Annotated in this window: 52 protein-coding genes (2 of these 52 only partly in view); 33 read left to right on the forward strand and 19 right to left on the reverse strand. The window is 69.5% G+C overall.

Annotated elements, in window-relative coordinates; translation table 11 throughout:
* Positions 1-560, forward strand: partial view of a hypothetical protein gene (locus KIK09_RS43565; protein ID WP_214325380.1) — the 3' portion only. Its footprint begins 19 nt before the window's first position; only the last 560 of its 579 coding nucleotides appear in the window; its start codon lies beyond the left edge, outside the window; its stop codon occupies positions 558-560.
* Positions 561-854: 294 nt separating this feature from the next.
* Here the strand turns inward: KIK09_RS43565 and KIK09_RS43570 are convergent, their stop codons facing one another.
* Positions 855-1883 carry a hypothetical protein gene (locus KIK09_RS43570; RefSeq protein ID WP_214325381.1) on the reverse strand — a complete coding sequence of 343 codons (1029 nt, stop codon included), beginning with the start codon at positions 1881-1883 and terminating at the stop codon, positions 855-857.
* A 476-nt stretch (positions 1884-2359) separates the two neighbouring features.
* The gene (locus KIK09_RS43575; protein WP_214325382.1) at positions 2360-2506 is read right to left on the reverse strand and encodes a hypothetical protein; all 147 of its coding nucleotides are present in this window, start codon (positions 2504-2506) and stop codon (positions 2360-2362) included.
* A 191-nt stretch (positions 2507-2697) separates the two neighbouring features.
* On the opposite strand from KIK09_RS43575, the gene KIK09_RS43580 reads away from it, so the two are divergent.
* On the forward strand, positions 2698-5859 hold the full coding sequence (locus KIK09_RS43580; RefSeq protein WP_214325383.1) for an ATP-binding protein: 3162 nt from the start codon (positions 2698-2700) through the stop codon (positions 5857-5859).
* 281 nt (positions 5860-6140) lie between these two features.
* Here the strand turns inward: KIK09_RS43580 and KIK09_RS43585 are convergent, their stop codons facing one another.
* A complete protein-coding gene (locus KIK09_RS43585; RefSeq protein WP_203956345.1) occupies positions 6141-6647 on the reverse strand; it encodes a monooxygenase family protein in 507 nt (168 codons plus the stop codon).
* 391 nt (positions 6648-7038) lie between these two features.
* On the opposite strand from KIK09_RS43585, the gene KIK09_RS43590 reads away from it, so the two are divergent.
* A complete protein-coding gene (locus KIK09_RS43590) occupies positions 7039-10197 on the forward strand; it encodes a BTAD domain-containing putative transcriptional regulator (protein ID WP_214325384.1) in 3159 nt (1052 codons plus the stop codon).
* An 84-nt stretch (positions 10198-10281) separates the two neighbouring features.
* On the opposite strand, the gene KIK09_RS43595 is transcribed toward KIK09_RS43590, so the two are convergent.
* The 3 genes from KIK09_RS43595 to KIK09_RS43605 all read right to left on the reverse strand — a co-directional run bounded on the left by KIK09_RS43595 (position 10282) and on the right by KIK09_RS43605 (position 12186).
* A complete protein-coding gene (locus KIK09_RS43595) occupies positions 10282-11166 on the reverse strand; it encodes a bile acid:sodium symporter family protein (RefSeq protein WP_372455765.1) in 885 nt (294 codons plus the stop codon).
* Positions 11167-11388: 222 nt separating this feature from the next.
* Positions 11389-11967 (reverse strand): class I SAM-dependent methyltransferase, encoded by a 579-nt coding sequence (locus KIK09_RS43600; protein WP_214325386.1) that lies wholly within the window; start codon positions 11965-11967, stop codon positions 11389-11391.
* A gap of 3 nt (positions 11968-11970) precedes the next feature.
* A complete protein-coding gene (locus KIK09_RS43605) occupies positions 11971-12186 on the reverse strand; it encodes a 2TM domain-containing protein (RefSeq protein WP_214325387.1) in 216 nt (71 codons plus the stop codon).
* A gap of 109 nt (positions 12187-12295) precedes the next feature.
* On the opposite strand from KIK09_RS43605, the gene KIK09_RS43610 reads away from it, so the two are divergent.
* The 9 genes from KIK09_RS43610 (at position 12296) to KIK09_RS43650 (ending at position 24896) form a co-directional block, all read left to right on the forward strand.
* Positions 12296-13093, forward strand: coding sequence for an alpha/beta fold hydrolase (locus tag KIK09_RS43610; protein ID WP_214325388.1), 798 nt, complete (start codon positions 12296-12298; stop codon positions 13091-13093).
* A 2-nt stretch (positions 13094-13095) separates the two neighbouring features.
* Complete coding sequence (locus KIK09_RS43615) at positions 13096-15921, forward strand: MFS transporter (RefSeq protein ID WP_214325389.1); 2826 nt, start codon at positions 13096-13098, stop codon at positions 15919-15921.
* 493 nt (positions 15922-16414) lie between these two features.
* Complete coding sequence (locus KIK09_RS59670; protein ID WP_214325390.1) at positions 16415-19696, forward strand: ATP-binding protein; 3282 nt, start codon at positions 16415-16417, stop codon at positions 19694-19696.
* Positions 19697-19741: 45 nt separating this feature from the next.
* Positions 19742-20386: a hemerythrin domain-containing protein gene (locus KIK09_RS43625; protein WP_214325391.1), complete on the forward strand. Its 645-nt coding sequence runs from the start codon at positions 19742-19744 to the stop codon at positions 20384-20386.
* Entirely contained in the window at positions 20386-21402 is a 1017-nt protein-coding gene (locus KIK09_RS43630; protein WP_214325392.1) for a pyridoxamine 5'-phosphate oxidase family protein, read from the forward strand. Before KIK09_RS43625 ends, KIK09_RS43630 begins: the two co-directional genes overlap by 1 nt.
* Positions 21403-21556: 154 nt before the next feature.
* Entirely contained in the window at positions 21557-22243 is a 687-nt protein-coding gene (locus KIK09_RS43635; protein WP_214325393.1) for a ribonuclease FAU-1 family protein, read from the forward strand.
* Between the two features lie 248 nt (positions 22244-22491).
* Positions 22492-23052 carry a DinB family protein gene (locus KIK09_RS43640; RefSeq protein WP_308164674.1) on the forward strand — a complete coding sequence of 187 codons (561 nt, stop codon included), beginning with the start codon at positions 22492-22494 and terminating at the stop codon, positions 23050-23052.
* 641 nt (positions 23053-23693) lie between these two features.
* Positions 23694-24206 (forward strand): hypothetical protein, encoded by a 513-nt coding sequence (locus KIK09_RS43645; RefSeq protein WP_214325394.1) that lies wholly within the window; start codon positions 23694-23696, stop codon positions 24204-24206.
* Positions 24207-24215: 9 nt separating this feature from the next.
* Complete coding sequence (locus tag KIK09_RS43650; RefSeq protein ID WP_214325395.1) at positions 24216-24896, forward strand: glycine-rich domain-containing protein; 681 nt, start codon at positions 24216-24218, stop codon at positions 24894-24896.
* Positions 24897-24907: 11 nt separating this feature from the next.
* On the opposite strand, the gene KIK09_RS43655 is transcribed toward KIK09_RS43650, so the two are convergent.
* Positions 24908-25957, reverse strand: a complete 1050-nt coding sequence (locus KIK09_RS43655) for a hypothetical protein (RefSeq protein ID WP_214325396.1) — start codon at positions 25955-25957, stop codon at positions 24908-24910.
* Positions 25958-25983: 26 nt separating this feature from the next.
* On the opposite strand from KIK09_RS43655, the gene KIK09_RS43660 reads away from it, so the two are divergent.
* Entirely contained in the window at positions 25984-26628 is a 645-nt protein-coding gene (locus tag KIK09_RS43660) for a class I SAM-dependent methyltransferase (protein ID WP_214325397.1), read from the forward strand.
* A 98-nt stretch (positions 26629-26726) separates the two neighbouring features.
* Here KIK09_RS43660 and KIK09_RS43665 read toward each other — a convergent pair whose 3' ends face one another.
* Positions 26727-27458 (reverse strand): hypothetical protein, encoded by a 732-nt coding sequence (locus KIK09_RS43665; RefSeq protein ID WP_214325398.1) that lies wholly within the window; start codon positions 27456-27458, stop codon positions 26727-26729.
* A 177-nt stretch (positions 27459-27635) separates the two neighbouring features.
* On the opposite strand from KIK09_RS43665, the gene ldt-CoaP reads away from it, so the two are divergent.
* Positions 27636-28409: a L,D-transpeptidase family protein gene (gene ldt-CoaP / locus KIK09_RS43670; RefSeq protein WP_308164675.1), complete on the forward strand. Its 774-nt coding sequence runs from the start codon at positions 27636-27638 to the stop codon at positions 28407-28409.
* Between the two features lie 279 nt (positions 28410-28688).
* Positions 28689-29939, forward strand: coding sequence for a hypothetical protein (locus KIK09_RS43675; protein WP_214325399.1), 1251 nt, complete (start codon positions 28689-28691; stop codon positions 29937-29939).
* Between the two features lie 16 nt (positions 29940-29955).
* On the opposite strand, the gene KIK09_RS43680 is transcribed toward KIK09_RS43675, so the two are convergent.
* A complete protein-coding gene (locus tag KIK09_RS43680) occupies positions 29956-31902 on the reverse strand; it encodes an ATP-binding protein (RefSeq protein WP_214325400.1) in 1947 nt (648 codons plus the stop codon).
* A gap of 148 nt (positions 31903-32050) precedes the next feature.
* Between KIK09_RS43680 and KIK09_RS43685 the strand changes: the two genes are divergently transcribed.
* The 4 genes from KIK09_RS43685 to KIK09_RS43700 all read left to right on the forward strand — a co-directional run bounded on the left by KIK09_RS43685 (position 32051) and on the right by KIK09_RS43700 (position 36204).
* Complete coding sequence (locus KIK09_RS43685; RefSeq protein ID WP_214325401.1) at positions 32051-33265, forward strand: MFS transporter; 1215 nt, start codon at positions 32051-32053, stop codon at positions 33263-33265.
* Positions 33240-33671: an SRPBCC family protein gene (locus tag KIK09_RS43690; protein WP_214325402.1), complete on the forward strand. Its 432-nt coding sequence runs from the start codon at positions 33240-33242 to the stop codon at positions 33669-33671. The genes KIK09_RS43685 and KIK09_RS43690 overlap by 26 nt, the downstream gene beginning before the upstream one ends.
* A 282-nt stretch (positions 33672-33953) precedes the next feature.
* Positions 33954-35213 (forward strand): S1 family peptidase, encoded by a 1260-nt coding sequence (locus KIK09_RS43695; RefSeq protein WP_214325403.1) that lies wholly within the window; start codon positions 33954-33956, stop codon positions 35211-35213.
* A 28-nt stretch (positions 35214-35241) separates the two neighbouring features.
* Entirely contained in the window at positions 35242-36204 is a 963-nt protein-coding gene (locus KIK09_RS43700; protein WP_214325404.1) for an LLM class flavin-dependent oxidoreductase, read from the forward strand.
* A gap of 5 nt (positions 36205-36209) precedes the next feature.
* Here KIK09_RS43700 and KIK09_RS43705 read toward each other — a convergent pair whose 3' ends face one another.
* Positions 36210-36512 (reverse strand): hypothetical protein, encoded by a 303-nt coding sequence (locus KIK09_RS43705; RefSeq protein ID WP_214325405.1) that lies wholly within the window; start codon positions 36510-36512, stop codon positions 36210-36212.
* 315 nt (positions 36513-36827) lie between these two features.
* Between KIK09_RS43705 and KIK09_RS43710 the strand changes: the two genes are divergently transcribed.
* The 8 genes from KIK09_RS43710 to KIK09_RS43745 all read left to right on the forward strand — a co-directional run bounded on the left by KIK09_RS43710 (position 36828) and on the right by KIK09_RS43745 (position 44033).
* The gene (locus tag KIK09_RS43710) at positions 36828-38648 is read left to right on the forward strand and encodes a glycosyltransferase family 2 protein (protein WP_214325406.1); all 1821 of its coding nucleotides are present in this window, start codon (positions 36828-36830) and stop codon (positions 38646-38648) included.
* 46 nt (positions 38649-38694) lie between these two features.
* A complete protein-coding gene (locus tag KIK09_RS43715) occupies positions 38695-39708 on the forward strand; it encodes an energy-coupling factor ABC transporter permease (protein WP_214325407.1) in 1014 nt (337 codons plus the stop codon).
* Positions 39709-39712: 4 nt separating this feature from the next.
* Positions 39713-40471 carry a cobalt ECF transporter T component CbiQ gene (cbiQ, locus tag KIK09_RS43720; protein WP_214325408.1) on the forward strand — a complete coding sequence of 253 codons (759 nt, stop codon included), beginning with the start codon at positions 39713-39715 and terminating at the stop codon, positions 40469-40471.
* The gene (locus tag KIK09_RS43725; RefSeq protein ID WP_214325409.1) at positions 40465-41199 is read left to right on the forward strand and encodes an energy-coupling factor ABC transporter ATP-binding protein; all 735 of its coding nucleotides are present in this window, start codon (positions 40465-40467) and stop codon (positions 41197-41199) included. The genes cbiQ and KIK09_RS43725 overlap by 7 nt, the downstream gene beginning before the upstream one ends.
* 256 nt (positions 41200-41455) lie before the next feature.
* Positions 41456-41794 (forward strand): STAS domain-containing protein, encoded by a 339-nt coding sequence (locus KIK09_RS43730; protein ID WP_214325410.1) that lies wholly within the window; start codon positions 41456-41458, stop codon positions 41792-41794.
* 47 nt (positions 41795-41841) lie between these two features.
* A complete protein-coding gene (locus KIK09_RS43735) occupies positions 41842-42615 on the forward strand; it encodes an SDR family NAD(P)-dependent oxidoreductase (RefSeq protein ID WP_214325411.1) in 774 nt (257 codons plus the stop codon).
* Positions 42616-42622: 7 nt separating this feature from the next.
* Positions 42623-43387, forward strand: coding sequence for a crotonase/enoyl-CoA hydratase family protein (locus tag KIK09_RS43740; protein ID WP_214325412.1), 765 nt, complete (start codon positions 42623-42625; stop codon positions 43385-43387).
* A 34-nt stretch (positions 43388-43421) separates the two neighbouring features.
* Positions 43422-44033 (forward strand): rhomboid family intramembrane serine protease, encoded by a 612-nt coding sequence (locus KIK09_RS43745; RefSeq protein ID WP_214325413.1) that lies wholly within the window; start codon positions 43422-43424, stop codon positions 44031-44033.
* Positions 44034-44203: 170 nt separating this feature from the next.
* On the opposite strand, the gene KIK09_RS43750 is transcribed toward KIK09_RS43745, so the two are convergent.
* From KIK09_RS43750 to KIK09_RS43765, 4 genes are all read right to left on the reverse strand, one after another.
* Entirely contained in the window at positions 44204-45070 is an 867-nt protein-coding gene (locus tag KIK09_RS43750) for an alpha/beta fold hydrolase (RefSeq protein WP_214325414.1), read from the reverse strand.
* Positions 45071-45097: 27 nt separating this feature from the next.
* The gene (locus KIK09_RS43755; protein ID WP_308164676.1) at positions 45098-45682 is read right to left on the reverse strand and encodes a TIGR00645 family protein; all 585 of its coding nucleotides are present in this window, start codon (positions 45680-45682) and stop codon (positions 45098-45100) included.
* 101 nt (positions 45683-45783) lie between these two features.
* Positions 45784-46893 (reverse strand): phosphoserine transaminase, encoded by a 1110-nt coding sequence (gene serC / locus KIK09_RS43760; RefSeq protein WP_214325415.1) that lies wholly within the window; start codon positions 46891-46893, stop codon positions 45784-45786.
* 78 nt (positions 46894-46971) lie between these two features.
* Complete coding sequence (locus tag KIK09_RS43765; RefSeq protein WP_214325416.1) at positions 46972-48078, reverse strand: citrate synthase 2; 1107 nt, start codon at positions 48076-48078, stop codon at positions 46972-46974.
* A 176-nt stretch (positions 48079-48254) separates the two neighbouring features.
* Between KIK09_RS43765 and pdxH the strand changes: the two genes are divergently transcribed.
* The 5 genes from pdxH to KIK09_RS43790 all read left to right on the forward strand — a co-directional run bounded on the left by pdxH (position 48255) and on the right by KIK09_RS43790 (position 54128).
* Positions 48255-48896 (forward strand): pyridoxamine 5'-phosphate oxidase, encoded by a 642-nt coding sequence (pdxH, locus tag KIK09_RS43770; RefSeq protein WP_214325417.1) that lies wholly within the window; start codon positions 48255-48257, stop codon positions 48894-48896.
* Between the two features lie 10 nt (positions 48897-48906).
* The gene (locus KIK09_RS43775) at positions 48907-50178 is read left to right on the forward strand and encodes an MFS transporter (RefSeq protein ID WP_308164677.1); all 1272 of its coding nucleotides are present in this window, start codon (positions 48907-48909) and stop codon (positions 50176-50178) included.
* A gap of 126 nt (positions 50179-50304) precedes the next feature.
* Positions 50305-51009: an iron-dependent transcriptional repressor DtxR gene (locus KIK09_RS43780; RefSeq protein WP_275956479.1), complete on the forward strand. Its 705-nt coding sequence runs from the start codon at positions 50305-50307 to the stop codon at positions 51007-51009.
* 99 nt (positions 51010-51108) lie between these two features.
* Positions 51109-53334 (forward strand): ATP-binding SpoIIE family protein phosphatase, encoded by a 2226-nt coding sequence (locus KIK09_RS43785; protein WP_214325418.1) that lies wholly within the window; start codon positions 51109-51111, stop codon positions 53332-53334.
* Between the two features lie 17 nt (positions 53335-53351).
* Entirely contained in the window at positions 53352-54128 is a 777-nt protein-coding gene (locus KIK09_RS43790) for an alpha/beta fold hydrolase (RefSeq protein WP_214325419.1), read from the forward strand.
* Here KIK09_RS43790 and KIK09_RS43795 read toward each other — a convergent pair.
* A complete protein-coding gene (locus tag KIK09_RS43795; RefSeq protein WP_214325420.1) occupies positions 54125-54481 on the reverse strand; it encodes a winged helix DNA-binding protein in 357 nt (118 codons plus the stop codon). The genes KIK09_RS43790 and KIK09_RS43795 overlap by 4 nt on opposite strands.
* A 20-nt stretch (positions 54482-54501) precedes the next feature.
* On the opposite strand from KIK09_RS43795, the gene KIK09_RS43800 reads away from it, so the two are divergent.
* On the forward strand, positions 54502-54924 hold the full coding sequence (locus KIK09_RS43800; protein ID WP_214325421.1) for a MarR family winged helix-turn-helix transcriptional regulator: 423 nt from the start codon (positions 54502-54504) through the stop codon (positions 54922-54924).
* Here the strand turns inward: KIK09_RS43800 and KIK09_RS43805 are convergent.
* The 4 genes from KIK09_RS43805 to KIK09_RS43815 all read right to left on the reverse strand — a co-directional run.
* A complete protein-coding gene (locus KIK09_RS43805) occupies positions 54921-55079 on the reverse strand; it encodes a hypothetical protein (RefSeq protein WP_214325422.1) in 159 nt (52 codons plus the stop codon). The two genes, KIK09_RS43800 and KIK09_RS43805, sit on opposite strands and share 4 nt — an antisense overlap.
* Before the next feature lie 89 nt (positions 55080-55168).
* Positions 55169-55303 carry a hypothetical protein gene (locus tag KIK09_RS59675; RefSeq protein ID WP_275956480.1) on the reverse strand — a complete coding sequence of 45 codons (135 nt, stop codon included), beginning with the start codon at positions 55301-55303 and terminating at the stop codon, positions 55169-55171.
* Positions 55304-55343: 40 nt separating this feature from the next.
* Entirely contained in the window at positions 55344-56381 is a 1038-nt protein-coding gene (locus KIK09_RS43810; protein ID WP_214325423.1) for a HesA/MoeB/ThiF family protein, read from the reverse strand.
* 80 nt (positions 56382-56461) lie between these two features.
* Positions 56462-57482 carry the 3' portion of an acyl-CoA dehydrogenase family protein gene (locus KIK09_RS43815; RefSeq protein ID WP_214325424.1) on the reverse strand. 125 nt of this gene lie beyond the right edge of the window, so the window shows 1021 of its 1146 coding nt (coding positions 126-1146); its start codon lies off the right edge, out of view; it ends in the stop codon at positions 56462-56464.

The following is a 57482-nucleotide window of genomic DNA, read 5'->3' on the forward strand; positions in this document are numbered from 1 at the left end:
TTCAGCACTATCAGCGCTTACTCGACACGGCTCAGTGGCTCGAGGTCGGCATGTCGTGGACAGTCATCCAGTCCCTTGGCGAGCCAATGAGCGTGGAAGATGTCGCTGAGCGGCTCGCTGGTCCCGATGCGGACATCCGCATGTTGGATGTGCGGGAGGGGCCGCTCGACGACCCAGCGGTTCACATCGCAGATTGCGGTCCGTCGATCATGTTGCTGGACCACATCGGAGAGGTCGTCTCGTGGGAACCGGGACTGATCGCTCGGCTGAGTCTGGGAGCTCGGCTCTGGAATGTCGGGTGGCACGTCAACGGGGGCAACCGCCTGGTCTATGCCGTTGGGGGTCGCGTTCTCACTGAAGTGCCTTCCCTGGACCGTGATTCGGTATATGGAGCCGACCCGCATGCGCTGGACCATGTTCTCCATCTTCTCCCGGACCCATACACCCCACTCTCCAAGGCGACCGCTATGGCGATCATCGAAATGGAGAGCGGGGCGTATCTGGACCTGGAATGGCTGGAGGCTGAGCAGACGGCGGTCATTCTTGGAAGTGACAATTGAGGCGGGCTGGCTGCTTACAGCTCTCGCAAAGGCGTCGCCCGCAGTGGCCGCCTGTTCCGTGATGACGTGGGCGTAGACGCGTAGCGTGATGGCGGGGTTGGCGTGGCCCAAGCGGGCGACCACGTTGGGGTAGACGTTCATCGTCACCGAGATCCGCGAGTGTCGGAGAATCTGCCACCATCACACCTTTGACCAGGAGAGCGGGCCCCTGGCCCAACGTCCGCTGCTGACTCGTAATGAGGTGCTCTGCGCGTAGATGCCGCTCCGGGCAGGGGAATCTACGTCGTAGTGTTCCTATCGCGTCGGGGTGAGGGTCGAGGCGATGAGCCAGACGCTGGCGGCCGCGATCGCACCTGCGACGACGATGTCCTTTGCCCGTCCGGGAACCACGCCTTTCAACTGTCCGCGGATCATGCTCCGCGCCATGGGGACGGTCCCGGCCCAGGAGATCCGCACCCGAAGGCTCCAAGCGGCCGACGCGACGAGGGCTGCCGCGACAAGCAACGGCCACCGCACCGAATCGGAGAACAGTATCTGGAAGTCGTCGCTGTACTGAGCGGCGTACGTCGCGACGTCGAGCAGCGGGAAGAGGAGTAGGGCCACCGCGGTCGCGGTGCCGGCCAAGCGTCCCCATCGGAGGGAACTGATTGCTCTCGCGGTCGCCGCCAATGCGACGAGAACGACCGGCAAGCCGATCACGTCGGCCTCACCGGACCACCGCGCGAGACCGTCCCACGGCGACTCTGGAGTGTCCACGTAGATGACACCAACCACGTACATGTCGTATGTGATCATGCAGCGGTGGAAGATCGCCGCCCACGCCGCTGCGCCTACGGCGCCCGCCCACAGGATGATCCCGTACGGTCTCCGCGGCAGGGGTGACCGGGCCGCCAGGAGCAGCGCCATCGCGGCCACCGGATAACAGACGATCAAGAGCCAGGGCAGCACGACCGCACGTTCCTGCCCAGTGCATGGATCGGGACCCAGGAGAAACGCGGTGACCAGCCCGAACGCGAGTACGGTGCCGACCGCGGCGACGGCGGTGAGCACGGCCCGGCGTGATCCGCGCAGGACAAGGCCGACCACGACAACCGGTAGCAGGAGCACGCCCCAGAACAGCAGCTCTCCCGGCACGCTCTCCAGCGCGTATGGACCTTCCACCGAATAGGGATCGAAGCCCGTCGCGGAACAGAACCAGCCGACGCTCTGCCTGCCGACCCCGAAGGTCGTCAGGATCACCGGTCCCGACGCGGCCAGCACCGCACCAAACCGCTGCACCGCCGCCACCGGGGATAACGCTTCTGCCGCGGGTTCCTGCATCACGGCGCCCTCTCCCGGAAATGATCAATCCGAGTCAGGGTAGCCGATGACCGCCGACTCAGCGGGCCGCTATCCAGGTCACCCAAATCGCTGTTGACGACATCGCTGACGACAACGTTGGCTTCTGCCAGCGCACGGCAGCAGCCGGCTACTTCTCTCTGACCTTGTGTTGGACAAGACGATCAGGGTGAAGGTCGACAGTTCGACCCTGCCCCTGACCACAGCATCTGAACAGCCCAAACGCCCCGAGTCGATCACGGGCCGGGGCGTCTTTCGTGGCCCCTGACGGCAACGTCTTCTAACTGGCTCGGGGCCAGCCACGTCACGGGACCGCGCCGCAGCTCCATCGCCGGACGGGTCGCGACTGCCCGAAACCAAGAGAACATGGCTCCGGCGCGGATCGTCGCCTCCGCACGGCCAGCGAGGTTGCGTACCCGGCGCTCGCCACGCGCGACCGCGAACACCTCCCCTGCGTGCGGCTACTCGTAGTACTCGTGCGGATGCAGCCGCTCCGCGTACGGCACGGCATCCCTGAGCTTGTCCTGGCTCGCACCGACGACCTCGTTCAGCGTTGACAGCAGGATCCGCCGCTCCCCCCGCCAAGCATGGGAACGGGATTTGATCAACGCTGACCTGGTGATCGTGACTGCGTCGTGGCGTGTGCCCAGCTAGACGTGCCGGGGTGGTGTGGCGAGGAGTGATCTATTGAAGGTTGGGCCCGGTTCCGGATACTTGACGGGGCGGGCCTCGGCGTCGCCATCCACAAACCTGACTTCGCCGTGGGCTACTGCGGCGGATTATCGCGAAGGACGATGCCGTGGCTCACGAGCGCGCCCTCCGGATCGAGGTCCTCGGTCCGTTGCGGGTCTGGCAGGACGGTGTCGAGCTGGATACCGGCCCGCGGCAACAGGCCTTCCTGTTGGCGCTGCTGCTGGCCCACGCCGGCCGGCCCGTCAGCACGAACCAGTTGATCGACCTCATCTGGGAAGACGACGTGCCGGCCAGCGCGCTCAACATCGTCCAGAAATACGTGGGTGCGCTCCGCCGGCTCCTCGAACCGTCGCTGTCGGCGCGGGAGAGCGGGTCCTATCTGCAGCGCCGGGGGAACAGCTACCTGTTCGTGGCCGAGTCCGAGACCCTCGATCTCGTCCTGTTCCGCCGCCGGGTGAGGGCGGCCGGGGCTGCCGGGGCCGAGGGGCGGCAGACGGCTGCGCTCGCCTGCTACGTCGACGCCCTCGGGCTGTGGCGTGGATCCACGGCCGAGGGTTGGAATCACGGGGCTACCGCCATGTCGACGTTCGTCGCGCTCGACCACGAGTTCTTCGACGCCTGCACCGCGGCGGCCGAGCTCGCGATCTCGCTGGGCCAGCCGGAGCGCATACTCCAGCCCCTGCGCCTCGCCGCGTCGTTGGCCCCCCTGCACGAGCCGGTCCAGGCCGCCCTCGTCACGGTCCTGGCGGCTGCCGGACACCAGGCCGAGGCGTTGTCCGCCTACCTGCATGTCCGCGCGCGGCTGGTTGAGGAACTCGGCGTCGACCCCGGTCAGGCGCTACGGGCCGCCCACCAGCGGGTGCTGGGTTCCAGCGTCCCGCCCCCGCAGGCCGCCGCCGATCCGATTGACGCCGGGCAGCCACCGCCGGCGGCCGCCCGGCTTGTCGGCCGGGTCGAGGAGCTCGCTGTGGTGTGGCAGGCGGTGGAGTCCGCTCTGGCAGGCCACACCGGGCTCGTCCTGGTGGAGGGCGAGCCGGGAGTCGGCAAGACACGGCTGGTCGAAGAAGTGACCGATGCGGCCCACGGGCGAGGCGCACACGTCGTGTGGGGCAACTGCCTGGAGGACGCCGGCGCACCGTCGATGTGGCCGTGGGTGCGGGCCATCGGCACGGTCCTGGACGCCCTGACGCCGGCGTCGCGCAAGAAGTGGCTGACCAGCGAGCTCGGCTACCTCGTCGAGTCGGGCGACCGGGCACCGGCCGAGCCGGAGCAAGCCGACGCCGGAGGCCAATTCCGCCTGTTCGAACGGGTCGTCGCGCTGCTCCGCGAGGTCTCCGCCGCGCGGCCGGTCGTGCTCGTTATCGACGATCTCCAGTGGGCCGACGTCGCTTCCCTGCAGCTGTTCGGTCACTTGGCCGTCCGCCTGCCGAGCGGCGTCGCGATCATCGGCACGCTCCGCGACCGCGCCCCCACGCCGGGGACGGAGTTGTCCCGGCTGCTCGCGGTGACCAGCCGGGTGTCCGGTCATCGCCGCATACGCCTCGGCCCGCTGGAACCGGCCGGGGTCGCCGAACTCGTCCGCCGCGAGGCCGGCCGCGACCTCGGGGACGGCGTCGTGCGCAGCATCCACGCGCGCACGGCCGGCAACCCGTTCTTCGTCCGAGAGCTGTCCCGGCTGCTCGCCGCGGGGGGCTACATCAGCGGGGACGCGGCCGTGCCGTCGACCGTGCGGGACGTCGTGCGCGACCGCGTCTCGCACCTCGACGACGAGGCGCACGACCTGCTCCAAGCCGCGGCCCTCATCGGACGCGACGTCGACCTCGGCCTGCTCGCCCGCGTTGCCGGGCTCGACACCCAGACCTGTCTCGACCGGCTGGAGCCTGTCGACCACCTCGGCCTGCTCGGGCCGACTCCCGGGAACCCGTTCTCGCTGCGTTTCGCACACGACCTGGTCCGCGAGTCGGTCGCTACGGCCACGTCGCCGCACCGGATGATCCGGCTGCATCTCCGCGTGGCGGACGCGCTGGAAGCCACCGAAAGCAGCGTCGAGTCCGTCGCCGAGCGCGTCGCCCACCATCTCTGGGCCGCCGGCCCCCTCGCGGACCCGTCCCGGACCGCGAGCGCACTCATCGGTGCCGGTCGCCGGGCGGTCGCCAAATCCGCTCTCGAAGCGGCCGAACAGCATCTCCGGTCGGCGACGCAGGTGGCCCGCTCGGCGGGTCTCGCCGAGCTCGAACTGTCCGCGCTGTCACAGCTCACCGCTGTCATCGGCATGGGGCCCGGATACGTCGGCTCCGCGACCGACCTCCTCGAACGCGCCGAGCATCTGGCCCGCGAACTCGGCCGCGAGGAGGAGGCCGTCAACTTCCTGCTGTCCCGCCAGGCGGCCTACTGCCAGGGAATGCAGCTCGACCGCGCCAAACGGTTGGCGCGGCAGTTCCTCGAACAGACCGAGGCGTCGGCCGATCCCGTCCTACGCGCCTACGGCCTGCACGCGTGGGCTATCTACCAGTGGGCCATCGGCGAGATCGGCAGCGCGGTCGAATACCAGAGGCGGTCGGACCGCACGCTGCTCGAAGACATCGCCGGTTACAGCGAGTTTCCGCTGCGACGCGATCTCCACCTGATCGCGGCCGGGATGCACGCGGAGATCTCCGCACTGCACGGAGACCTTGACGCGGCCAGGCCGGTGCTCGACACGTTGGAGGCCGCCGGTTCCGACCCGTACGCGATCACACTGTGGGCGGCGTTCGCCTCGGTGATCGCGGCGCTCTCCGACGACCCCGCCTGGGCACTGCGCGTCACCGAACGAGGCATCGCCGAGGACCCCGGATTCTCCTTCGCCTTCTTCGGCGCGCACCTGCGCATAATCCGGTGCTGGGCGCGCGCCGTGACGGGCCTCGACCCGGCCGGAGCCGCGGCCGAGGCCGAAACGCTGCTGACGGCGATGCTGCTCGACCCGCCGCTCACCGGCCTCGCCACCTGGTACGGCCTTATCAGCGAGATGTGGCTCGCCGCCGGTAGGCCGGACGCCGCCGCCGTTGCCCTCGACCACGCCGACCGGGTCGTCGAAACCTACGGCGAGCGGTACGCCGAGGGGTTGCTGTTCCTGCTGCGGGCCCGGTTGCTGATGGCCGAAGGCGCCCGCGTCGAGGTGGCCCGGGCAGCCGCCGAGCGGGCACGTGTGCTGTCCGCCGAGCGGGGAGCTCACCTCTTCACCCGCCGGGCTGAGCAACTGGTGCGAGAGCTTGGCGGACCTGTTCCGTGACCTGACGCCTTGCGTCACGCATCGAGATCGGCGCAGGCCGCGTACGGGCGGCGGCAGCAGTAGACGACGTTGGCCCACTCGGCCCGACTGATGACGACCTCGTCGAAGCGCAGGGCAAAGCGGGGCACCAGGCGAAACTGATACCCCGCCGACCACTTCGACGATCAGTCGAGAACTCCGCCAAGCTTCCCAAGAGCCTCATCGAGGGAGGCGTGGGCGTAGATGGTCATGGTCACCTCGATGTCGAGGACGACCTGGGGCGGAACTCCGAGGTTGAGCGGCTAGGACTCGTAGAGGTCCGTCTCACTCAGGACCGGGCTGCCGTGCTCGGTGCGTCCCAGGCGAGCAGCGGAACCGAACATGGGTCCACGAGCGCGCCGGATCCCGGCGAACCGTCCGAACCCGAGCGGCTTGGGCACGTCGTCGTAGACGGCCTCCATGCCGCCCCTGATCGAGTACGTCTCGTGCCAGAAACCGGTTCCACCCGAGTCCCGCAGGAAGGCCAGCCACCACTCCCGATGCGGCTCGGACCGGGCAAAGGTGAGCAGCGAGGGCAGGTCCCGCCAGTATTGGCGCATCCCCATGTTCATCGGGAAGAACGAGTAGTACACGGGCTCGTGCAGCAGCAGCCCGTCCGGCTTGCCCGCGACCGACTCACTGATCTTCCGGCCGAAGCTGAAGAAGGTCCGGATCCCGTACAGACGATTCACCCGCATGCCGAGGTACAGGACCATGAGGTCGGGATAGGCGGATAGATCGACGGTCTGCCGGTTCACGCGAGTCGGCATCCAACGCTCCTTATGGCTCGGGTTACGCATGGGCTGGTGTGGGAGGCAGTGCGCGGACGGGTCGTCGCTTTCATGGAGGTCACGGTCACCGTGGAAGCGCCTCATCGCCCGCCCAGACTCAACATACGAATGCGAACTTGACTACTACTGAACGAATCTCGGGTGTGGCGGGAGACGTGCTCGATCACGCCTTTCCGGCGTTCCGCTCGTTCACTCGACTCGGCTCGAGGTGGCGTGTCCGCCGAACCTTCTACGACCAATCCTGGACCAGTAGACTCGGTGCACTGCGGTCCAAAACGGGTCGCAAGCGGACAAATCTGTAATGCCCATCGGGGAGTCGACAGACGTGACTGGGCCAGCCCATCCCGTTAGGCCCGACGGCGAAGGTCTGTTGGCCGGCGCCGGTTCGCTGCGCCTGCAGATCCTCGGTCCGTTGCGGCTGTGGCGCGATGGCGTCGAACTGGACGCCGGCCCCCGGCAGCAGGCGCAGCTGTTGGCCCTGCTCCTGGCGCGCGTGGGCCGTCCGGTCAGCACGCGAGAATTGATCGACCTGATCTGGGCCGAGGACGCCCCCGCCAGCGCGCTCAACATCATCCAGAAGTACATCGGAGCATTGCGGCGGGTGCTCGAACCCGCGGTCCCCGCCCGGGCGGCCGGTACATACCTGCACCGACGCGGCGACGCGTACGTGTTCAGTGCCGGACCCGGCACGCTCGACCTGGTCACATTCCGGGAACTCCGCGAAGCCGCCCAGGCCGCCCTCGCCGAGCAAGCACGCGAGGTGGCCCTCGACCACTACGTCACAGCGCTCGGCCTCTGGCAGGGACCCGCGGGGGACGGACTTTCCTATGGATCGATCGCGATGCCGGTCTTGGCCGCCCTCGACGACGAGTTCCACGCTGCCTGCACGGCAGCGGCCGAACTGGCCGTGGCGTTACATCGACCGGAGCGGGTGATACCGCCGTTGCAGTTGGCCGCGTCGATGGCGCTGTTCCACGAACCCGTACATGCCGGCCTCATCACCGCGCTCGGCGCCGCTGGACGGCAGGCGGAGGCGCTGTCAGCGTTTCACGCGGTCCGTGACCGCCTCGCTGAGGAGCTGGGCATCGACCCCGGCCCGTCGCTGCAGGCCGCGCACCTGCGAGTCCTGACGCAGACCCCGAGGCCGCCGGTGGTGACGAGCACGGAGAGTGAGGGTGACCGGTCACCGGCGAGGCAGGCAGCCGGACTGGTTGGGCGGGGCGAGGAACTCGGCGTGCTTCGGCAGGCCATCGAGGCGGCGCTCGCCGGCCGCAGCGGGCTCGCCATCGTTGAAGGCGAACCGGGCGCGGGGAAGACGCGCCTGCTGGAGGAGGCCGCCGCCGTCGCGGACCGGCGTGGCGCGCTCGTCGTCTGGGCTTCCAGTTTGGAAGGCGACGGAACACCATCGATGTGGCCATGGGAGCAGGCGCTCACCGTTGTCCTCGCCAGCCTGCCCGCGTCGGCGCGTGAGAAGTGGCGGGCCGGCGAACTCGGTCGTCTCCTCGAATCCGGAGACGATGACGCCGCGCCGCCGGTTGCCGGCAGCCGTGCCCAGTTCCGCCTGTTCGAGCAGGTCGTCACTGTTATCGGCCAGGCTTCGGCGGAACGGCCGATGTTGCTGGTCATGGACGATCTTCAATGGATCGATGCCGCTTCGCTCCAGCTGTTCGGCCACGTGGTGGGCCGGCTACCCACCGGAACCGCGATCATTGGCGCCCTTCGCGACCGCGCACCGACACCTGGCTCCGACCTTTCGCGGGCACTGGCCGCGGCCAGCCGGCTGCCCAGCCACCGCAGGATCCGGCTCGGTCCGCTCAGCCTGACCGACGTGGCCGAACTCATCCGCCGCGAGACCGGCCACGAACCCGGCACGGACATCGCCCGCAACATCCACGTTCGCACCGCCGGCAATCCTTTCTTCGTCCGGGAACTGTCGCGGCTTCTCAGCGACCGCGGCGCGCTCGACGACGGTGACGCATCGGCCCGGGCCGGGGTGCCGTCCACCGTGCGAGACGTCGTCCGCGATCGGATGGTCGGCCTCGACGACAACGCTCGCGACCTTTTGCAGGTCGCGGCGCTGATCGGCCGCGACGTAGACCTCAGCCTGCTCGCCCGCGCCGCCGGTACCGACGTCGCGGACTGTCTCGAACGCCTCGAACCGCTGCGCGCGCTCGGCCTGCTCGAATCGGAGCCGGAGGACCCGTTCTCGTGGCGCTTCGCACACGACCTGGTTCGCGAATCGGTCACGGAGACCATGACGCACGGGCGTGCCACCCGGCTGCACCTGCGGGTCGCGGACGCGCTCGAAGAAAGCCAAGCGGACGACGAGTCCATCACCGAACGCCTCGCCTTCCACCTGTGGGCCGCCAGGCACCTCGCCGACCCGGTTCGTACCGCAGAGGCGCTGAAGCGCGCAGGTCGTCGCGCGGCGGCCAAGCTCGCGTTCGCCGCCGCAGATCGGCACCTGGAATCAGCCGCCCAGATCGCGCGGACCGCCGGGCTCCCGGAGCTCGAGCTCTCTGCCCTCTCGCTCCTCGCCATCGCCCCGCGTCGGCAAGCCGGGTTCGGCGGCACGACCTTCGATCTGCTGGAGCGTGCGGAACTTCTGGCCCGCCAACTCGGCCGTGAGGTAGAGGCCGCGGGCCTCCTCTTCGCTCGCCTGTTCGGGGCCTACACCTTCCTGGAGTGGGACCGCGTTCGTCTGGTCCGCCGGCTGTACGACCAAGGGGAGGCGTCCTCCGATCTGGTCGTCCGAGTGTACGGCCGGCAAGCCTGGGGCCTGCACCAGTGGGACATCGGCAACATCGGCGAGGCATACCGGTGCTTCAGCGAGAACAACCCCGCCCTTCTCGACGGGGTCGTCTCCTCGCACAGCGAGACCCCGATCCGGCGTGACGTCTCGGGTGAGTGGCCCGGCTGGCTGGCCGTCATTACGGCGCTACACGGTGACGTCGAGACGGCGCACGCCATGATCGACAAGTGGAACGGCCCCGACGACTCGTATGCGGTCGCGACCTGGGCCTACTACATCACCATCATCGCCTCGATGGCCGGTGACGCGGGCCGGGTGATGCGCACGATCGACCGGTGGACGGCCGTTGGCACCGGCCGTACCGCCATCCAGCAGGAGCACTACATCCGGCTGAACTGGTACTGGGCCCGTGCCCTCACCGGCGATGACCCGGCCGGTATCGCGGCGGAGGCCGAACAGCTCGTGGCCGGGACGCTGGTCGACCCGCCGCGGTGGGGCGTCGCGTACCACCACGGACTGCTCGCCGAGATGTGGTTGGCCGCCGGTAGGCCGGACAAGGCGGCCATCGCCCTCGACCGAGCGGACCAGGCACTGGAGGCCTACGGCCAACGCTACGCCGAAGGACTTGTGCTGCTGCTGCGGGCACGCCTGCTCCACGCCCGCGGCGAACCTGCCGAAGTCGTACGAGCCGCTGCGGAAAAGGCCCGCGACCAGTCCAACGAACGTGAGTCCCACCTCTTCGCCCGCCGCGCGGAGAGCTTCCTTGCCGAGCTTTGATCGCACTGCTCAGCACGAGCGACACCGTCGCGGGGAGCCGCCTCGGTGTCAGATCACGACATCAGGCCGCACGGCCGAGAAGGGTCACACGGGGGAGCTCGTCCGAGTTCGACGGCTGATCAACCAGCCGAACCCGGACGCCGTGAAGAACATGACAATGCCGTACACCGCGCCCGGGATGGCGATCTCGGCACTGTTCAACAGCGCCGGGCTCAGCGCGATCGTGATGGCGAGCGCGGTGTTGTGGATGCCGATCTCGAACCCGGCCGCGGTGGCCGCGCGGTGCTCGACGCCGGCCAGGCGCGGCACGCCGTAGCCGATCAGCAGGCTCACGATGTTGAAAGCCAGCACGGCCAGCCCGACCGAGACGAAATAGTCGACGAGGTTCTCCCGCTCCCCGTACAGCACGGCGGAGATGACCGTGACCAGGACCACGACTGACAGCACCCGGACGGGGAGGTTGAGCCGCTGCGCCACCCGCGGTGCCAGCGCACGCACGAGCATCCCGATCGCGACCGGCCCGAGCACCATCACGAAGACCTGCTGCAACTTGTCAAACTGCAGCCCGAGGGTGGCCCCGCCGGGGAGGAAGTACCCGGCCGAGAGGTTCACCACGATCGGCAGGGTGACAACAACCAGCACCGAGTTGACCGCGGTGAGCGTGACATTCAGCGCGACGTTCCCGCCGAACAGGTGGCTGAACAGGTTGGCCGTGGGGCCACCGGGCGACGCCGCGACCACCATCATCCCGACCGCCAGTTCCGGCGGGAGCCGGAACACCATCACCAGGCCGAAGCAGATCGCCGGCAGCAGCACGACCTGGCACAGCAGCGCAACCACGGCCGCCTTCGGATACTGGCCCACCCGCCGGAAGTCGTCCAGGGTCAGGCCGAGACCCAGGCCGAGCATGACGATGCCGAGAGCGTAAGGCAGACTGGCCAGAACCAAGGGGGAATCCATAGCGGACATTTTGGGGCATGCCGACAAGTTCTGGCATCCCGTGCGGAGCAGCCTGCCTTTGCTCCAGGCCGGCTGATCCAGACAACGCAACGATGCGGAGCGGGATCAAGACTCCGTGGCTTATACGGGCGAGCGGCGCCCTTCCCTCGCCGTCCGAGCCGCCCCCCGAACGGGCCCGTCCGTCGAACGTGAGGCGCACCCGTTCGCACACCGCGACGCCGACCTGACCGCTCAGCGGGTGTTGGGGCGACGGCAGTAGTAGACCAGCGCGGGTGGGAGGTTGGCCCACACCGTCCGGCTGACGACGACCTCGTCGAAGCGTGACCGCAGGGATCGCAGCAGCGCCCGCGCGGGTGGTGCCCATCGGGCGTGCACGTACGCGAAGGTGGTGAACACGCCGTGCGGCGGCAGCGCGGCGGACACCGATGACAGCACGTCATGCTGCCTGTTCTCGGTGAACGCCGCCCAGGGAAGGCCGCTGACCACGACATCGGCCTCGTTGAGCCCGCGCTGCGTCAGCACCGTGGCAAGGCCGGCCGCGTCCGCGGTCACGACGTCGACCGCCGGATGGAGTTCGGCCAACCGCCATGCGAACCGTGGGTTGATCTCGACGGCGATGTGCCGGCCGCGACCCGCGAGGCGCCGCTGGATGGCGCCGGTGAAAGCGCCGGTGCCCGGACCGAGTTCCACCACGACCGGGGAACCGGTCCGGGGCACCACCGCCGTCGCCGCCATGGCCAGCGCCGGGCCGCTCGGCGCGACCGCACCGACCGTCATGGGGGCGCGCACGAACTCGGCAAAGAACGACATGGCTCAGTACTCGGTTCTGGATTTGTGCGGCGAGTGGACACCCCAGAAATGGAAGGCCAGCCCGACGCCCCAGAAGACGATGGACCACAGGGGCCAGAAAAAGTGGCTGGGGTCGTAGACCCACCACACGATGACCTGAGCCAGATTGCTCAGGACATAGAAGAGCATGTGGAAGCGCAGGCCCCAGATCCGGGCGCTTGCGCTTTTCGCCGATTTCATGGCCACAGGCTAAATCGGCGTACTGGACGACGATTGAATAGCTCGTTCAGTGATCGTCAAGTTCCCGGAATCAACATTGACCGCAATTCGAGGTGAAAGGTGCAACATCATGACGACAACTCGCCGAGCCGTGTTGGCCGGATCCGCCGCGGTCGCGACCAGCGCGCTGCTGGGAACGTCCGAGGCGCAGGCGCATTCCCGGACGGAAGCCAAGCCCAAACCCACGGTGGTCCTCGTGCACGGCGCGTTCGCCGACGCCTCCGGCTGGAACGACGTCGCCGCCGAGCTCATCCGCGACGGCTATCAGGTCATCGCGCCCGCGATCCCGCTGCGCAGCGTGGCCACCGACTCGGCCTACCTGGCCAGTGTTCTCGCCACCCTCAGTGGCCCGATTGTCTTGGCTGCGCACTCCTACGGCGGGATCGTCGTCACGAACGCCGCGGCCGGCAACCCGAACGTGAAAGCACTCGTCTACGTGGCCGCGTTCGCACCCGACGAGGGCGATTCGCTGCTGCAGCTGCAGACGAAGTTCCCCGGCAGCAAGCTCGACGAGGCGGCGCTGGACTTCCGCCCCTACGCTAAGGGCCTTGTCGACGGCTACATCAAGAAGGAGTTCTTCCACGACGTCTTCGCCGGTGACGTACCGAAATCGACTACCGACCTGATGCACGCCGGCCAGCGGCCCGCTGACGCGCGCACGCTCGGGGAGCCCTCCGGAGCTCCGGCGTGGAAGACCATTCCCTCCTACTACCTCGTCGCCAGGAACGACCAGGTGCTGCCCGCCGAGGCGCAGCGGTTCATGGCGCGGCGGGCCGGGTCGCAGGTGCGCGAGGTCGGTTCCTCGCACGTCGCGATGATCTCCCACCCCGCCGTGACCGCCGACCTCATCAAGCGCGCAGCCCGCTGACCATGTTCGTCCGCGCGTACGAAGGCCAGTGCGCCGCCGAGGAGAAACGGCGCACCTCTGCCGAGAAGCCCGCCGTCAACCCCAGGCTCGCTCTGTTCGCGCTGGCACTGGGCACCTTCGCGATCGGCACCGGCGAGTTCGGCAGCAACGGCATCATCCAGCTCTTCGCCGCCAACCTGGACGTCTCGATCCCGGTCGCGACGTACGCGATCACCGCCTACGCCTTCGGGGTGGTGATCGGTTCTCCGCTGATCACTCTGCTCGCCGCCCGGGTCAACCGGCGAACGCTGCTGCTCGGCCTGGTCGTGCTCTTCCTGGTGGGCAATGGGCTGTCCGCGCTGGCGCCGAACATCGCGCTGCTCGTCGTCTTCCGCTTCGTCGCGGGCAGCGTGCAGGGGGCGTTCTTCGGCGCAGGGGCGGTCGTCGCCGCGTACGTGTACGGGCCGGGCAAGGGCGGCAAGGCGTTCGCCACCGTGATGGGGGGACTCACCGTCGCCACCATCGCCGGGTCGCCGCTCGGCACCTTCATCGGCCAGCACGCCGGGTGGCGTGTCATGTACTGGACCGTGGTCGCCGTCGGCCTGCTGGCCGGCATCGCGCTGGTCGCCTGGTTGCCCCGTACCGACGACCTGCACGGCAGCCCCGTCAGGAGCGAGCTGAACGGCCTGCGCCGGATCAACGTCTGGCTGATGGTCGCCGTCGCCTCGCTCGGCATCTCCAGCATCTTCGCCGTCTACACGTTCATCGGCCCCTTCGTCACCGACGCGGCGCGGCGGGACGCCGCGCTCATCCCCGTCGCCCTGGCCGTCTTCGGCCTCGGCATGGCGGTCGGCAACCACCTCGGCGGGCGAGTCGCGGACCGGTACGAGCACCGGGGCCTGATCTGGGGGTACGGCGGCGTCCTGGCGCTGTTGGTGCTGATCGGCGTGGCGGGCAGCGATCTGCTGGTCCTGCTGCCGTGTCTGTTCGGCGTCGGCGCGACCATGATGTTCGCGATCCCCACCATCCAGGTCAGGCTGACCGGCTTCGCGCCGGACGCCCCGACCCTGATGGGCGCGCTCAACCTGGCCGCCCTCAACCTGGCCAACTCCCTCGGCGCGATCGGCGGCGCGGTCACCCTGGAAGCCGGCTGGGGCACGTTGTCCACTGTCTGGGCCGGTTTCGTCCTAACGTCGGCGGGTTTGCTCCTGTACGTCGTGACCGTCGCCCGGCCGAAGCGTCACCGTCCGGCCCGGCGCGGACCGGTCCTAGACGATGAGCAGTTCCGCCGCCTTGCCGGATACGGCGAGGAGGAGCACGTCGAGGCCGGCCGGAACCTGTACACCTCCGGCGACGACTCCTATGACTTCTTCCTGCTCCGGACGGCGACGGTGGACATCGTCCGGGACGCGACGGCGATCGAGCCGGAACGCCTGATCTACCGGGGCGGCCCCGGAGACTTCCTCGGCGAGCTCAACCTTCTGACCGGACAGCAGGTCTACCTGACCGCCCGGGTGACGTTAGCTGGGACGGTCGTCCGCATCGGGGTGGCGCGACTGCGCCGGGCCCTCGCTGAGCAGGACGACATCGCCGGGCTGATGCTCGCGGCGTTCCAGGAGCGGCGCGAGGTCTTCCGCGCGGCGGCGGGCGGCGCCCTGGAGATCGTCGGCCGGCCGGACTCCGCGCAGACCCTGGAACTGCGCGGCTACGTCACGCAGATGCTGCTGCCCCACACCTGGCGCAGCGCCGCCTCACCCCCCGGGCGCTCCCTCATGACCTCGGCCGGGCTGACGGAGGCCGACCTTCCGGCGGCCATCGCCAACGGTTCGGTGGTACGGCGCGCGACGCCGGGAACGGTCGCGCAGATGCTCGGCCTCACGTACCGGGACGGCGGAGGTCCGGTCGACCTCGTCGTCGTGGGCGCCGGTCCCGCGGGCCTGGCCGCCGCCGTGTACGGGGCGTCCGAGGGCCTGGTCACCGTGCTGCTGGACCGGAGCGGGCTCGGCGGCCAGGCCGCCAAGAGCGCCCGCATCGAGAACTACCTGGGCTTCCCGGACGGGGTCAGCGGCGTGAACCTGACCCGCCTGGCCATGATCCAGGCCCTCAAGTTCGGTGTACGCATCCACTCGCCCTGCGTCGTGAAGGGCCTCGACCTCTCCGACGAGCGGCGGCCGGTCGTCGTCCTGGAGGACGGGGCCCGCGTCGAGTGCCGCGCGGTGATCGCCGCCACCGGCGCCCGATACCGGCGTCTGGACATCCCCGGATGGGCGGCGTTCGAGCAGTCCGGCTGCATCCGGTACGCCGCGACCGAGGCCGACGTCCGGGGCTACGAAGGCCGGCCGGTGACCGTCGTCGGGGGCGCCAACTCGGCCGGGCAGGCGGCCCTGTCCCTCGCCGCCCGCGGCGCGACGGTCGATCTGGTCGTTCGAGGCCACGACCTCGCAGCCCGCATGTCGTCCTACCTGACCGACCGGATCCAGGCCCATTCCCGGATCCGGGTCCACACCGGCAGCACGGTCAGCGAACTGGCCGGCGGCGACACCCTCACGTCGGTCGTCGTCGAACGGCCCGGCGAGCGACCGGCACGGCTGGCCAGCCGTGCGCTGTTCTGCTTCGTCGGCGCCGACCCGGTGTCCGGCTGGCTGACCGGCGTGGCCAAGGCCGAGGACGGGTTCGTGCTCACCGACGTCGGCCTGCCCGCCGGATCGACCTTGCCGTACCAGACGAGCGCACCCCGGGTCTTCGCGGTCGGCGACCTGCGCTCGGGTTCAACGAAACGCGTGGCCACGGCCGTCGGCGACGGCGCGAGCGCGGTCTCGTCCGTCCACGCGGTGCTCGCCGGAGACTGACGTACGCAGATGCCACACCAGGAGGATGAACATGGACGTTCCACTCCCGGGGTCTCGTGACGATGTTCAGCCGAGTTCGAGGCTCCTGGCGAGCCGGTCGAGGGCCTTGCGCGTTTCGGGGCTTGGGAACTGGGTGTAGGCGTTCATCGTCACCGAGATCTGTGAGTGTCTGAGGATCTGACTCGAGGATGGATGTCGAGGGGGGTGTCGTGAACGCGGATCACGGGGACCTCGGCGTTGCGGCAGTGAGCGGCGAATGTTCGATCGGGCGTGGTGAAGACGAGATCTGTCTGCGCATCCGGCCGTACAGGGAGGTCTTCCCGGCGATCGCGACCCCGGACGGGGGCCCGGCGTGACCGGCTGTTCGAGCAGGTGAACATGCCGGGGTACGGCGACTGCCAGCGCCGGACGGCTCGCACGATCCTGGAACGTCGGTCGATTCCCGAAATGTAACGACTGGACCGGTTGAAAGGCGCATCCCTACCATTGGCCCGTGCGGCTGAACGTCCTCGGGCCCCTGGAACTCGTCGTGGCCGGGCAGGCCATATCGGCCGGGCCGCCGAAGCAGCGAGCCCTTCTGGCCCTCCTCGCGATGCACCCCGACCGCGTGCTCCCCGCGGACCTCCTGGCCGACCGGCTGTGGTCCGGCAACCCGCCGCCCAGCGCCCAGGGGAGCCTGCAGGTCTATGTCTCCAACCTGCGCCGCCGGCTGGAGCCCGACCGGCGGCCGGGCATGACCCCGACCGTCCTGGTCAGCGCCGCCGACGGGTACGGCCTGATGACCGGCGGGCTCGGTCTCGACACGAGGGACTTCGAGACGCTCGTGTCGGCCGGGTCCGGCCATCTGGTCGAGGGACGGCACGAGGAGGCGGCGGCCGCCCTCGCCGAGGCGCTCGACCTGTGGCGGGGCGACCCGTACGCGGACGTGCGTTCCGAGGAGTGGGCGCAGCCGGAGATCGGCCGTCTGGAACAGGTGCGGCTGGACGCGGTGGAGGGGCTGGCCGCGGCCCTGCTTGAGCTGGGCCGCCACACGGACGTGGTCGCGTGGCTGGACCCGTTCGTCCGCGAACACCCCCTGCGGGAGCGTGCCTGGGAACTGCTGGTGCTGGCCCACTACCGGGCGGGCCGGCAGGCGGCGGCCCTCACCTGCCTGCGCAGGGTGCGGGAGGTGCTCGCCGAGGAACTGGGCATCGACCCCGGGCCGCGGCTGCGGGAGCTCGAAGGGGCAGTGCTGCGCCAGGATGCCACGCTGCTCCAGCCAGAGCGGCTCGCCCCGCAGCGGCCTCTGGCACGGACGACGGCACGCAGGGCTCCCGAGTCCGCGGCGGACCAGCCGGTCTTCGTCGGCCGCGAGAGCGCGCTGGAGTTCCTGAACGAGGCGGCGAAGGCGTCGTCCGCCACCGGGCAGGTCGTGCTGATAGACGGCGAGCCGGGCGTCGGCAAGACGAGCCTGCTGAAGCGGTTCCGCGCGACCGCCGACGTGCCGGTCGGCTGGGGGTCGAGTCCCGACCACGAGACCGCGCCCGCCCTGTGGCCCTGGGAACGGGTCTTGCGCGCCCTCGCCGCCGCGGCCCCGGAGGCCGCCCTGCCCAGCGAGGTGGGCACGTTCCTGTCGGGCGGGCTGGAGGCGATCCCGGCGTCCGACGCGCAGGGGGCGCGGCTGCGGTTCTTCGAGGCGGTTGGCACGTTCCTGGCGGGCGTCGGCCCGGCGATCGTCGTGCTGGAGGACATCCACGCGGCCGACGACGCGACGCTGCGGCTGCTGGTCCACGTGGCGTCCACCGTACGGCCGGGCCTGCTGCTGGTGGCGACCTTCCGGCGGCACGAGGCGTCGCCGCTCACCGCCACGCTGTCGGCGCTGTCGCGGCTCGGCGTGCGCAGGCTCGGGCTCGACGGGCTCGCCACCGAGGAGGTCCGCGCGCTCGTCCGGGAGTTGTCCGGCCGCGACCCGGGCAGCCGCAAGGCCGAGGAGCTGCGCGGGCGCACCGCAGGGAACCCGTTCTTCCTTGCGGAGCTGGCCCGGGCGGGCGAGGAGCTGCCGCAGGGCGTGCTGGACGTCGTGCTGCACCGGGTGGCGGGCCTGGGGGAGGAGGCGGGACGCGTGCTGGAGCTCGCCGCCGTGATGGGCGACGAGTTCGAGGCGGGCGTCCTGGCCCAGGTCGCGGGCGGTACGGTCGCCGACCTGCTGCCGCCGCTCGACGCGGCCCTCGACGCGGGGCTGATCCGGGAGTCGTCGTACCGGCTGGGCGCGTACGAGTTCGCGCACGCCCTGGTGACCGACGCGTTGCTGTCGCGTCGGTCGCGGCTGTGGCGGGCGGGCGTGCACGAGCAGGTCGCGGGAGTCCTCACCTGCGTCCACGGGGACCGGGACGACCGCGCGGCGGTGATCGCACGGCACTGGCTGGCGGCCGCGGAACTGGGCGCGGAGCCCGCCCGCATGGCGATGGACTACTCCGCCCGCGCCGCGCGGGCGGCCCTGCGGCGGCACGCGCCCGACGACGCGGCCGTGTCGTGGCAGGAGGCGCTGGCGGCGGCCGAGCTGGCCGGGGCCGGCGCGGTCGAGCGGTTCGAGCTCGCCGTCGGGCTGGCAGAGAGCCGCTACGCCGCCGGACGGTTCGACGAGGGCTACGAGGCGGTCGAGCAGGCGCTCGCCATGGCCGGCGCCGATCTGGACAAGGCCGTCAGGGCCGCCGACATCGCGATGGGACACGGCGTCTGGGTGCCCTTCCGGTACGGCCTTGACGTGGCCGCCGTACGGGACTCGACGGACCGGGCCGTGCGAGAGCTGCCGCCGTCCACGCCGGCCTGGGCGACGGCACAGGCCGTCCGGGCCGTCGTGCTCGCCCAGACCGGTCGCGAGGACGAGGTCGGCACGGTCTCGTCGCAGGCCGTGGCGGCGGCCGAGCGCCTGGGCGACCCCGCCCTGCTGCGGCGCGTGCTCCACCTGCGGCTGCTCGCCATGCAGGGACAGGACTTCATCGAGCAGCGCGCCGAGACCGCGGGGCGCCTGCTGGCGGAGCCGGACCTGTCGTCCCAGCTCAGCGTGATCGCACAGCTCCACCTCGTCGTTCATCTCGTGGAGCAGGGCAGGGTGCCGCAGGCCCGCGCGCTGCTGACGGAGATCGACATACTGCTGGGCGACCTGCACAATCCCACGCTGGCGCTGCAGGCGGCGGTGGCGCACGTGGGGCTCGACCTGTTCCAGGGCGTGCCGGACCCGACCCGCCACTTCGAGGCCGTCAGGGCCACGCTGTCGTTCGCGGATCTCGCGTACTTCGAGGTGACCATGCTCGCCGTACGGGCCGAGGCGCTGATCCAGGAGGACCGCATCGGCGAGGAGGTGGCATGGGTCGAGGAGATGTTCCGGCGTACCGGCATGGCAGGGCCCGCTTACGTCCTGGCGTACGCGCTTGCGGGCCTGGGCGAGCACGAGCGCGCCCGGCGGCTCCTGCGTGAGACGCCGCTGCCGCCGCGCGACTACGCCTGGGCGACGGCCACCATGTGCCGGCTGCACGCGGCGATCCGGCTCGGCGAACTGGACGTCGCGAGGGAGGTCTACGACGCGTTCCGTCCCTTCGCCGGGCTGCTGCACGTGACCGGCAAATGCACCACCGTCGAAGGAGCGTACGACGGCCACATGGGGGAGGCGCTGCTGGCGCTCGGGGACCGCGAGGGGGCGCGGGCCCACCTGCGGGAGGCGGTGCGCCTGCTGGAGCAGGCGGGCGCGGCCTACTGGTTGGCAAGGGCCCGCCAAGCCCTCGACAAGTGCACATAGAGGCGGGTCGCGCACTCTGTTTCCGACACGTGAGGAAACAGCCTGATGATCACACCAGAACACCTGACCGGCTTCCTGATGATGCACGCCGGGTTCCGCGCCGAGTTCGGCCGCCTGGCCGAGGCGTGCGGCAACCCGCGTGACGACGCGCACGAGGAGCTGCTGGAGGAGCAGCTCGCGCTCGTGCTGGACATGCTGCACGCCCACCACTCGCACGAGGACGACAGCCTGTGGCCCACGCTCGTCGGCCGCGCCCCTGAGGCGGCGGACGCGCTGGCCGAGCTGGAGTCCGAGCACTCCGTGCTCGACCCGCTCATCGCGGCCGCCTCCGATCGCGGGGTGCCCCTGGCCGAGCGCGCGCCCACCCTGCGGCGGCTGCACGAGCTCGTCAACGAGCACCTCGACCACGAGGAGCGGATCGCCGTGCCGCTCATGCTCCGCCACCTCACCCTCGACGACATCGAGGCCGACAAACGCCAGGCGATGGACGACTTCGGCCGCCGCCGGATCCCCGTCATCTTCGGCTGGCTCGCCTCGAGCGCGGACGCCGACCTGCTCGCGGCGTCGTACGCCGACCTGCCTGTGGTGGCACGGCTCATGTTCCGCCTGTTCTGGTGGCCGGCCTACCGGCGGCGCTTCACCCGCCTGTACGGTGCCACGGCCCCCGCAAACCTTCTCTTGGAATCGTGATGACCACATCCACCTCGACCACGTGGCCGCGCGAGGCGGCCGAGATCTTCGACCGCGCCATGGTCTGCGAGTACGCCTCGCTCACCCGCGACGGCCGGCCCGTCACCTGGCCCGTCACGCCGTACGTCGGCGCGGGCGGCACCCTCGACGTGACCACCGGGCTCACCTACCCCGACAAGGCCGAGCGCGCCCGGCGCGACCCGCGCGTCGCGCTGCTCTACTCCAGCGCCGAGGGGACCGAACTGGGCCGGGCACCCATCGTCCTCGTGCAGGGCCGGGCGACCGTACGCGACGCGGATCTGCAGGCCAACACCGACCGGTACGTCCGCGAGTCGCTCGCCAAGACCGGTGCCGGGTTCGCCGGGATGCCGTGGTTCCTGGTGAAGCGGCTGGGGTGGTATTTCGCCCGCATCTGGGTGGAGGTCACCCCCGAGAGGATCGTCTGGTGGCCCGAGGGCGACCTGTCCAGGACGCCCGAGGTCTGGACGGGCCCGGAGCACGTCGCGGTCCCCGCCTCCGATCCCGCCCCCACGAGTCCCCGGCTGCCGAGCCGTTCGGCCCCGCCGGCGGACTGGCGGCCCTTCGCCGACCGCGCGGCACGCCTGGGCGAACCCGTCGTCACCATGGTCGCCGACGGCATGCCGCTGGCCGTACGCACCCGCTCCGCCGTACGCACCGAGGCCGGCTTCGACCTGCGGCTGCCCGCGGGCGTCCAGGCGGCCGAGGGGCCGGTGTGCCTGACCTTCCACCGCCACGGCCCGGCCATGGAGTGGCAGGAGAACGTGGTGCTCGTCGGGACCGCGGCCGGAGAGGGCGACCGGGTGAGCGTGCGGGTCGAGCGGGCCCTGAACGACTGGAGCCTCTCCGGGAGCCGCCGCGAGCGGAACCGCTCGTTCCTCGGCCAGGGCAGGATGCTCAGGAAGCGCCTGAAGGCCGAGGCCGCCCGCCGCGGCCAGCCCGTCCCCCGCGTCCGCCGCCCCACGCCTGGCTCCATCCGCGAATCCGCCGGAGCATGACGGCCTGCGGTACGGGTCCATTTGCCATCGGACGTGCGGGGTTCTCGCTTCTGCTGCACAGCACACGAGTACAGCAACGGACCCGCACGACGGCTTATCACTCCGTATGCGATCTTGCTAACACCCTTGCTGACAGAGTGCGATGATCTCGCTCATGCGTAGCGAATTGGGGCAGATCGTCGCGCTCAGGCTTTACCTGGGTGGGCATGTGAGCATGGCGACCTCGGCGCGGGTCGTTGAGCGCTCTGACGAAGGGACGCTGTTGTGGCTTGCTATGGGTTCACCCATGTGGCAGGTCGATCTCCCGAATGGGGAGCACCTGCGTGATGTGCTGCCCGAGGTGCGTCCCGTGGACGGGTATTCCTTGCGGGTCGGTGAGTGGGCTCCTCGGAACAACCTGGTCTATCAGCCCGTCGGGGCGGCTCATGCCGTGTGGTGGGGGTTCTCGGCGGACATGGTGTTCAAGGGGTGGTACGTCAATCTGGAGCAGCGGGTGGAGCGCGACGGGGGCATTGATGTCCTTGATCAGGAGCTGGATATTCTCGTGAACCCTGATCGGGATTGGCGGTGGAAGGATGAGGAATCGTTCGCGGCGAAGATCGGCCATCCTGCTTATTGGTCTTTGGGCGAAGCGGAGCGGATCAGGGCTGAGGGTGAGCGGGTTACTCGTCTGATTGAGGCTGCTGTATTCCCATTCGACGGTCGGTGGTGCGACTTCGAGCCGCCGGTGAGTTGGGGCGTGCCGGAACTGGCCCCTGAGCCGCCGAAATTCAGTGCTGACGTGCCGAAGGTTCTCCTTTTGGAGGCGAGCCTTACGGGAGACGAGGTGGGTTCGGGCTGAGTTCTTGATGGCTTCGGCGAAGACGTCAGCGGGTTCCAGTCGTTGCCCTGGTCGTAGGTGGGCTGGTGGCGGGTCCGCCAGCGGTAGACGTGACAGAAGGCCTCGAGCGCCTGGCGTCTCCGTGCGAGCGCGCCAAGCCCTGGTTGATCGAACGCGGTGCCTTGCCGATTGGCTGTCGGGGGCGAGGGGGTGGGGATCGGGCTTTTATTCGGTGGCGGGGTGGGTGGGTGGGGGACAACATGGCCAGGGTGAGTGACGAACCCCGACGGTGGACTCAGGCGACCGTTTACTCGGACATGTGGGTGGATCCGGATGAGGATCCCCGCGACAACACCGGAGCCAGTCCGGAAGGTGAGCTGGCGACGTTGCAGGACTATCTGGCGAACTACAGATTGACCCTGCTGATGAAATGTGAGGGTCTCGACGCGGAGCAGTTGGCTCGGCGGTCTGTGCCGCCTTCGACCATGTCGCTGCTTGGCCTGATTCGGCATCTCGCTGAGGTGGAGCGGGACTGGCGTGGGTGGATTCTGCCTGGTGACCCACCATCGAAGTTGTACGGCGGGCGCGATGGCGACTTCGACGGGGCGGTCGCTGATCAGGCGGTGGTCGACGCCGCGTACGTCGACCTGGCGCGTGAGCAGGCGGCCACCGACGCCGTGCTGGCCGAGTATCCGGATCTGGGTGTGCGGCTGGGGAAGGACGCCATCGCCGTCAGGGAGCTGCTGGTGCACCGGGTCGAGGAGTACGCCCGGCACTGCGGTCACGCGGATCTGTTGCGGGAGTGCATCGACGGTCGGGTGGGCCAGTAACGGGCCGTTTTCGGCTCTGCGGGGTGAAAGGCCCTTTCCCGTGGGGTGGATTCAAGTGGTCGGGAGAGGGCCTTTTCTATCTAGTGTGGCAGTGGATGCCGTGCTGCTCATCGGGCTGGCGCGCCGCTTCCTGCGCGCGGGCGTGTGAGCTCGCGCACAAGGTCCGCGCCTGTGGGCTCGCGCACAAGGCTCGCGCCTGTGGGCTCGCGCACAAGGTCCGCGCCTGTGGGCTCGCGCACAAGGTCCGCGCGTGCGAGCCCGCGCACAAGGTCCGCGTCTGCGGCCTGCGTCTGGGCCCAGCGCTCTGGGCCTAGCGCTCTGGGGCCAGCGCTCTGGGTTGACTTGCCGTCGGTGCTATCGGCTGGGCGCTGGTCTTGCTGACGGGAGTGCTGCGACGGGAATCGGCTTGGCATGGCCTCGGCCGGAGATGGGGAAGCCGGTGCGAATGGTTGTGGACAGGTTTGATCCGGCTGGTTGGGAATTTGGTCGGTTGAGAGAAGCGATCGGATTATCGTCAAGCACTCTTTGTCGGGGCGTGACCCCGGGTGGCGAGTTTGTCGTTGACAGCTCTGACTGTCGGCGGGCAAGGTTGCGGGGCACGCTCAAGATCGAATGCCATCCATGGCCGATGAGGGGGTCCGATGCTGCCTACGGACAAGTCTGAGCACACCCTTCAGGTGAATCCTCTGCTGGCTCGGCTTCTTTCGCACGGAGTCGAGACCTGTGTGTTCCGGGGATACGTCGGCCCCTCTGAGAACGACGGCTCCATAAGGCTTTATCCGTCGCTCGGGCGCCTGAATTTCTCCATTGAGATCCGCGTCGCGGACATTGTCGAGACGGCACCCGCGCCGAAGGCCGCTCTGCCGCACGACGGCACCGTCATCTGGGTTCGCAATGACGCCGAGGTCGTCTTCCACGGCGACACCGTCACTGTGGTGCCGGTTCGCACACTGCGTGGCGCGGCCACGGCGGTCGTCGACAACGCGGTGGTGTCCGGCTCGGGGGAGGCGGCAAAGCATGTCGACATCGTTCGTGGTCGGCTGCGGATGAGCGTGCCCGCGGCTGCGAGTGTGATTCGCGACGACTGCGATGTGTGCGCGTCGTGCCGAGGGTGTGCCAGCTGCACCAGCGTCTGTCAGTCCGGTCCGGCCTGACGGTCATTCATGGCGACCAATGCATCGGTCCGACGGCCGGTCAAGGATCACGCGGCGCTGGAGTACGAGGCTCCCTTCCTCCTCGAGAAGCTGGTCAAGGATCGAGTCGTCGACGAGACCGGCGAGGGCCAAGCGCTGTTCACGGAGGTCAAGCGCTATCTGGTGCTAACACGCCTGGATCACCGCGATGTCGCCTGGGAGATGTATTCGCGGCGCGTGGACGAGGTCTGGCACCAGTTCATCCTCTTCACGCGTGAGTACAGCGACTTCTGTGACGAGTACTTCGGTGGATTCGTTCACCACCGCCCGAGCAACGCGCCTGCGATGTCCCCGAATCGAAGCCTGCGGCCGTCAAGCTTCTCGTCGTTCGGAGCGCGCTACCGGGAGGTGTTCGGCCACGCGCTTCCTGAGTGCTGGATGGATGCGAGAAGCATCACGCCCGATCGGCGCCTGATCAGCAATGAAGCAGGTCGTCTGGTCGTTTCCGAAGGACTGGGCCGGGCGTCGCTCATTCGCCAGGACGGCACCATCCTGTTCTCGGTCGATGCGATCGCGCTGGAGGCCCTCGCGTTCGTGGCGAGCACCCCGGCGTTCTACGTCCGCGAGCTCCCCGGCGACCTCACCGACGAGGAGCGGTGCGCTGTCGCGGAAACGCTGCACGAGCAGCGACTCCTGCGGATCGCGCCGTAGTCGCGACCCCCTCACAAGGCGGCGTTGACATCGGTGACCGGAAACTCGAGTCCGACTCGTTCCCACTGCTCGGCTACCCGCCGCAGCGCGTGCTCGGACTTCTCCATCCAGTCCGGCCGTAGCGGGTGCCGGTCGCGCACGTGGAATTCCTCGATCGACGGGTGCGTGACACGGGCCAGGTAGCGCTCCGCGCCGAAGGCCAGGACGCGGGGCTCGCGAGCGATGACCGCACTTCCCATGGCCAGCCGGACCTGATAGTTCTCCCAGTAGCGAAGATAGGCGTCGAAGTAATCCATGCGGCACAGCTCCGCGCGGGAGAATCCGAGCGACATCAGTTCGCTCTCGCATGATCGCTCGATGTTCCCCCGTACGGCGAAGCGGCCACCGGGCGGCAGCCCGCCGGCCGTCTCGTACGTCGAGACGCACGACGGCACCGGATGCCGGACAGTGATGAGCCCTTCGTCAGGTGCGCCGAGTGCGGTTCGGAACAGACCGGCGGCGTAGACGGCCTTCGTGGCCTTCTTGGGAACGGTGGCGATCTGATCGCAGGCGAAGAACAGCTCGACCATGGTGAGATACTCCGCCATCGCTTGAAGACTTCTCGTCCAGCCGTTGCCGGAGACGCCGAATCGCCATGGCCCGGCGTGCGGGAATCCGTCATGGCCGAGCACTTCCGGAACCGTTTTGGGATCATATCCATGGGCGCGCAGCAATTGCTTCGTAAGATACTTTCCACCACTGCGAGGAATGCCCACAACCGGAATGAATCGGAACCTGGCGTGTACGGTGTTCAGTGTCGCTTCGTCGCCGATGAGCAGGGCGACGAACAATTCATATGCCCGCGCCACATATCGCTCACCTTCATCCCCGTCGATGAGCCTCGCTGTTCGCTCGCGCACGTCTTGCCTGGACGCGCGCCGCTCGGTGCCGACCCGTTCCCGGCCGCGCTCCGACCAGCTCGTCCCGTCGAAGGGCTCTTTCGAGATCCATCTCTCGAGGAAGTCGATAAACTCGATCGAAGGGCGAAGCTCCGCATCGGTGAGGTTGATATGAACGCTCATCGAATGCCAGTGTATCCGGAGACGAAATGAATGACCTGGATTTCTGGCTCGGCGCGTGGGCTGATGGACGGGTCGGCTCACGCGTCAACCGGCCGGACAATATCCTTGACACGTACTGGTCCTCGCTGAAACCCGAGACGGGAAAGCGAGTGCTCGTTCCGTTGTGCGGCCGGTCGCGAGATCTCGCCTGGCTCGCGTCGAATGGCTTTGTCCCGATCGGGGTGGAGATCTCTCCGATAGCCTGCCGGTCGTTCTTCGCCGAACTCGGAGTCGAACCGGTCCGGACCTCCTGCGGGCCGTTCGTGAAGTGGCAGGGCTCCGGCGTCACGATTCTTCAGGGTGACTTCTTCGACCTTGACGGCGCCTACGATGCGGCGGTCGATCGGGGTGCGCTCGTGGCCATCCCTCCGGCGCACAGGATGGCCTACACGAATCACCTCCACGCGCGTCTCGCACCCGGTGCGCCGATACTCCTCGTGACGATCGAGTTCGATCCGACGCGCGACGCCGGTCCGCCGTATCCGCTCTTCCCGGACGAGGTCCGCCGGCTGTTCCCGGGCTCTGCAGAACTCGCCCGGACTCCCTACCGGCGTCGGCGCTGGGAACACGTCGGCGGGGCGACGGGCGTCGTCTGGGGTGCGCGCACGGCTGCACCGGCTGGTGAGTCGTAACGCGCCTTCCCCGGCGTGCGGCTCGCCGTACTGAGGGGGACCAGACGGAGGGCCCCGGATCGGGTTGATCCGAGGCCCCCGTCGTTCGGTGTCGCGGGTCAGCCGGTGACCGGGATGTCGGTCTTCACCGGTGTCGGGGTGGGTGCGGGCTTGGGCTCGTCGGTCTGCGTGACGGTCGCGTCCCACTCGATCCAGTCCTGGGTCACCGTTCCATGGTGATCGTCACCGGGGTGGGTGGGGGTCGGAGTCGGCGTCGAGGTGGGCGTCCGCGTGGGGGTGGGGGTCGAAGACGGAGTCGGGGTGCCTGTCGGCGTCTGGGAAGGCGTCCCGGACGGGGTGCCCGTCGGCGTCTGGGACGGCGTTCCCGAGGGTGTGGGCGTCTGGGAGGGAGTCCCCGTGGGAGTGGGCGTCGGGGTGGGCGTGGGCTCACACTCGACCCAGAACACCTTCTGCTTGGCCGCGCCGTTCTCCCCCACGAACTTCCAGAACAGCTTGTAGTGCCCGTTCGTCAGGGTCATGTCGACCGTACGGCCATGCCCGTTGTTGTCGAGCACGAGAGTGCCGCTCTTCACCGTGGTCTTGTCGCCCGTGGGCGGCCAGGACTGGATCTCCCAGCTCACCTTCTCGGCCGCGTCGAAGTTGAACCCGACCAGATAGAACACGCAGACGTGCGGCTCGTCGCGCTGGTCGTCCTCCGGCGTCGTCCACTTGTGGATCTTGACGTCGCCGTTGTCCCCGTGCGGCTTGCCTTGGAGCGCTCCCGCTGAGGCCGTGTTGGAGATGGTGAGCACCGCGAGAGCCGCCACTGCGAGCATGAGGGCCGCCGTCATCCAGCGACGGGCTAAAGAGAGTCTGGGGGGTGTCACGACCGCACCTCGGTTTTTCTGAGAGAACTGGAGTCTCATGGGACTCATCTGTGCAAAAATGTAACACTCGCTGGCGGATGGGTTTCAAACGTTCCAAACCGTTATCTAGCGGGCGTCTTCTCAGCAACTCAGGAGCCGATCGTGCCGTTGGATGCCCCCCGCCGACTCCTCTGCGCCGCGCTCGTCGCCATGAGCCTTGTCGCCTCGACCCCCGCCGGCGTCTCCGCGTCGCCCGTCACTCTCGCCGCCTCGGTCGCGGCGACCCCGCTTCCTCAGGCCACCACGTCCACTGAGCTGAGCGGCCTCCCGCAGGACACCGACATGTACGGCAAGCTGAGCGGCCTCGTGGTCCACCCCGCCCGAACGGTGGCCGTCTACGCCCTGCCCGGTGGCAAGCCCGCGGCCACCCTCCCGGCGAAGCAGCTCGGCAGCCAGACCTGGGTACCGGTGGTCGAGGCACGCAAGGGCTGGTACCGCGTGCTCCTGCCGAGCAAGCCCAACCACGTGACCGGCTGGATCAAGACCAAGGGCCTGAAGAAGGCGCGCAGCCGCTACCGCGCCATCGTGAAGCTGGGCACCATGCAGCTGACGGTGATGAACGCGAAGAAGAAGCTCGGCACCTGGACGGTGGCCATCGGCGGCCCCGAGACGCCCACCCCGGTGGGCAGGACGTTCCTACTGGCCCTGATGTCGCCGAAGAAGAAGACCTACAGCCCGCTGATCCTGCCGCTCGGCACGCACTCGCCGACGCTCGACACCTTCGGCGGCGGGCCCGGCACGGTCGCCTTCCACGGCTGGCCGGACCGGAAGGTGTTCGGCAAGGCGGTCACGCACGGCTGCGTCAGGGTGCCTGCCGGTGCGCTCAAGGTGCTGGCGGGGCTGCCTCTGGGGACGCCGGTTCTGATCGCTCCCTGAGGGTGAGGGCGGCGGGTCCTCGCTGTGCGCCAACGCGAGATCGTGGCGACAAGCAGGATCCAGCGGTCGTCAATATGGCACGTCACGGGTTGAGCGCCTAGAGATCGGTAACCCCGCGTTCCTGCAGGTAGGTGGGCTGGTGATAGTTGCCTGTCTGCGGGGGAGCGCTCCCAACGGGCCCGCAGGTTTCCTGACTATGACTGTTGCGCAACCTTCATACATAACCGTAATGTATGGCGACATTCTGATCATGAGGCGTGCACCCGGAAGAGGGACACGATGGCGGAGAAGAACCCCGACGACTGGCACTCATGGAACGGCGGCTTCGCGTTGCCCGGAGGGTGGCCCTACCCGTCGCCCGGCATCAACGTCGACCGCGCCGCCCTGAAGCGGGTGGCGTTCCAGATGGAGCAGACCATCCAGGACGCGGTCAAGGGCGGGCCGTACCTCCCGCGGTTCGATCCCGTCCCGGAATCGTCCTGGAACGACGCCGCGGTGAGGGAGACCGACGGCGGCGACGCCGGGTCCGTCGGCAAGTTCCCGAACGACACCAAGGACTACTTCGACCTCAGCGGCACCTTCGGCCACGAGCTGTGGCAGGAGAACGGCGTCTCCGGCCCGTACGGCGGGGGTTCGAGCTGGATGGAGGTGGCCGGCTACCTGCCCGGTTCGTGGGAGTCGGTGAAGCACTTCAAGAAGAACCTCGAGCGGACCGTCACCACGATCGACGGGTACGGAGAGCTGTTCTTCGAATCGTTCAAGGGCCTGGCCGACACCGTCGTGCTGACCGCGCTCAACTACGATACGGCGGAGGACATCCTCCAGCACGGCAAGGGCGCCTTCAGGACCGCGATCGACGGCCGGGGCGTGGTCAAGGCCGACGAACCGCTGTGCCAGGGTTCCTGGTTCTGCGAGAACGTGTCGTCCAACGAGGCCCCGGTCATCAAGACCTTCTTCGAGCGCTGCCACCCGGAGCTCCTCGCCGCGGCGGGCAGGACGCTGCGCGGGACCGCGGACCGGCTCGCCGCCGGCGTGGGCGCTCTCGCGCACCATGCCGAGCAGCTGGCTCACACCTGGCCGGGGGAGACCTCCACGCTGTGCCTGGACGCGCTGCGCAAGCTGCACGCCAGCGGCCGGACGATCGCCTACGCCGCCGGCCGTACCTCTGAGGTGTGCACGGGGTTCAGCTCGGCGTTCGCCGAGTACAAGACGCAGGGCGAGCACCTCAACGTCGACAAGGCGGGATGGTTCGACCGGACCTTCTTCGACGGGAACGACGACGACCGCAAGGACAAGTCGCGGGCCCAGGAACTGCTGATGAACTTCAACTCCCGGCTGGGGGAGGCCTTCGCCATGCTCCCGGCCGAGCTGGAGGTCTGCCTGCCGCAGCTGCAGGGGTTCCAGTACTTCGCCGGGCCGATGTCGGCCACGAGCTTCGACGACCTGGTCTCGCAGGTCAACGTCAACGACGCCATGCGGATTCTGCGGAGCGTCGAGGACGACCCGAAGGACCTGCTGCCCCTTTCCTGACTCCGGCACGGCAGGGTCAGGGGGAGCGGGCGTCCAGTTCGCGTTGCCAGAGGATCTCGGTCAAGCGGGCTTCGGCGGCGGCCAGGTGGCGCCGGTAGGTGGTCATGGGCAGGCCCAGGAGCTCCGCGGCGGCCGCCTGGGTTTCCGCGGGCTGGACGAAGGTGTGGTGAAGGGCCCGGTGCAGGCGGCGGTCGCGGGGAGAGGCCGCCAGCTGGTCGCTGGCTTCCTTGAGTACGGCGCGCAGCGAGGACTCCTGGCCACGGGCCAGCATCGAGGCCAGCAGGGGCGAGTCTCGCAGGCCGCCGGCGCGGCCGAGGGCGCGCAGGGCCGATTTGACCGCGGCGGCGAAGGATTCCTCGTCCAGGAGCGAGGTGGGCGAGGAGATGAGGGCGTCGCGCTCGGCCAGGCGGGAGACCCAGGCCAGCGGCGGCACCGCGATCCAGTCGTGGCCGAAGACGGCGTAGCCGTGGCCGCCCACCGTGAAGTCGGCCTCCGGCATGCGGTGGAAGTCCACGTGCGCGCATCCCTCGGCGAACGGTTCCGCGGAGGCGAAGGTCAGCAGCGTGTAGTCGGGACACGCGGCCTGCAGGTAGGACCTGAACAGCTGGACGGTGATGAACAGCTGCACCGGTGACGGCTCCTGGTACCGCTCCCCGTCCATCCAGAAACGCACCATCTGCCCGCGGCCGGGCACCCGCGCCATGGCGGGGTCGTCACGCGCCGAGGCATCCACGGAGATCAGCTGGTAGAAGCCCACAGTGACGCCTTCCGACGACCGGATCGCCACCGCGGATCCCGGTTGCCGTTCGAGCCAGGACGAGCAGATCCGAGCGGATTCCTCCCCTTCGTGCTCGCGCACCCAGGACACGAACAGGCTCAGTTCCGCAGGTAGAGCGGGATGTGCGCTCAGCGCGCCCGTCTGCGGATAACCCGCCACGAACGGCCCGAGCACGGACGTGTCGCGATGCAGGTAGACGAAGTCCAGCAGGATGAGCTGCTGTACGGCGGGCCGCGCCACCCCGAACTGCTGCCGGTAGTAGGCGGCCGCCCGCTGCCGGATCTCCTCGCACCCGTCCGGGTCACGCCAGCGCAGCTCGGCGCCCAGCGCGTCGCGGGCCAGGTCGTGCGGGAACAGGCCGCGTGAGCCGTACTCGACGATCGACAGGTCGCGCAGCCAGGCGAACAGCTCGGCGGCGTCCCGCAGGTCGAGCAGCGCGGCGAGCAGCGGCTCGGTGGTGGCGAGCACCTGCGCGCAGGCCTCGAGCGCCTGCTGGTGGAGCGGGCTGGGCACGGTGTCGACGAAGCTCTTCAGCAGCGCGCCCATGACCTGGTGCGCTGAGACGGCGGAGAACCTGCGTTGCGCGGCCACGTCGGCGACCAGCGCGAGCGCGAGCGGGTGGCCGCGGGTGAAGTCGAGCGCCGGGATCTGGTCGGCTTCCGGCACGCCACGCAGTTCGAGCAGCCGCCGGCCCTCCGGATGGCTGAGGTTGCCGAGCTGCACGATGTCGACCAGCTCGCGCCAGCCGGGGTCCGCCCGCCAGACCGGCGGCGGCCGGTCCCTGCCTGCCAGCACCGCGAGCGCGTCGCCGGCGAGCGCGGGGATGAGATCCCTGCGCAGCCAGCGTTCGAGCGGCGCGAGCAGCTCAAGCGTGTCGATCAGCAGGACCAGGCCGGGCATCGTGGCCAGCTCGTCCAGGTTCGCGATGCCGAGGGTGGCGAGCACGGCGGTCTGGGTGGGTTCGATCTCGTGCCCGTCGAGCCAGATCACCTTGCGGCCCTCGGCGGCCGCGCGCCAGCCGTACTGGTGCAGCAGGGCGGTCTTGCCAACGCCGCCGGGGCCGTAGACGAGCAGGACCTGGGCCGGGAGCGAGGGGTCGAGGAGGCGCTCGAAGGCCGCCAGCTCGCTCTCCCTGCCGACGAAGCCGCGCCGTCGTGCCGTGTCAAGCCGCTCGCCCAGCCGCATGTCCGCAGTGTGCGGCAAAATCCGTTGCCTGTCTCGAGGCTGTCCGATTAGTTTCGAGGCGAAGATCCCGAATCCCGGGGAGGCACGCATGGGCAAGGTCTCGACTCTCTGACAAGCCAGATTCCTTCTCCCTGTCAGGAGTTCTTCCTTGCGTGCCAGAAAACTCGGCGCGGACTTCCACAAGCTGTGGACGGCCAGCGCCGTTTCGAACCTGGGCGACGGCGTGATCATGGTCGCCGGCCCGCTCCTGCTCGCCTCGCTCACCGGCGATCCGGCGCTCGTGGCGGGCGCCGTGCTCGCCCAGCAGCTGCCGTGGCTGCTGTTCGCCCTGATCAGCGGCGCCTTCGTGGACCGGCTGGACCGGCAGCGGCTGATCGTCGTGGTCGACGTGCTGCGCGGCGCGGTCATGGCCGCGCTGGCGCTGTCCATCGCGCTCGACGCGGTCACGATCCCGCTGGTGTACGCCGCGGGGTTCCTGCTCGGCACCGGCGAGACGCTGGCCGACACGGCGGCCGCCGCCCGGCTGCCGTCGATCGTGCCCGGCGAGCTGCTGTCCCGCGCCAACGCCCGGCTGACGGCCACGTTCCTGGTGATCAACCAGTTCGCGGCCAAGCCGTTCGGCGCCTGGCTGTTCGCCGTGGCGGCCGCCGCGCCGTTCGGGCTGAACGCGGCCACGTTCCTGCTGGCCGCGGCGCTGGTGATGTGGATGCGGCCGATCCCGCGGCCGCCCGCCGAGCGCCGCTCGATCAGGCGGGACATCGCGGAAGGCGTCCGCTGGCTGCTGGCTCACCGGCAGCTCAGGACGCTGGCCGCGGTGCTGTGCGCGATGCAGGTCACCTTCTCCGCGGCCTTCGCCGCCTACGTCCTGTACGCCAGGCAACGCCTGGGGCTCGGCCCGCTGGGCTTCGGCGTGCTGGTGACCGCGGGCGCCTTCGGCGGTCTGTTCGGTACGGCTGCCGCGGCCCGGCTGGAGAGCCGGTTCGGGCCCACGGCGTTGCTCAGGACCGGACTGGTCGTCGAATGCCTCACCCACCTGGTCCTGGCGCTGACCAGGAGCCCGTGGGTGGCGGGCGCGACGATGGCCGTGTTCGGCGTGCACGCCATGGTGTGGGGCGTGGTGGTCGCCGGCGTCCGCCAGCGGGCGGTGCCCGACCGGCTGCAGGGCCGGGTGGGCAGCGTCTACAGTCTGTTCGACGTGGGAGGCGCCGCGCTCGGGACGCTGCTCGGCGGTGTCCTGGCCCGCGGCCTCGGGCTCACGGGGCCGTACTGGGTGGCGTTCGGTGCCATGGCGGTGATCATCGCCACGGCGTGGAAGCCGCTAGCCGTACGATCAACAGGTGATCGAGCTGCGCGAACAGGGTGAGATCCCGCGCCCGGCCGGCGAGGTCTGGGCGATCGTGGCCGACTACGGGCGGGATCCGTCGTGGCGCCGGGGCGTCGAGACGATGGATCCGAAGCCGGCCGGGATCGTCCAGGTCGGCACCACGACCGCCGAGGTCATGCGCTTCGCCGGGCGCACCTACCGCAACGGCGGCGAGGTCGTCATGGTGGATCCCGGACGTGCGTTCGCCTGGCGGACCACCTCGGGGATCGACGCCGAGGGCGGCAGGTTCGTCGAGCCGCTCGACGAAGGCAGGACGCTGTTCACCTTCCATGTCCGGATCCGGACGCGCGGGGTCGAATCCGTTGTGGCGCCGGTGCTCCGGTGGCTGCTTCGACGGGCGATCCGAGCGGATATCCGGAGATTGGTAAACCAGTGTGACTCCTGAGGCGTCTCTATCCCAGGGAGGCCCACTATGCGCGTCCTTGATGGCCTCGCGGCGCCCGAGCTTTACGAGCTCCAACTGGAGTTGCTCGTGATCGTGGCGTTGCACGAAGAGGCAGAGCGGCTAGCCGCCGAATGAGATCGGGCTCCAGCTCCCCGGCCGCACCGGGGAGCTGGAGCAGGGGGACGGCCGTATGCGGGCTGCAAGCGGACGGACAAGCACCGTGCAAGCCGCGCGCCAGCATGCGACCGCACACTCGCCCCATATGACAAAGGGGTGGGATAAATGCAGACAACTAGGCTCCTGGCGGTGGGGGTGCTCGCCACGGCCACGCTCGCGGTCTCGGCCACGGGTGCGCTCGCCGACTCGCACGACGTGGCCACCGGCACCTGGCTGGCCGCCAGGACCGACCCGTCGGTCCAGCTGATCGGGCTCAACTACACGGGCAAGGTCGTCGTGCCGCAGGCTCGGCCGAACAAGGCGTTCCTCGGCCTGGTCGCCCAGGCCAGGCGGCACGCGCGGCTCGGGCACATCCCGGCCGACGCCCAGAGCCAGCTCAAGTGGGTGCTGCGGGCGGCCTCGGCCAAGCCGGGGCGCTACCTCACCGCCTCAGGCCCGAACCGCACCGTGCCCGCCGACATGCTGGGGCTGTGCACCGGCTGGTGGCTGACGCCCGACGGCTACATGGTCACCGGCGCGCACTGCGTCACTGCCCAGCCGCAGGAGCTTCGCGCGAACCTCGCCGGCAAGGCCCTGCCCAAGATCAACCAGGCGGACGTGATCTCGTTGCTGAAGACCGTCCAGCCGGACGCCGAGCTGGTCAACTTGGCCGGCGGCGTGATCGGCAAGTTCAACGCCGACCACATGCGCATCACCGGGCTGACCAAGGCCATCGCCATCGTGACCGCCACCACCAAGGGCAAGCCGCACCTCACTCCGCTGACCCTGGTGGCCAAGGGCGCGCAGTACCCGGGTGAGGACTTCGCGCTGCTCAAGCTCCGCGGCGCGCGCAACCTCCCGACCGTTCCGCTCGGCCAGGACAAGGACGTGCGCATCGGCGACACGCTCTACATCAGCGGCTTCCCCGGGCTGATCACCAACAGCCCCGTCTTCGACTTCCGCTCGAAGCTCAACCCGACGCTGACCGAGGGCGCCTACAACGCCCAGCGCACGACCGTGCTCGGCGTGCCGTACCTGCAGTCGCAGGCGCCGTCCTACCACGGCAACTCCGGCGGGCCCGTCTTCGACAAGGACGGCAAGGTCATCGGCATGCTCATCGCCGGCAGCGTGGACGAGCAGACGCTGGCCGAGGCCGAGAACCACAGCTTCGTCCTGCCGGTGAGCATCATCCGCAAGCGCCTGGCCGCCGCGGGCGTGAAGCCGGCGCAGTCGCTCACGACCCAGGTCTACAACTCCGCGCTCGACGACTACTTCGCCGGCCGCTACCGCTCGGCGCTGCTCAAGTTCCGGCGGGTGCAGGCGCTCTACCCGGCTCACCAGTATGTGAGCGGATTCATCGCGGACACTCTCAAGCACCTGAAATAACCGCCGTGCGTGGGCGGTTGCACTCTCCATGGCTCTTCCTCTGTCCATTCTCGACCTGGCGCACATCGGCGAGGGAGAGACCGCGGGCGACGCGCTGCGGGCCAGTGTCACGCTGGCCCAGCACGCCGAGCGGTGGGGTTACCGCCGCATCTGGTACGCCGAGCACCACAACATGCCGACCATCGCCTCGTCCGCGACCAGCGTCCTGATCGCCCACGTGGCCGCACATACCAGCACGATCCGCCTCGGAGCGGGCGGGATCATGCTGCCGAACCACTCGCCGCTGACCATCGCCGAGCAGTTCGGGACCCTGGAGACGCTCCACCCCGGCCGCATCGACCTCGGCCTGGGCCGGGCGCCCGGCAGCGACCAGCAGACCTTCCGCGCCCTGCGCCGCACTCCCGTCTCGGCGGACCGGTTTCCGCAGGACGTGCTCGAGCTGCAGGGATACCTTTCCGGCGAGTCGCTGATCTCCGGTGTCGAGGCCACGCCCGGCAAGGGGACCGACGTGCCGCTGTACATCCTCGGCTCGTCGCTGTTCGGGGCCCAGCTGGCGGCCACGCTCGGCCTGCCGTACGCCTTCGCCTCGCACTTCGCGCCCGACGCCCTTGAGGAGGCGGTGGCGCTCTACCGGCGGGAGTTCAAGCCGTCGGCGCAGCAGGCCACGCCGTACGTCATCGCCGGGGTTAACGTCATCGCGGCGGACACCAGGCACGAGGCGGAGCAGCAGTTCCTGGCGGCCAAGCGGCGCAGGATCAGCGCGTTCACCAAGCAGAGCTTCACGCCGGAGGAGGCGGACGCGGTGCTGGAGTCGCCGGCGGGGCTGCAGATCGCGCACATGACCAAGTACTCGGCGGTCGGCACGGCGGACGAGGTCAAGGACTACCTCGACGACTTCGCCAAGCTCGCCGACGCGGACGAGCTCATCGTCGCCTCGTCGGCCCCCGACCGCACCGCCTGGCTCAGGTCCCTGGAGCTGCTGGCCGCTTGACGGCGTCAGGCGGCTCCTGACAACGCCTGCAGGATGGCGCGGCGCTCGTCGTTGATGCGGCGGCAGATGATCACATAGGCGTTGAGCACCTTGCAGTAGGCGGCGCGCGCCTCGTCGAGCTGGGCGCTGAGCGCGAGGATGCGCCCCGGGTCGCCCTGCCGTTCCGCCTCGACGAGCAGTGTGCGAGCCTCGTCGACGATCTCCTCTGCCCTGATCCTCGTACGGCGCAGCAGCGCGGAGCACTCGTACAGCTCCGCCAGCCGTGCTGAGGAGACGATGGACTCCCGCCTGCGGAGTTCGGTTTCCATGGTCCCGCCACCTCCCCGGTCAAGGTTGCCTGAGTGTAGACGCGCGATGCTCTCGGGTGGATCACCGTCGGTTGCCCGGGGGTAGGGCACTGTGGCTTTCGGTGAGGTTCTCTCCCCCTCGGTGGAAAACAGCCGCCCCGAGCTCGATTCGGTGGTACGCAAATGTGCCAATTGACCGTGTTACCAGCGTTTATGCAGTGATCTCGATCACAGAAAACCGTCGTACCAAGACGTCCGATCAGCCACCTCAGGCGCGAAAGAAGTCACATACTGAAACGGAACGAAAGCGGAACGTGACGGCTGAGGGGCGCGGCTGTGGCTTTGACGACAACGGGAAACGATGAGGATGCGGTCGACGTCAGCGTCGTCATCCCCGCCCACAACTGCAGACCGTATCTGGACCGCTGCCTGACCTCAGCACTCGTGCAGCGGGTCAAGAAGGAGATCATCGTCGTCGACGACGGCTCGGTGGACGGTACGGCGGAGCTGCTCGACCTCTACGCCACCTACCACCGCAGCATCGTCCGCATCGTGTCCCAGGAGAACTCCGGCGGCGCCGGGCGCCCGCGCAACGTCGGCCTCGAGCACGCCCGCGGTCGCTATGTCTTCTTCTGCGACGCCGACGACTACCTGGGCGCCGAGGCGCTCGAGCGCATGGTGGCCATGGCCGACCGCAACGGCTCCGACATCGTGCTCGGCAAGATGGTGGGACACGGCCGGCGGGCGCCCGAGTCGATGTTCCTGCGCAACGCCGAACGGGTGGGCCTGGGCGACAGCGCGGTCTACAACAGCCTGAGCTGCTTCAAGCTCTTCCGCAGGGACATGCTGGAGCGCCACCGCATCAGGTTCGGCGAGGAGCAGGCCGTCGGCGAGGACATCCTGTTCACCGTGCACGCCTACTGCCACGCCGGCGTCATCTCGGTGGTGGCCGACTACGAGTGCTACCACCTGGTGTCCAGGCCCGACGGCACCAGCATCATGCAGCGCCCCGACAGCCGCGACCCGGTCGCCTGGCTGGCCATGATCCGCGAGCCGATGCGCCTCATGGCCGAGCACGTCCCCGCGGGCCCGCTGCGCGACCACCTGCTGCGCAGGCACTTCAGGCTGGACGCCTTCGCCCAGCTCGGCACGCCCTTCCTGGAGGCGGGCGAGGTGCAGCGCAAGGAGATCGCGCAGGCGGTCGCCGCGCTGTGCGACGAGTGGCTGACGCCGGGCGTCGTCACGCGCCTCAACAGCACCGACCGCCAGCGCCTGGCCGCGCTCGGCGACGTCGACAGGCTGGTACGGCTGGCCGACATCGAGAGCGCCACGGTCGTCCGCCGCCTGACCGGGCTGCGCTGGGAGGACGACCGCCTGGTGGTGCGCGGCACGGCGGCTCTCGAGGGGCTGAGCGGGCACGACGGCGTCGCCCTGGTGCTGCGGGCGCGCCACGATCCGGCGTGCGAGATGGTCGTGCGCGCCGAGCGTGAGGGCCAGGCGTTCACGGCCCGCGTCGACGTGGGCCGCCTGACCTCCGGCGTCTGGGACCTGCGGGTGGCCGTCGAGCTGGAGGGCGTGGTCAGGCTCGGGCGGCTGGGCGCCGACCGCGACGGCGGCATCACCAGGCCGGCTCCGCGGCTGTTCGGCAGCACCGTGGCCCTGCCGTACTTCACCAGGGACAACGGCAACCTCAGCATCGACGTCGGCGGGCACGTGCTCGCGGTGCCCGGCACCGTCAAGCTGACCAGGACCCGGTGGAAGGTCGGGCACAGGCTGCTCATCGACGGCGAGATCATGATCGGCGACGACCGGCCCGACACCGGGGCGGTGCGGCAACTGGTGTGGCGCGAGCGCAACACCGGGTTCGAGCGGACCGAGGGGGTGATCGCGCTGCCCGGCGGGGGCTTCGCGGCCAAGCCTGCGGTGGGCCGCTTCGCGCCCGGCACCTGGGACGCCTACCTGGAGCTGGAGCTGGGCGGGCCGCCCGCAAGGTTCAGGATCGAGACCGACTCCGAGACGGTGGCCGCGCCGCGCCGCTGGTGGGGCGGCGGCGTGCTGCGCAGCGTCAGGCCGTACGCCACCTCGGGCAAGGGGCGGCTGAGCACGGTGGTGCGCAAGCTCACACCCCGGGCGATCCTCCGCAGGCTTCTTCGCTAATTGCCACCTATGTGCAGGTGCAACTCCATGTCCTAAAGTATGGGTCATGCACGTACCTGATGGGTTCTTCAACGCCGCCACCTCCGTCTCCGCCGGAGTCGTGGCGGCCGCCGGGATCGGGGTCTGCCTGTCCAAGGCCCGCAGGGAGCTGGACGACCGGACCGCGCCGATGGCGGGCCTGGTCGCCGCGTTCATCTTCGCCGTGCAGATGCTCAACTTCCCCGTCGCCGCAGGCACCAGCGGCCACCTGCTCGGCGGGGCCCTGGCCGCGATACTCGTCGGGCCGTACACAGGTGTGCTGTGCATGGCCGTGGTGCTGCTCGTCCAGTGCGTGTTCTTCGCCGACGGCGGGCTGACCGCGCTCGGCATCAACATCAGCATCATGGGCATCGTCACCGTGCTGGTCGGGTACGGCGTCTTCCGCTTCGTCAGCCGCCTGGCCAAGGGCAAGGGCGGGATCACGCTGGCCGCCTTCCTCGGCGCGCTGGTGTCCGTGCCGGCCGCGGCGCTGGTGTTCGCGCTGCTGTTCGCGATCGGCGGCACCGCGCCCATCTCGCCGATGGCCGTCGCCGCCGCGATGGGCGGCGTGCACGTCCTGATCGGCATCGGGGAGGCGATCATCACCGCGCTCACGGTCGGCGCGGTGCTCGCCGTACGCCCCGACCTGGTCTACGGCGCGCGGGGGCTGGGACAGACCCTCGTGCTGCGCGGGGCCGACGGCTCGACCTCCGAGGTGGGCACGGCTCCCGCCCCCGCGCCGGCGGCCACCCGCGGGCCGGCCAAGCCGTTCCTGCTCGGCGGCGTCGGCCTGACCCTGGTGCTGGCCGGGGCGGTGTCGTTCTTCGCCAACTCCAACCCCGACGGGCTCGAGGCCGTGGCCGAGCAGAAGGGCTTCCTCGGCCAGGCCAAGGGCCACCTGGTGAACTGGGCGCTGAGCGACTACGGCGAGGTCGGCGGGATCCCCGTGGGGATCGCCGGAATCATCGGCGTCGGGCTGGTGCTGCTCATCGCGGGAGCCGTCGCCTGGGCGGCGCGCGGCCGCAGGAAGGTCGAGGTCTGAAACCGTGGGTGCCGGTCATCACCACCAGCTCTACCTGGCGGGCGCCTCGCCCGTGCACAGGCTGCCGCCGCAGTGCAAGCTGCTGGCCGTGCTGGCCTTCGCGATCGTGGTGGTGGCCACGCCCAGGGAGGCGTTCTGGGCGTTCGGGATCTACGCGCTGCTGCTGATCGGGATCGCGTTCCTGGCCGGGGTGCCGCTGGCGCACGTGCTGCGGCGGATGGTGATCGAGGTGCCGTTCGTGCTGTTCGCCGTCCTGATCCCGGTGATCGGGTCGGGGGAGCGGATCTCGGTGCTCGGGGTCTCGCTGAGCGTGCCGGGGCTGTGGGCCGGGTGGAACATCCTGGTCAAGGGCACCCTGGGTGTGGTGGCCTCGATCCTGCTGGCCGCCACGACCGAGCCGCGCACGATCCTGCTCGGCGCGCAGCGGCTGCGGCTGCCCGGCCTGCTGGTGCAGATCGCCATGTTCATGCTGCGCTACATGGACGTGATCGTGGACGAGATGCGGCGGATGCGGATCGCCAGGGAGTCGCGCGGGTTCGAGGCGCGCAACGTCCGGCAGATCCCGGTGATCGCCCGCTCGGCCGGTGCCCTGTTCATCCGCTCCTACGAACGCGGCGAGCGCGTGCACCTGGCGATGCTCAGCCGCGGCTACTCTGGCCAGATGCCGATAATCCAGGACCTGTCGGCGTCCTTGAAACAGTGGGGAACCGCGCTGGCCCTGCCCGTGGCCGCGCTCGCCGTACTGGGGATCGCAGCATGGTGAATTCGCTCGAGGTCAGCGAGCTGGCCTACGCCTACCCGGACGGCACGCAGGCCCTGTTCGGCGTGAACCTCACGATCGGCAGGGGCGAGCGTGTCGCCCTGCTCGGCCCCAACGGCGCCGGCAAGACCACGCTGGTGATGCATCTGAACGGCATCCTGACCGCCGGGCACGGCTCGGTGGCCGTGGGGGGCACGCCGGTGCGCAAGGACACGCTCAAGGAGATCAGGCAGCGCGTCGGCCTGGTCTTCCAGGATCCGGACGACCAGCTGTTCATGCCGACCGTCCGCGACGACGTGGCCTTCGGCCCGGCCAACTCCGGCGTCAGGGGCGAGGAGCTGGAACGCGTCGTCAAGGGCGCCCTGGAGCGCGTGGGCATGCTCGAGGCCATCGACCGCCCGCCGCACCACCTGTCCTTCGGGCAGCGGCGCAGGGTGGCCGTGGCGACCGTGCTGGCCATGGAGCCGGAGATCCTCGTCCTCGACGAGCCCTCCTCCAACCTCGACCCGGCGGCCCGCAGGGAGCTGGCCGAGATCCTGCGCTCGCTCGACGTCACCGTGCTCATGGTCACCCACGACCTGCCGTACGCGCTGGAGCTGTGCGAGCGCTCCCTCGTCCTGTCCGAGGGCGTCATCGCCGCGGACGGGTCCACGCGCGAGCTGCTCGCCGACGCCGACCTGCTCGCCAAGCACCGGTTGGAGCTCCCGTACGGCTTCGCCATCCCGGCCTGACGAGGTTCCGGCGGGGGTGACGTCCCCGTAACCCCGTGACCTGTCCTGCGAGAGGCGAAACATTCCCGCTGACGTCGGCGTTGTACCCGTGGCGATCATCGCTACCAGGCAGAACACGGCTGGGCGGAAGCGCCGGCCTGCGTAGTGCCGCCCTCATCGGGCTGATCGTGGCGCTCCTCCAGGGGGCTGATCGTAGTTTGTGCATGCCCGGTACCCGGGGATGTCGAAGTACAGTGGCTCATCGAGGAGGGGCCGAATGAAGTTGCGGCTGGCGCGACATGCCATGGGCGATGCCGTGGTGGTGGCCGTCGAGGGAGAACTGGATCTGTTCACCGCACCCTTCCTCCGCGACGAGGTGCGCGACGCCATCAAGCAGGACGGCGCCCGGCTCGTCCTCGATCTGCAGCAGCTGTCGTTCATGGACTCCAGCGGCCTGTCGGTCCTGATCGAGGCGTGGCGGCTGGCGACGGGCGAGGGCGGCGGCGTGTCGCTGGCGGCCCCGCAGGCCCCGGTGGCGCGCATCCTGCGGACCACCGGCCTGGACCGGCGGATCAAGGTATATTCCGACGTCGACACCGCCGTGGGTGAGATTTAACCCACCCCGAGTAGAACTTCATTCGGTTGCCCGTTAGGGTCCGTTCTATGGACCTGAACGGATCTGCAGCAATCATCTCAGGCGGTGCGAGCGGTCTCGGCGAGGCGACCGCCCGTGACCTGGCCGCGCACGGCGCCACCGTGGTCATAGCCGACCTCAACGAGGAGCGCGGCAAGGCCATCGCCGACGAGCTGGGCGGCGTCTTCGTCAAGACCGACGTGTCCGACGACGAGCAGGTGCAGGCAGCCGTGGACGCCGCCGTCGCCACCGGCAAGCCGCTGCGCGTGGTGGTCAACAGCGCCGGCATCGGCTGGGCCGAGCGCACGGTCAACCGCGACGGTTCCCCGCACAACCCCGCGACCTACCGCAAGGTCATCGAGGTCAACCTGATCGGCACGTTCAACCTCATGCGCATCGGCGCGGCCGCGATCGCCAAGACCGAGCCGGTGGACGCCGACGGGCAGCGCGGCGTGGTCATCAACACCGCCTCGGTGGCGGCGCTCGAGGGCCAGACCGGGCAGCTGGCGTACTCGGCCTCCAAGGGCGGCATCGTGGGCATGACCGTGCCGGCGGCGCGCGACCTGTCGGCCATCGGGGTCCGCGTGAACACGATCTGCCCCGGCATCATCGACACGCCGATCTACGGCTTCTCGCCCAACTCCGAGGAGTTCAAGGCCAAGCTGGTCGCGCCCGTGGTGTTCCCCAAGCGCATGGGCCAGGCCTCCGAGTTCGCCCACCTGGTGCGCTCGCTGATCGAGAACGACTACATGAACGCCGAGGTCGTCCGCTTCGACGGCGGCATCCGCTTCCAGCCCAAGTGAGGTCCGCGTGTCCGACGAAGTTCTCGTAGAGGAATCCGACAACGTCGCCGTCATCACGATCAACCGCCCCAACCAGCGCAACGCCATCAATGGCGCGGTCGCGCGAGGGATCGCCGAGGCGCTCGACAGCCTCGACGCCCGCCCGGACATCTCCGCCTACGTCCTGACCGGGGCGGGCGGCTACTTCTCCGCCGGCATGGACCTCAAGGGCTTCCTCACCGGTGACCTGCCCGTCGTCGAGGGCCGCGGCTTCGGCGGCATCGCCGAGGCCCCGCCCAAGAAGCCGCTGGTGGCCGCCGTGGAGGGCTACGCGCTCGCGGGCGGCTTCGAGCTGGCGCTGTCCTGCGACCTCATCGTGTCGTCCGAGGCGGCCAAGTTCGGCCTGCCCGAGCCCAAGCGCGGGCTGGTGGCCGGCGCGGGCGGCATCATGCGCCTGCCGCGCAGGATCCCCTACCACGTGGCCATGGAGATCGCCCTGACCGGCGACCACTACCCGGCCTCGCGGCTCTACGAGCTCGGCCTCGTCAACCGCGTCACCGAGGCGGGCAAGGCCCTGGAGGGCGCGCTGGAGCTGGCGCGCAAGGTCGCCGCCAACGCCCCGCTGGCGCTCGCGGCCACCAAGCGGGTGATCATCGAGTCGCAGGACTGGCCGCTGGAGGAGATGTTCAAGCGCCAGGGCGCCATCATCAACCCCGTGTTCGGCTCCCAGGACGCCATGGAGGGCGCCGCCGCCTTCGCCGAGAAGCGCCAGCCTCAGTGGAAGGGTCTTTAGCGCGCGCATAGCCGATCGCGCATACCGTTGAGGCATGGGCCCCTCACGGTTCGACTCGGTCAAGCGGGGCGCCGGCAGCCTGCTGTCCGGCGCCCTCGCCGCGTTGCTCCTCATGGTCGTGATCCTGGCCGCCATGTGGGTCATCGAGATCTTCGACTACATGCTGAACGGCTCCCTCGACGCGGAGTTCGGCATCGTCGGCCTCGAGCCTGCCGGCCTGCCGGGCATCGTCTTCGCCCCCTTCCTGCACCACGGCTTCGCCCACCTGATGGCCAACTCGCTGCCGCTGCTCATCATCGGCTTCGTGGCGGCGCTGCGCGGCATCGGCAAGTTCCTGGCGGCCAGCGCCATCATCATCGTGATCGGCGGGCTCGGCACCTGGCTGACCAGCCCCGGCACGATCACGGTCGGCGCCAGCGGGCTCGTCTTCGGCTACTTCGGCTACGTGCTGGCCCGCGGCCTGTTCGACCGCAGGGCGCTGGACATCGTGCTGGCCATCGTGATCGGCGTGGCCTACTACTCGATCCTGTGGGGGCTGCTGCCCAACCAGCAGGGCATCTCCTGGCAGGGCCACCTCTTCGGCCTCATCGCGGGCGTGGTGGCGGCCTGGGTGCTGCGCCGCAAAGCGATCTCACCCGCCTACTAGGGGTACGGCGGGAGTTCGGCTGAGGGCCCGATCTTCGCGATGATTCCGTACGGCGAGCCACGCCCACCGGCCGCCCGCCGTACTTCGGCTCAGGGCCCGCGAGCGGCGCTTACGGCGAGTCGGTGACGCCCACCCGCCGCGACGGCGCACGGGACCCGTCGTGGTGCGTCCTACCGCCAGAACTCGCGGAGAAGGGCCAGAACCGTCTCGGGCTCCTCCACGTGGCTGAACGAGCCGCTGCGCTCCAGCAGATGGAACTCGGCCTTCGGGGCGTGGCGCTGGAAATCGCGCTGCAGCGCGGGATACAGGGCCCTGTCGTGGCGTCCAGCGAGGACGGCGAAGGGCATGGTGAGGTCCTTCAGCCGCGGCCGGAAGTCCGGGATGTGCGGGACCTGCCCGCCGATGACGAAGTCGACGTCGTCACCGCAGAAGACCGGGTACAGCTCCAGGTTGCGCGCCCCTGGCTCGTCGGCCAGACGCGCGGCGGCGGCCGGGTCGAAGAACCTGATGAGCGGCGTCGCCTTGGCGAACTCCGCCCGCATGGGCGCGTCGGTCGAACGCAGCCCCTCGGCCCGCAGCTCCAGGATCCTGTCCCAGACCTCGGGCAGCTGGTTGGCGATCTCCCTGTTGAGGTTGGCGTGGTTGAGCTGCCACATCTCGGGGCTGTGCAGGCTGTTGGCAACGGTGAGGCTCCGCACCAGGTGCGGGTGGTCGAGGGCGAGCGCCTGGGAGAGCAGCCCGCCGTAGGAGAAGCCGTAGAGGTGGACGGGGCCGATCGTCTCCAGCACGGCGGCGACGTCGGCGACGTCGCCCGCGAAGGTGATCTGGCTCAGGTCGGCGGGGCGCTCGGAGCGGCCGCGGCCGCGCAGGTCCAGATAGAGCACGCGGTGGGTGTCAGCTAGCGCGTCGAAGTGCGGGTGGAAGATCACATGGGATCCGGCGGGGCCGAGGCCGGAAAGCAGCAGCACCGGCTCGCCCGATCCCTCCTCTTCCAGCCAGAGGCCGTCGACGAGCCGGCCCTGCGGGTGGCGGATCATGGAAAGACCCTACGGCGCGGCCTCTGCTCAGTGCTGGCGCAATTCGGCCGCCTCATCCGAGGAGCCGATGGCGTGGATGCGTTCGGCGGGGGAGGCGGACAGGAGCTTGTCGATGACGGCCAGGCCGATGGCGGAGACGACGAACGTCAGGTGGATGATGGTCTGCCACAGCATCTTGTCGTTCGGGGTCGTGCGGGCCTGGATGAAGGTCTGCAGCAGGTGGACCGACGAGATGCCGACGATCGCCGTGGCGAGCTTGACCTTCAGGACGTTCGCGTTCACGTGCGACAACCACTCCGGCTCGTCGGGGTGGTTCTTGAGGTTGATGCGGGAGACGAACGTCTCGTAGCCGCCGACGATGACCATGATCAGCAGGTTGGAGATCATGACCACGTCGATGAGGCCGAGGACGGAGAGCATGACCGTGACCTCGTCGAAGGCCTTCTCGCCGCGGAACGTGCCGCTGAGCAGGTGCCACAGTTCGACCATGAACTGCCAGATGTAGATGCCCTGGGCCACGATGAGGCCCAGGTACAGCGGCACCTGCAGCCAGCGGCTGGCGAACATCAGGTAGCCGAGGCCCTTCGGCCGCGTGTCAGGAAGGGCACTCACCCGTACATCCCCCGTAACTTCCGAACGTTCTGCCCCAACTCTACGGAATCAGGGCAGAACATCGGAAACGCGTGGGGTCCGAGCGCTCGGGAACGAGCAGCTCAGAGGCGCTCGACCACGTAGTCGACGCAGACCGTCAGCGCCTCGACGTCGGCCGGGTCGATGGCCGGGAACATCGCGATGCGCAGCTGGTTGCGGCCCAGCTTCCGGTACGGCTCGGTGTCGACGATGCCGTTGGCGCGCAGCGTCTTGGCGACGGCCGCCGCGTCGACGTCGTCGTTGAAGTCGATGGTGCCGACGACCTGAGAGCGGTATTCGGGCGCCGCGAACGGGGTGGCGAACGTGGACTTCTCCGCCCAGCCGTACAGCCTCTCCGCGGAGGAAGCGGTGCGCGAGGTGGTCCAGGCCAGCCCGCCCTGGGAGTTCATCCACTCCAGCTGGTCGGCCAGCAGGAACAGTGTGGCCACGGCCGGGGTGTTGTAGGTCTGGTCCTTGCCGGAGTTGTCGATGGCGATCGGCAGGCTGAAGAACTCGGGCACGTAACGCCCCGAGGCCGCGATCTCCTCGACGCGGGCCAGTGCCCGGGGCGACATGATCGCGATCCACAGGCCGCCGTCGGAGGCGAAGCTCTTCTGCGGCGCGAAGTAGTACACGTCGGTCTCGGCGATGGAGACCGGCAGTCCGCCCGCGCCCGAGGTGGCGTCGACCAGCACCAGCGAGTCGCCGGAGCCGACCCGCTTGATCGGCATCGCCACGCCGGTCGAGGTCTCGTTGTGGGTGAGCGCGTAGACGTCCACGCCCTCCTCCTCGACGGCCACCGGGTGGGTGCCGACCTCGGAGGAGATGACCGACGGATCCGACAGCCACGGCGCCTTCTTGGTGACCGTGGCGAACTTCGAGGAGAACTCGCCGAAGGACAGGTGCTGCGACTTCTGGCGCACCAGCCCGAAGGCCGCGATGTCCCAGAACGCGGTGGTGCCGCCGTTGCCCAGCACGACCTGGTAGCCCTCGGGGAGCGAGAACAGGTCGGACAGTCCGGCCCGCACCCGCCCGACGAGCGATTTGACCGGCTTCTGGCGGTGGGAGGTGCCCATGTACTCGGCGCCGGAGGCGGCGAGCGCGGCCAGCTGCTCGGGTCGAACCTTCGAGGGCCCGCAGCCGAAGCGGCCGTCGGCGGGCTTGATGTCAGCGGGAATCACGATGTCAGCCACCTTGCCGAGCCTACCGAGCCCGCTGGAATGGCTAGGCCCGGGTCCGCTATGTGAGACCCGGGCCGAGACATGTCAGTTTCAGATGGTGCCGACGACTTCGGCGGCACCGGGCACGTCGCCGAGGGGGCGCGACGCGGGACCGATGTAGTTCGCGCTGGGGCGGACCAGCCTGCCCGTGCGCTTCTGCTCCAGGATGTGCGCGGCCCAGCCGGCCGTGCGGGCGCAGGTGAACATCGAGGTGAACATGTGCGCAGGGACCTCGGCGAAGTCGAGTACTACCGCCGCCCAGTACTCCACGTTCGTGGCGAGCACCCTGTCGGGCTTACGGGCGTGCAGTTCCTCCAGAGCCGCCTGCTCCAGCGCGGCGGCGACCTCGTAGCGCGGTGCGTCGAGCTCCTTGGCCGTACGGCGGAGCACGCGCGCCCGGGGGTCCTCGGCACGGTAGACGCGGTGGCCGAAGCCCATCAGCCGGTTGCCCTTGTCGAGCTCCGACTGCACGTACTTCTTGGCGTCGCCGAGCTGCTCGACGCCCTCGATCATGTGCAGCACGCGGGCGGGGGCGCCCCCGTGCAGCGGGCCGGACATCGCACCCACGGCACCCGACAGCGCGGCGGCCACGTCGGCGCCGGTGGAGGCGATGACGCGGGCGGTGAACGTGGAGGCGTTCATGCCGTGCTCGGCGGCGGAGGTCCAGTAGGCGTCGATGGCCTTGACGTGCTTGGGGTCGGGCTCGCCGCGCCAGCGGATCATGAAGCGCTCGACGATGGTCTTGGCCTCGTCGACCCGTGACTGCGGCACCATCGGCAGGCCGAGGCCGCGCGCGGACTGGGCCACGAACGACAGGGCCATCACCGAGGCGCGCGCGAGCTGGTCGCGGGCCTCGTCGTCGGAGATGTCGAGCAGCGGCTTGAATCCGTAGGCCGGAGCCAGCATGGCCAGCGCGCTCTGCACGTCTACCCGGATGTCACCGGAATGGACGGCGAGGGGGTACGGCTCCGCCGGAGGCAGCCCCGGCTGGAACTTGTTGTCGACCAGCAGGCCCCAGACGTGTCCGAACGGGACACGACCCACCAGCTCTTCGATGTCGACGCCGCGGTATCGAAGGGCGCCCCCCTCTTTGTCCGGTTCCGCGATCTCGGTCTCGAAGGCGACTACGCCCTCGAGGCCGGGTTTGAAGTCGGACATTCTCGGCCGCCTCCCTTTCTTGCCATGTCACGGCAATGCCTTGATGTCGAGATACCGGCGGGTCAATTTAACCCCCTCGCAACACGTGCTCGGTCTTCGGACCCGCCGAAAGACCAAAGGCGCTGCTCGGGGGGGTCGTGTGGGATCTTCCACCGAGCGCGCAAGAATACCGTCTCGTGGAGTCCACCTCGCTTCCGGGGCTTCGTCGGTCGTATGAGGGCGAGCCGCTGCTCGAGTCCGACGTCGCCGCCGATCCGATATCGCAATTCGCCGTCTGGTTCCAGCAGGCCCTCGACGCGGGCCTGCCGGAACCCAACGCCATGATCGTGGCCACCGCCTCCGCGGGCGGGCGGCCAAGCGCCAGAACCGTGCTGCTCAAGGGCTTTGACGAGAGCGGTTTCGTGTTCTACACCAACTACGAGTCGCGCAAGGGCCGCGACCTGGCCGAGAACGCGCGTGCCTCGCTCGTCTTCCCCTGGCACCCGATCCGCCGCCAGGTCCGGGTCGAGGGCTCGGTCGTCAAGCTGCCGCACGAGGAGTCTGCCGAGTACTTCAGGTCCAGGCCGTACGGCTCGCGCATCGCCGCGTGGGCGTCACGGCAGTCCGCGGTCGTGCGGTCGCGGGAGCAACTGGACGCCAGGTACGCGGAGCTGGCCGCCCGCTGGCCGGAGGATCCGCCGGTGCCCGACTTCTGGGGCGGGTTCCGGGTCGTCCCGTCGGAGGTGGAGTTCTGGCAGGGGCAGCTCGACCGGATGCACGACCGGCTTCGCTATCGGCGTGTGCCCCCAGGGTGGGTTTTGGAGAGGCTTGCCCCTTAACCTCCTTTAGGTGGCAATCGGGGAGTTGGTCAAACGTCATCTGATAGACACCCGGCCACTGGGCGTACCCGCCTACCGGCGGGTCTGGATCGGCCAGGCCGTCTCCCACCTCGGGCTCGCGGTCACCGTCGTCTCCGTCAGCCAGCAGGTGTGGACGCTCACCCACTCCTCGCTCTGGGTCGGCATGCTCGGCCTGGCCAACCTGCTCCCGCTGGTCGTGTTCGGCCTGTGGGGCGGGGCCGTCGCCGACGCCGTCGACCGGCGCAAGCTGCTGCTCGTCGGCTCGGTCATCGCCTGGTCGAGCACGCTGCTCATCCTGGTGCAGGCGCTGATCGGGCTGGGCAACGTCTACCTCCTGCTCGCCACGGTCGCGCTGGGCGCCACCGGGTTCGCCATCAGCTCGGCCACCAGGGGTGCGATCATCCCTCGGATCATCGGGCCCGAACTGGTGCCCGCGGCCAACGCGCTCAACTCGCTGGTCTTCAGCATGGGCGCGATCGTCGGGCCGATGATCGGCGGCGTGGTCCTGGCCTGGGGCGGGTTCGCCTCGGCCTACGCGATCGACGCGCTGCTGTTCACCGCCAGCCTGTACGGGGCCTTCCGCCTGCCCGCCGTGCCGCCGCTCGGCGAGGTGACCAGGCCGGGGGCGCGAGCCGTCTACGAGGGGCTGCGTTTCATCGTCGGCAGCCCTGTGCTGCTGATGTCGTTCGCCGTGGACATCGTCGCGATGGTGTTCGCGCTGCCCCGGGCGCTGTTCCCGCAGCTGGCGGCCGAGAGCTTCGGCGGCTCCCTGATCGCGCTCGGCTGGCTGAACTCCGCCATGGCGATCGGGTCGGTGATGGGCGCGCTGTTCTCCGGCTGGGTGGGCCGGGTCAGGCGGCAGGGGCTCGCGCTGGTCGCCGTCATCGCGCTGTGGGGGCTCACCGTGGCCGCCGCCGGGCTCGCGCACCAGTTGTGGCTGGTCGTGGCGTTCATGGCGCTGGGCGGAGCGGCCGACGTGATCTCATCGGTGTGGCGGCAGTCGATACTGCAGCTGTACGCGCCCGACGAGATGCGCGGGCGGCTGCAGGGCGTCTTCATGGTCGTGGTGGCCGGCGGGCCGCGCCTGGGCGACCTGCGGGCCGGCGCCACCGCCGCTGTCTTCGGGGTCACCGGCGCGTTCGCGGGCGGCGGGCTCGCCTGCGCGATCGCCGTCCTCCTGGTCGGCCTCGCCGTACCGGCCTTCAGGAACTACGACGCCCGCCGTACCGCTCAGGAGGGGGCGCGGGAAGCAACCGAATGATCGAGTTGTTGCCATCCTTTGCCTTCGTTGGTCGTTGGCCCAATAGGGTCTTGTGTGATCCCTGCGCCCGCTGCCGACGGGCTCAGTCCCCGCCATGACCGGCGTAGCATTCAGATGGGAGGAGCCTTGACCGCACACGGCCTGATCGACACCACGGAGATGTACCTCCGCACGATCTACGAACTCGAGGAGGAGGGCATCGTCCCCCTCCGCGCGCGCATCGCGGAGCGGCTCCAGCAGAGCGGCCCCACCGTGAGCCAGACGGTCGCCCGCATGGAGCGCGACGGCCTGGTGAAGGTGGAGGGCGACCGCCACCTGGCGATGACGGACCTCGGCCGCACCCTGGCCACCCGCGTGATGCGCAAGCACCGCCTCGCCGAGTGCCTGCTGACCCAGGTCATCGGGCTGCCCTGGGAAGAGGTGCACATCGAGGCGTGCCGCTGGGAGCACGTCATGTCGGAGTCGGTGGAGACCCGCCTGGTGGCGCTGCTCGACAACCCGACCGCCTGCCCGCACGGAAACCCCATCCCCGGCCTCGGTGAGCTGGGCGCTCAGGAGGTCTCCGGCGGTCCTGAGAGCACGCTGACGTCGATGTCCGACCTGGCAGGACCCAGAGATATACCCGTCGTGGTCCGGCGAATTAGCGAACAAGTGCAAAGCGATCCCGCTGTGATGCTTAAACTCAAGCAAGTTGGGATACAACCCGGACGCGAGGTGACGCTCGCGGCGAGCGACGACGGTGTGCGGGTGACAGGTGACGAAGACGCGAACAGCATTCCCGCGGAGCTTCCGCGCGAGGTTGCCGCGCACGTTTTTGTCACCAGAAGCTGATCCCGACAAGGAGACCCTCCTCTCCGCTCAGGTCATCACTGTTGCAGGAGCGCCCGTGGTTCGCTTTTCGCACATGCCTCCCCGAGGAGTGGTCTCCGGATGAAACGGTGGGGGGATCTGTCCCAGGACGCCGCTGATCACCTGGCTGCCGGCGCCGTCCTGGACCACGCCGAGATGGCCGTCGTCGTGACCGACCGGTTCAGCAATCTCCTCTACTGGAACCCCTTCGCGGAGAAGCTGTTCGGCCGCCCCGGCGGCAAGCCCGTCCAGCGCGACACCTCGGTCCTGTCCCTCGGCATCATGGAGAAGGACCACCCGCTGGCCATCGAGCTGGCCAAGCACGTGCTCAAGGGCGGCGTGTGGGAGGGCACGTTCGACGTGCGCAGGGGCGACGGGACGATGATCTACGTCCGCGCCCAGGCCGTCCCGCTGCGCCACGAGTCCGGCTCCGTCACCGGCATCGTCATCACCGCCCGCGAGGCCATGCGCAGCAACGAGCGCGAGAAGGACCGCTTCGGCCTGCTCGAGCGCATCGGCGAGCGGCTGGCCGGCTCCCTCTACGTGGAGGAGACGCTCAAGCGGGTCGCCGAGATGCTGGTCCCGCAGTTCGCCGACCACTGCTTCATCGAGCTGATGGAGGGCGACCGGCTGGTGCGCCGGGTGTCGCAGCACGTGCAGGGCTGGGACCCGCCGCCCGGCACCTGGATGCCGGTGGGCGCCGAGATCCGCTACCCCACGGGCCACTACGCCGACACCGCGCTGCGCCGCCAGGAGACGATCCTCGTCGAGGACTTCGCCGCCTCCAGCTTCCCCAGCCCCAGCGAGGGCAGCGCCAAACTCTGCGGCGAGGTCGGCATGACCTCGGCCATCGTGGCGCCGCTGTGCGTGCGCGGCGAGACGCTCGGCCTGATGTACCTGGGCCTGTCCAACCTGACCGACCGGCGCAGCCCGCACTACGACGCCTTCGACCGCGACTTCGTCGGCGCGATCGGCACCCGGGTCGCCCTGGCCATCGACAACGCGCTGCTGTTCGAGGAGGAGCGGCACACCGCCGAGTCGTTCCAGAAGCACCTGCTGCCGCGCGCGCTGCCCCAGCTCGACGGCCTGGACATCGCGGTCCGCTACTACCCGGCCGCGCCGCTGGCCAGCCACGGTCAGGGCATACAGACGCAGGTGGGCGGCGACTGGTACGACGTGATCCCGCTCAGCGCCGGCCGGGTCGGCATCGTCATCGGCGACGTGGAGGGCCGCGGCGCCAAGGCCGCCGCCATCATGGGCCAGCTGCGGGCCGCGCTGCGCGCCTTCGCCCAGGACGACAAGTCGCCCGCCGACATCCTGGCCAGGCTGGACGAGTGGACCCGCATCATCGCCACCCCCGAGCAGGACGACACCGGCGCCGACATCAGCGTCCCGCCCATCGTCACCTGCCAGTACCTGGTCTACGACGCCTGGTCGCGCCAGCTGTCGTTCGCCAACGCCGGCCACGCGCCGCCGCTGCTGCTGCTCGACGGGCAGTGCCTCGAGATGAACATCGAGGAGGTCGGCCAGCCGCTGGGCGTGCGCGCCAAGGGGCTGCACGCCGACCTGGTCTACAAGGAGGAGACACGCACGCTCCCGCCGGGCGCGGCGCTGCTGCTCTACACCGACGGCCTGGTCGACCGGCGCCCCGGACGTGACGGCAGGATGCCGACGGACGCCGAGACGCTGGCCGTGCTGACCGAGAAGCTGGCCAAGATGTCCGACGCCGACGTCGAGCGGATCGCCGACGCGGCGACCGTCGCCGTGCCCGGCGAGATCGACGACGACATGGCGATCCTGGTCGTGCGCTCGGCCGACGCGGACCTGGACGTGGAGGAGCGCACGTTCCCCGCCCAGCCGATCATGGTCGGCGAGGCGCGGCGGATGGCGGCCGACGCCTTCACCAACTGGAACGTCCCCGAGGAGCGCTCCGAGCTGGCCTGCCTGCTGGTCTCCGAGGTCGTCACCAACGTCGTGCTGCACGCCGCCAGCGCCAGCATCCCGCGCAGGGAACTGGTCGTGGAGGGCCCGCCGCTGCCGTTCGAGGAGTCGTGGGACGTGCCCGGCTTCGAGGACGAGGTCGTGGGGGAGAAGGAGTTCACGCTAAGGATCCGGCGGGGCGAGGAGGCGGTCTGGGTCGAGGTGTTCGACCAGGACCTGCGGCTGCCCCGCATCCGCAGCGCCGGCGAGAACGACGAGGGCGGGCGCGGGCTCTACCTGGTCGACCAGCTCGCCCGCCGCTGGGGATCGCGCCCCACCAGGGAAGGCAAAGCGGTCTGGTTCGAGATTCCCACCCGCAGCCGCTGAGTGGTTCACTGCTGGCCATGGAGTTGGCCTTCGAGCGCCGTGGCACGGGCGCGCCGCTGATCCTCATCCATGGCATCGGCCACCACTGGCAGGCATGGCTGCCGGTGCTTGACCGCCTGGCAGCGCACCGGGATGTGATCGCGGTCGACCTACCGGGGTTCGGGGTGTCGCCGGGGCTTCCCGACGGCACGCCGTACACCGCCGAGACCCTCGCGGACGCGGTCGAGTCGTTCTGCGCGCTGATGGGGGTGCGCGAGCCGCACATCGCGGGCAACTCGCTCGGCGGCTACATCGCGCTCGAGCTGGCCTCGCGCGGAGTGGTGCGTACGGCTACCGCGCTGTCGCCGGCCGGGTTCTGGTCGCGCGGCGAGCTCCTGTGGTGCCAGTCGGTGCTGCGGGCCACCCGGGCCGCGGCCAGGTCGTTGCCCGTCGACCAGGCCATCAGGGCGGCCGAGAACCCGATCGGGCGGGCCGCGTCGGTCGGGGTCATGGTCGCCCACCCGTCCAGGATGTCGCCGACCGCGCTGGTGGCCGCCATGCAGGCGCTGGGCGCCTCCGCCGGGTTCGACGAGACCCTCGCCTCCTTCACCGACCTGATGCCGCCCGCGCCGCCCAAGACGCCGATCACGATCGCCTGGGGCGAGCACGACCGGCTGCTGCTGCGGCGGCAGGCGGTGCGGGCGGCCAAGTGGTCGGGCCAGCGGGTCAAGCTGCTCAAGGGCTGCGGCCACGTGCCGATGAGCGACGACCCCGAGCTGGTGGCCCGGGTCGTCCTGGACGGCAGCGCGAGCTAGCCCAGGTTGTCGCACATCCGGTTGAGCACGCCGACCGTGGCGACGTACTCCTCGTCGCCGATGCCGTCGAGCGTGCGCTTCCTGATGCCGTTGACGCGCTCGGCGATGCGCGTGTGCGCCTGCCTGCCCTCGCCGGTGAGGGCGTCGCCGTCGAGCCAGCCGCGTTCGCGCAGCTTGGCCACCGCCTCCTCGATCCCGTCGAAGGGGCTCATGGCCTGCTCGGGGCGCTCGCTCAGCGTCGCGTAGGTGTTCAGCGCCTGCCACTCGCGACGGGTGACACCGTCGAGTGCGCGCTCCATGCTGTCTTCCAGCAGGTTGTCCAGCTGCTTGAGGTAATAACCGATGGGTCGCATGCATGTATAATAGCAACTATATGTACAAAGACAAGGAAATTGCCGCGATCGAGCGCGCGATGGTGGCCATCCGCCGTCGCCAGCGCAGGCGCGCGCTGGGCAAACGGGTCGGCGCCGCGCCCCACTTCGACGTGCTGGACGTGATCGAGGAGAGCGGGTCGGTGAGCGTCTCAGGGGTGGCCGAGGCGCTGTCGGTCGACCAGCCGAGAGCCAGCAGGCTGGTGACGGCGGCCGTCGAGGAGGGGCTCGTCAGGCGGGTCGCCGACCAGGCCGACGGGCGGCGCGCCCTGCTCGAGCTGACCGACGCGGGCAGGCAGGCGCTGGAGGCGGCCCACGCCGGCCGTCAGGCGGTGTTCGCCGAGGCCGTGTCGGGGTGGACCGAGGAGGAGCGGGCGTCGTTCGCCCGGCTGCTGACCCGGTTCGTGGAGGGGCTTCCGGGTTAGCGCAGGGTCTGGCCGTAGATGAGCAGCATCGCGATGATGAAGACGATCATCACGCCCGCGTAGCCCACCGGTCCGAGCCGGAGCTTGCCGCGCACGCGGTTGAGTGCCCAGGCGAACAGCAGAGCCAGGAAGACCAGGAGGATAGCGCCGCCCATGCTGTCCAGTATGGGGTGCTAAGTCATGGCGCGCGCGGAGTATGCGCGACGGGGTGGGCGTGCGCAGGAGCGCGCGCCCACCGTCCGCGTCAGTTCCCGATGCTGTTGCTGAGAGGCCAGCTCGTGGCTTCGGTCCGGTCCAGCCGGCGGATCCTGATCTTCACCGTGGATTCCTGCTCCTCCGCGACCGGACGAGCGGGGACGATCTCTTCAGGTTGTGCCATGGGACCTCCTGAGTGTGAGACTGACTCACGAAAGTATGGATCACAACAACTGCCTGTCAAGGCCGCAAATTTCACATTCGTCACGGGATGTCGGCCGGACGAATGTGGCGTCACCCGGGCAGGCGAGGTTGATCCCGTAGGCGTAGCCGGGCTCGGTGTCGGGGACGCCGGTGATCAGGGAGATCACCGCCTGGGCGGTCATCAGGCCCGCCAGGCCCGCCGAGGTCGACAGCACGCCTGGCCAGCTGTGGTCGGCGTGGACGCCGCGGCGCTCGCCTTCGGCCAGCAGGCAGTCGTAGCAGGGATGGCCGGGGGCGAACACGCCCACCGACACCATCGGGCCCGTGTACCCGCCTCCCGCCCATGGGATGCCCGCCCGGTTCGCCCAGTGGCGGATGCCGTCGGGGCCCTTCGGCTCGTCGGCGCACAGGGCCAGCACGTCGAAGCCTTCGACCGCCTCGAACAGGTCCTCCGGGGTGGCGATCCTGGTGGTGGCTCCCGTGACCTGGATGTCGGAGTTCACCGCGCGGAGGGCCTCGACGGTCGCCTCGGCCTTTCCGCGGCCCACGTCCCGCTCGCCGTACAGCTGTCTGTTGAGGTTGGACGGCTCCACGACGTCGGGGTCGGCGCAGTGCAGGGTGCCGACGCCCGTGGCGGCCAGGGCGCGGGCGGCGTGCGTGCCGACGCCGCCCAGGCCGAGCACGAGGACCCTGGCCCGCTTGAGGCGCAGCTGGAGCTCCCAGGGGGTGTCGCGGGGCGTCAGGTCGGCCCAGCGGAAGTAGTCGACGTTGCGGGCGTAGCGGACCTGCTCGGCCGCGGTCAGATCCGGGGGATCCGGGGCCGCTTCCTCGATGTGGCCGGAATCGAGGAGGGCCTGGACTATCTCTGCCGATTCGGGGAGCTGATCCAGGATGTCGGCCAAGGATCGGGTGCCGTCCATGAGCTGAAGCGCCTGCCAGGCCAGACCGGTCGGGTCCTCGATCTCGGCGGCCAGTCCGTGGATCTCTCCGCCGATGCGAATGTCACCGTTTGGGAGTCTCCGGGGCCGGTGTTCCGGTTTGACGCACGGGCGCCTCATGGGCCGGGATTGTGCCACAGGGAGCGCCTTTTCCCTTATGTTGTGTCCTGATCTTGACGGTGGCTCGGCAGGGCTTCGAGCTAGAAGCCGAAGGAGCGGCCGATGATCTCCTTCATGATCTCGGTGGTGCCGCCGTAGATGGTCTGGACGCGGCTGTCCATCCAGGCCTTGGCGACCGGGTACTCCAGCATGTAGCCGTAGCCGCCGTGCAGTTGGAGGCAGCGGTCGATGACCCTGTTCTGCAGCTCGGTGGTCCACCACTTGGCCTTGGCCGCGTCGACCACTGTGAGCTGCTTGGCGTTGAGCGCCTGGATGCTCTTGTCGACGTAGTGGCGGGCGATCTCGGTCTCGGTGGCGAGCTCGGCCAGGACGAAGCGGGTGTTCTGAAATTTCCCGATATTTCGTCCGAAGGCCTGTCGTGTCCGGCAGTACTCGATGGTCTGCTCCAGTACGGCTTCCGCCGCCGCGACCGCGCCCACCGCGATCGACATGCGCTCCTGCGGAAGGTTGTTCATCAACTGGAAGAAGCCCTGGCCCTCCTGCTTGCCGAGCACGTTGGCCGCGGGCACGCGCACGTTCTCGAAGAACAGTTCGGCCGTGTCCTGCGCCTTCATGCCGATCTTGTCCAGGTTGCGGCCCCGCTGGAAGCCCTCCATGCCCCGCTCCGCGACCAGCAGCGTGGTGCCCCTGGCGCCCTGCTCGGGGTCGGTCTTGGCGACCACGATCACCAGGTCGGCGTTGATGCCGTTGGTGATGAACGTCTTCTGGCCGTTGACCACGTAGTGGTCGCCCTCGCGGACCGCGGTGGTCCTGATGCCCTGCAGGTCGCTGCCGGCGCCCGGCTCCGTCATCGCGATGGCGGTGATCAGCTCGCCCGAGGCGAAGCCGGGCAGCCAGCGCTGCTTCTGCTCCTCGTCGGTCAACTCGACCAGGTAGGGCGCGATCACGTCGTTGTGCAGCGAGAAACCGAGCCCGCTCGCGCCCGCCCTGGTGATCTCCTCGAGGATGACCGTGTTGTAGCGGAAATCGGTGATGCCCGCCCCGCCGTACTCCTCGGGGACGGAGAAGCCGAACATGCCGAGCTCTCCGGCCTTCTTCCAG

Origin of the sequence: Nonomuraea sediminis (genome assembly GCF_018531495.1) — a bacterium.
In the GTDB taxonomy this organism is placed as follows: Bacteria; Actinomycetota; Actinomycetes; order Streptosporangiales; family Streptosporangiaceae; genus Nonomuraea; species Nonomuraea sediminis.

Bases quoted from the DNA above. Each gene is read 5' to 3' on its own strand.
- KIK09_RS43585 (WP_203956345.1), bottom strand. From the start codon at position 6,647: ATGCCGACTCGCGTGAACCGGCAGACCGTCGATCTATCCGCCTATCCC.
- KIK09_RS43595 (WP_372455765.1), bottom strand. From the start codon at position 11,166: ATGTCCGCTATGGATTCCCCCTTGGTTCTGGCCAGTCTGCCTTACGCT.
- KIK09_RS43600 (WP_214325386.1), bottom strand. From the start codon at position 11,967: ATGTCGTTCTTTGCCGAGTTCGTGCGCGCCCCCATGACGGTCGGTGCG.
- KIK09_RS43605 (WP_214325387.1), bottom strand. From the start codon at position 12,186: ATGAAATCGGCGAAAAGCGCAAGCGCCCGGATCTGGGGCCTGCGCTTC.
- KIK09_RS43610 (WP_214325388.1), top strand. From the start codon at position 12,296: ATGACGACAACTCGCCGAGCCGTGTTGGCCGGATCCGCCGCGGTCGCG.
- KIK09_RS43615 (WP_214325389.1), top strand. From the start codon at position 13,096: ATGTTCGTCCGCGCGTACGAAGGCCAGTGCGCCGCCGAGGAGAAACGG.
- KIK09_RS43625 (WP_214325391.1), top strand. From the start codon at position 19,742: ATGATCACACCAGAACACCTGACCGGCTTCCTGATGATGCACGCCGGG.
- KIK09_RS43630 (WP_214325392.1), top strand. From the start codon at position 20,386: ATGACCACATCCACCTCGACCACGTGGCCGCGCGAGGCGGCCGAGATC.
- KIK09_RS43635 (WP_214325393.1), top strand. From the start codon at position 21,557: ATGCGTAGCGAATTGGGGCAGATCGTCGCGCTCAGGCTTTACCTGGGT.
- KIK09_RS43645 (WP_214325394.1), top strand. From the start codon at position 23,694: ATGCTGCCTACGGACAAGTCTGAGCACACCCTTCAGGTGAATCCTCTG.
- KIK09_RS43650 (WP_214325395.1), top strand. From the start codon at position 24,216: ATGGCGACCAATGCATCGGTCCGACGGCCGGTCAAGGATCACGCGGCG.
- KIK09_RS43655 (WP_214325396.1), bottom strand. From the start codon at position 25,957: ATGAGCGTTCATATCAACCTCACCGATGCGGAGCTTCGCCCTTCGATC.
- KIK09_RS43660 (WP_214325397.1), top strand. From the start codon at position 25,984: ATGAATGACCTGGATTTCTGGCTCGGCGCGTGGGCTGATGGACGGGTC.
- KIK09_RS43665 (WP_214325398.1), bottom strand. From the start codon at position 27,458: ATGACGGCGGCCCTCATGCTCGCAGTGGCGGCTCTCGCGGTGCTCACC.
- KIK09_RS43675 (WP_214325399.1), top strand. From the start codon at position 28,689: ATGGCGGAGAAGAACCCCGACGACTGGCACTCATGGAACGGCGGCTTC.
- KIK09_RS43680 (WP_214325400.1), bottom strand. From the start codon at position 31,902: ATGCGGCTGGGCGAGCGGCTTGACACGGCACGACGGCGCGGCTTCGTC.
- KIK09_RS43695 (WP_214325403.1), top strand. From the start codon at position 33,954: ATGCAGACAACTAGGCTCCTGGCGGTGGGGGTGCTCGCCACGGCCACG.
- KIK09_RS43700 (WP_214325404.1), top strand. From the start codon at position 35,242: ATGGCTCTTCCTCTGTCCATTCTCGACCTGGCGCACATCGGCGAGGGA.
- KIK09_RS43705 (WP_214325405.1), bottom strand. From the start codon at position 36,512: ATGGAAACCGAACTCCGCAGGCGGGAGTCCATCGTCTCCTCAGCACGG.
- KIK09_RS43715 (WP_214325407.1), top strand. From the start codon at position 38,695: ATGCACGTACCTGATGGGTTCTTCAACGCCGCCACCTCCGTCTCCGCC.
- KIK09_RS43725 (WP_214325409.1), top strand. From the start codon at position 40,465: ATGGTGAATTCGCTCGAGGTCAGCGAGCTGGCCTACGCCTACCCGGAC.
- KIK09_RS43730 (WP_214325410.1), top strand. From the start codon at position 41,456: ATGAAGTTGCGGCTGGCGCGACATGCCATGGGCGATGCCGTGGTGGTG.
- KIK09_RS43735 (WP_214325411.1), top strand. From the start codon at position 41,842: ATGGACCTGAACGGATCTGCAGCAATCATCTCAGGCGGTGCGAGCGGT.
- KIK09_RS43745 (WP_214325413.1), top strand. From the start codon at position 43,422: ATGGGCCCCTCACGGTTCGACTCGGTCAAGCGGGGCGCCGGCAGCCTG.
- KIK09_RS43750 (WP_214325414.1), bottom strand. From the start codon at position 45,070: ATGATCCGCCACCCGCAGGGCCGGCTCGTCGACGGCCTCTGGCTGGAA.
- KIK09_RS43765 (WP_214325416.1), bottom strand. From the start codon at position 48,078: ATGTCCGACTTCAAACCCGGCCTCGAGGGCGTAGTCGCCTTCGAGACC.
- KIK09_RS43785 (WP_214325418.1), top strand. From the start codon at position 51,109: ATGAAACGGTGGGGGGATCTGTCCCAGGACGCCGCTGATCACCTGGCT.
- KIK09_RS43790 (WP_214325419.1), top strand. From the start codon at position 53,352: ATGGAGTTGGCCTTCGAGCGCCGTGGCACGGGCGCGCCGCTGATCCTC.
- KIK09_RS43795 (WP_214325420.1), bottom strand. From the start codon at position 54,481: ATGCGACCCATCGGTTATTACCTCAAGCAGCTGGACAACCTGCTGGAA.
- KIK09_RS43800 (WP_214325421.1), top strand. From the start codon at position 54,502: ATGTACAAAGACAAGGAAATTGCCGCGATCGAGCGCGCGATGGTGGCC.
- KIK09_RS43805 (WP_214325422.1), bottom strand. From the start codon at position 55,079: ATGGGCGGCGCTATCCTCCTGGTCTTCCTGGCTCTGCTGTTCGCCTGG.
- KIK09_RS59675 (WP_275956480.1), bottom strand. From the start codon at position 55,303: ATGGCACAACCTGAAGAGATCGTCCCCGCTCGTCCGGTCGCGGAGGAG.
- KIK09_RS43810 (WP_214325423.1), bottom strand. From the start codon at position 56,381: ATGAGGCGCCCGTGCGTCAAACCGGAACACCGGCCCCGGAGACTCCCA.